53 protein-coding genes, 1 other RNA gene, 1 pseudogene and 1 riboswitch (1 of these 56 running past the window's edge) are annotated in these 57671 nt (G+C 53.5%); of the genes and pseudogenes, 28 read left to right on the forward strand and 27 right to left on the reverse strand.

All coding sequences use genetic code 11. The annotated features are described in order from the left end of the window. On the reverse strand, positions 1-619 hold a 619-nt coding region (locus HOO88_08775; protein ID NOU36847.1), incomplete at its 3' end, for a TPM domain-containing protein. A gap of 154 nt (positions 620-773) precedes the next feature. Continuing rightward, positions 774-882, forward strand: a riboswitch (SAM riboswitch). Between the two features lie 52 nt (positions 883-934). Here HOO88_08775 and HOO88_08780 point away from each other — a divergent pair. The 3 genes from HOO88_08780 to cls all read left to right on the forward strand — a co-directional run bounded on the left by HOO88_08780 (position 935) and on the right by cls (position 4891). Further along, positions 935-2209 (forward strand): O-acetylhomoserine aminocarboxypropyltransferase/cysteine synthase, encoded by a 1275-nt coding sequence (locus HOO88_08780; GenBank protein NOU36848.1) that lies wholly within the window; start codon positions 935-937, stop codon positions 2207-2209. Positions 2210-2277: 68 nt separating this feature from the next. Further along, positions 2278-3408, forward strand: a complete 1131-nt coding sequence (locus HOO88_08785) for a homoserine O-acetyltransferase (GenBank protein ID NOU36849.1) — start codon at positions 2278-2280, stop codon at positions 3406-3408. A gap of 7 nt (positions 3409-3415) precedes the next feature. After that, positions 3416-4891, forward strand: coding sequence for a cardiolipin synthase (gene cls / locus HOO88_08790; GenBank protein NOU36850.1), 1476 nt, complete (start codon positions 3416-3418; stop codon positions 4889-4891). Between the two features lie 374 nt (positions 4892-5265). On the opposite strand, the gene HOO88_08795 is transcribed toward cls, so the two are convergent. The 4 genes from HOO88_08795 to HOO88_08810 all read right to left on the reverse strand — a co-directional run bounded on the left by HOO88_08795 (position 5266) and on the right by HOO88_08810 (position 8407). Continuing rightward, positions 5266-5511, reverse strand: coding sequence for a hypothetical protein (locus tag HOO88_08795; GenBank protein NOU36851.1), 246 nt, complete (start codon positions 5509-5511; stop codon positions 5266-5268). 220 nt (positions 5512-5731) lie between these two features. Further along, on the reverse strand, positions 5732-6391 hold the full coding sequence (locus tag HOO88_08800) for a cell filamentation protein Fic (protein NOU36852.1): 660 nt from the start codon (positions 6389-6391) through the stop codon (positions 5732-5734). Positions 6392-6673: 282 nt separating this feature from the next. After that, positions 6674-7031, reverse strand: a transfer-messenger RNA (tmRNA) gene (gene ssrA / locus HOO88_08805). A gap of 65 nt (positions 7032-7096) precedes the next feature. Further along, entirely contained in the window at positions 7097-8407 is a 1311-nt protein-coding gene (locus HOO88_08810; protein ID NOU36853.1) for a DEAD/DEAH box helicase, read from the reverse strand. A 379-nt stretch (positions 8408-8786) separates the two neighbouring features. Between HOO88_08810 and HOO88_08815 the strand changes: the two genes are divergently transcribed. The 12 genes from HOO88_08815 (at position 8787) to HOO88_08870 (ending at position 22542) form a co-directional block, all read left to right on the forward strand. Beyond that, positions 8787-9998 carry a zinc ribbon domain-containing protein gene (locus HOO88_08815; protein NOU36854.1) on the forward strand — a complete coding sequence of 404 codons (1212 nt, stop codon included), beginning with the start codon at positions 8787-8789 and terminating at the stop codon, positions 9996-9998. Positions 9999-10107: 109 nt separating this feature from the next. Continuing rightward, positions 10108-10569, forward strand: coding sequence for an NfeD family protein (locus HOO88_08820; GenBank protein NOU36855.1), 462 nt, complete (start codon positions 10108-10110; stop codon positions 10567-10569). Then, a complete protein-coding gene (locus HOO88_08825; GenBank protein NOU36856.1) occupies positions 10566-11702 on the forward strand; it encodes a hypothetical protein in 1137 nt (378 codons plus the stop codon). The genes HOO88_08820 and HOO88_08825 overlap by 4 nt, the downstream gene beginning before the upstream one ends. Before the next feature lie 21 nt (positions 11703-11723). Further along, positions 11724-12731, forward strand: a complete 1008-nt coding sequence (gene floA / locus HOO88_08830; protein ID NOU36857.1) for a flotillin-like protein FloA — start codon at positions 11724-11726, stop codon at positions 12729-12731. A gap of 2 nt (positions 12732-12733) precedes the next feature. Beyond that, positions 12734-13309 (forward strand): hypothetical protein, encoded by a 576-nt coding sequence (locus HOO88_08835; protein NOU36858.1) that lies wholly within the window; start codon positions 12734-12736, stop codon positions 13307-13309. Positions 13310-13417: 108 nt separating this feature from the next. Beyond that, complete coding sequence (locus tag HOO88_08840; protein NOU36859.1) at positions 13418-14818, forward strand: nitronate monooxygenase; 1401 nt, start codon at positions 13418-13420, stop codon at positions 14816-14818. 51 nt (positions 14819-14869) lie between these two features. Continuing rightward, on the forward strand, positions 14870-15649 hold the full coding sequence (locus tag HOO88_08845) for an inositol monophosphatase (protein ID NOU36860.1): 780 nt from the start codon (positions 14870-14872) through the stop codon (positions 15647-15649). A 2-nt stretch (positions 15650-15651) separates the two neighbouring features. Beyond that, a complete protein-coding gene (locus tag HOO88_08850; protein NOU36861.1) occupies positions 15652-16476 on the forward strand; it encodes a class I SAM-dependent methyltransferase in 825 nt (274 codons plus the stop codon). 74 nt (positions 16477-16550) lie between these two features. After that, entirely contained in the window at positions 16551-16949 is a 399-nt protein-coding gene (locus HOO88_08855; GenBank protein NOU36862.1) for a universal stress protein, read from the forward strand. A 228-nt stretch (positions 16950-17177) separates the two neighbouring features. Continuing rightward, on the forward strand, positions 17178-19622 hold the full coding sequence (gene gyrB, locus HOO88_08860; GenBank protein NOU36863.1) for a DNA topoisomerase (ATP-hydrolyzing) subunit B: 2445 nt from the start codon (positions 17178-17180) through the stop codon (positions 19620-19622). A gap of 21 nt (positions 19623-19643) precedes the next feature. Then, positions 19644-22148: a DNA gyrase subunit A gene (gene gyrA, locus HOO88_08865; protein NOU36864.1), complete on the forward strand. Its 2505-nt coding sequence runs from the start codon at positions 19644-19646 to the stop codon at positions 22146-22148. A 7-nt stretch (positions 22149-22155) separates the two neighbouring features. Further along, positions 22156-22542 carry a stress response translation initiation inhibitor YciH gene (locus tag HOO88_08870; GenBank protein ID NOU36865.1) on the forward strand — a complete coding sequence of 129 codons (387 nt, stop codon included), beginning with the start codon at positions 22156-22158 and terminating at the stop codon, positions 22540-22542. A gap of 112 nt (positions 22543-22654) precedes the next feature. Here the strand turns inward: HOO88_08870 and HOO88_08875 are convergent, their stop codons facing one another. Beyond that, positions 22655-22936 carry a peptidylprolyl isomerase gene (locus HOO88_08875; protein NOU36866.1) on the reverse strand — a complete coding sequence of 94 codons (282 nt, stop codon included), beginning with the start codon at positions 22934-22936 and terminating at the stop codon, positions 22655-22657. Positions 22937-23043: 107 nt separating this feature from the next. Here HOO88_08875 and HOO88_08880 point away from each other — a divergent pair, with 107 nt between their 5' ends. The 3 genes from HOO88_08880 to hisB are packed head-to-tail and all read left to right on the forward strand — an operon-like array spanning position 23044 to position 24195. Continuing rightward, complete coding sequence (locus HOO88_08880) at positions 23044-23313, forward strand: DUF4160 domain-containing protein (GenBank protein NOU36867.1); 270 nt, start codon at positions 23044-23046, stop codon at positions 23311-23313. Between the two features lie 4 nt (positions 23314-23317). Further along, positions 23318-23599: a DUF2442 domain-containing protein gene (locus HOO88_08885; protein NOU36868.1), complete on the forward strand. Its 282-nt coding sequence runs from the start codon at positions 23318-23320 to the stop codon at positions 23597-23599. After that, positions 23596-24195 carry an imidazoleglycerol-phosphate dehydratase HisB gene (gene hisB / locus HOO88_08890; protein NOU36869.1) on the forward strand — a complete coding sequence of 200 codons (600 nt, stop codon included), beginning with the start codon at positions 23596-23598 and terminating at the stop codon, positions 24193-24195. The genes HOO88_08885 and hisB overlap by 4 nt, the downstream gene beginning before the upstream one ends. A 55-nt stretch (positions 24196-24250) precedes the next feature. Here the strand turns inward: hisB and HOO88_08895 are convergent, their stop codons facing one another. The 9 genes from HOO88_08895 to HOO88_08935 all read right to left on the reverse strand — a co-directional run bounded on the left by HOO88_08895 (position 24251) and on the right by HOO88_08935 (position 35874). After that, positions 24251-25909 (reverse strand): DUF4041 domain-containing protein, encoded by a 1659-nt coding sequence (locus HOO88_08895; protein ID NOU36870.1) that lies wholly within the window; start codon positions 25907-25909, stop codon positions 24251-24253. 27 nt (positions 25910-25936) lie between these two features. After that, on the reverse strand, positions 25937-26731 hold the full coding sequence (locus tag HOO88_08900) for an ion transporter (protein NOU36871.1): 795 nt from the start codon (positions 26729-26731) through the stop codon (positions 25937-25939). 185 nt (positions 26732-26916) lie between these two features. Continuing rightward, the gene (locus HOO88_08905; protein ID NOU36872.1) at positions 26917-27780 is read right to left on the reverse strand and encodes a nucleotidyl transferase AbiEii/AbiGii toxin family protein; all 864 of its coding nucleotides are present in this window, start codon (positions 27778-27780) and stop codon (positions 26917-26919) included. Then, positions 27767-28315, reverse strand: coding sequence for a type IV toxin-antitoxin system AbiEi family antitoxin domain-containing protein (locus HOO88_08910; protein ID NOU36873.1), 549 nt, complete (start codon positions 28313-28315; stop codon positions 27767-27769). Before HOO88_08910 ends, HOO88_08905 begins: the two co-directional genes overlap by 14 nt. 86 nt (positions 28316-28401) lie before the next feature. After that, the gene (locus HOO88_08915) at positions 28402-29391 is read right to left on the reverse strand and encodes a 23S rRNA (adenine(2503)-C(2))-methyltransferase RlmN (protein NOU36874.1); all 990 of its coding nucleotides are present in this window, start codon (positions 29389-29391) and stop codon (positions 28402-28404) included. Between the two features lie 157 nt (positions 29392-29548). Next, the gene (locus HOO88_08920) at positions 29549-31666 is read right to left on the reverse strand and encodes a DNA topoisomerase IV subunit A (GenBank protein NOU36875.1); all 2118 of its coding nucleotides are present in this window, start codon (positions 31664-31666) and stop codon (positions 29549-29551) included. Continuing rightward, positions 31663-33489 carry a type IIA DNA topoisomerase subunit B gene (locus tag HOO88_08925; GenBank protein ID NOU36876.1) on the reverse strand — a complete coding sequence of 609 codons (1827 nt, stop codon included), beginning with the start codon at positions 33487-33489 and terminating at the stop codon, positions 31663-31665. The genes HOO88_08920 and HOO88_08925 overlap by 4 nt, the downstream gene beginning before the upstream one ends. A gap of 106 nt (positions 33490-33595) precedes the next feature. Then, entirely contained in the window at positions 33596-34603 is a 1008-nt protein-coding gene (locus tag HOO88_08930) for a DUF21 domain-containing protein (protein ID NOU36877.1), read from the reverse strand. After that, complete coding sequence (locus HOO88_08935; GenBank protein ID NOU36878.1) at positions 34600-35874, reverse strand: HlyC/CorC family transporter; 1275 nt, start codon at positions 35872-35874, stop codon at positions 34600-34602. The genes HOO88_08930 and HOO88_08935 overlap by 4 nt, the downstream gene beginning before the upstream one ends. A gap of 51 nt (positions 35875-35925) precedes the next feature. Here HOO88_08935 and HOO88_08940 point away from each other — a divergent pair, with 51 nt between their 5' ends. Further along, entirely contained in the window at positions 35926-36354 is a 429-nt protein-coding gene (locus HOO88_08940) for a DUF721 domain-containing protein (GenBank protein NOU36879.1), read from the forward strand. Positions 36355-36394: 40 nt separating this feature from the next. Here HOO88_08940 and HOO88_08945 read toward each other — a convergent pair whose 3' ends face one another. The 5 genes from HOO88_08945 to HOO88_08965 all read right to left on the reverse strand — a co-directional run bounded on the left by HOO88_08945 (position 36395) and on the right by HOO88_08965 (position 41581). Continuing rightward, on the reverse strand, positions 36395-36970 hold the full coding sequence (locus HOO88_08945) for a hypothetical protein (GenBank protein NOU36880.1): 576 nt from the start codon (positions 36968-36970) through the stop codon (positions 36395-36397). Between the two features lie 11 nt (positions 36971-36981). Beyond that, the gene (locus HOO88_08950; GenBank protein NOU36881.1) at positions 36982-39105 is read right to left on the reverse strand and encodes a polysaccharide biosynthesis tyrosine autokinase; all 2124 of its coding nucleotides are present in this window, start codon (positions 39103-39105) and stop codon (positions 36982-36984) included. Positions 39106-39181: 76 nt separating this feature from the next. Continuing rightward, positions 39182-40432, reverse strand: a complete 1251-nt coding sequence (locus HOO88_08955; GenBank protein NOU36882.1) for an outer membrane beta-barrel protein — start codon at positions 40430-40432, stop codon at positions 39182-39184. An 84-nt stretch (positions 40433-40516) separates the two neighbouring features. Beyond that, on the reverse strand, positions 40517-41116 hold the full coding sequence (locus tag HOO88_08960) for a hypothetical protein (protein NOU36883.1): 600 nt from the start codon (positions 41114-41116) through the stop codon (positions 40517-40519). Positions 41117-41143: 27 nt separating this feature from the next. Continuing rightward, complete coding sequence (locus HOO88_08965) at positions 41144-41581, reverse strand: hypothetical protein (GenBank protein ID NOU36884.1); 438 nt, start codon at positions 41579-41581, stop codon at positions 41144-41146. 110 nt (positions 41582-41691) lie between these two features. Between HOO88_08965 and HOO88_08970 the strand changes: the two genes are divergently transcribed. The 7 genes and pseudogenes from HOO88_08970 to HOO88_09000 all read left to right on the forward strand — a co-directional run bounded on the left by HOO88_08970 (position 41692) and on the right by HOO88_09000 (position 48054). Further along, a complete protein-coding gene (locus HOO88_08970) occupies positions 41692-42642 on the forward strand; it encodes a ribonuclease HIII (GenBank protein NOU36885.1) in 951 nt (316 codons plus the stop codon). A gap of 193 nt (positions 42643-42835) precedes the next feature. Then, positions 42836-44764 (forward strand): molecular chaperone DnaK, encoded by a 1929-nt coding sequence (gene dnaK, locus HOO88_08975; protein NOU36886.1) that lies wholly within the window; start codon positions 42836-42838, stop codon positions 44762-44764. A gap of 79 nt (positions 44765-44843) precedes the next feature. Continuing rightward, positions 44844-45131 (forward strand): co-chaperone GroES, encoded by a 288-nt coding sequence (gene groES, locus HOO88_08980; GenBank protein ID NOU36887.1) that lies wholly within the window; start codon positions 44844-44846, stop codon positions 45129-45131. A gap of 22 nt (positions 45132-45153) precedes the next feature. Then, positions 45154-46791 (forward strand): chaperonin GroEL, encoded by a 1638-nt coding sequence (groL, locus tag HOO88_08985; protein NOU36888.1) that lies wholly within the window; start codon positions 45154-45156, stop codon positions 46789-46791. A gap of 97 nt (positions 46792-46888) precedes the next feature. Next, positions 46889-47068, forward strand: a pseudogene (locus HOO88_08990) (DNA-directed RNA polymerase subunit omega). Between the two features lie 83 nt (positions 47069-47151). Continuing rightward, on the forward strand, positions 47152-47628 hold the full coding sequence (gene smpB, locus HOO88_08995) for an SsrA-binding protein SmpB (GenBank protein NOU36889.1): 477 nt from the start codon (positions 47152-47154) through the stop codon (positions 47626-47628). Positions 47629-47643: 15 nt separating this feature from the next. Further along, entirely contained in the window at positions 47644-48054 is a 411-nt protein-coding gene (locus HOO88_09000; protein NOU36890.1) for a hypothetical protein, read from the forward strand. On the opposite strand, the gene HOO88_09005 is transcribed toward HOO88_09000, so the two are convergent. The 6 genes from HOO88_09005 to HOO88_09030 are packed head-to-tail and all read right to left on the reverse strand — an operon-like array spanning position 48012 to position 53084. Then, positions 48012-48410, reverse strand: a complete 399-nt coding sequence (locus HOO88_09005; protein ID NOU36891.1) for a hypothetical protein — start codon at positions 48408-48410, stop codon at positions 48012-48014. The two genes, HOO88_09000 and HOO88_09005, sit on opposite strands and share 43 nt — an antisense overlap. After that, the gene (rseP, locus tag HOO88_09010; protein NOU36892.1) at positions 48410-49801 is read right to left on the reverse strand and encodes an RIP metalloprotease RseP; all 1392 of its coding nucleotides are present in this window, start codon (positions 49799-49801) and stop codon (positions 48410-48412) included. Before rseP ends, HOO88_09005 begins: the two co-directional genes overlap by 1 nt. An 18-nt stretch (positions 49802-49819) precedes the next feature. Then, positions 49820-50662 (reverse strand): phosphatidate cytidylyltransferase, encoded by an 843-nt coding sequence (locus tag HOO88_09015; GenBank protein NOU36893.1) that lies wholly within the window; start codon positions 50660-50662, stop codon positions 49820-49822. Positions 50663-50670: 8 nt separating this feature from the next. Next, positions 50671-51414, reverse strand: a complete 744-nt coding sequence (locus tag HOO88_09020) for an isoprenyl transferase (protein ID NOU36894.1) — start codon at positions 51412-51414, stop codon at positions 50671-50673. Positions 51415-51421: 7 nt separating this feature from the next. Beyond that, positions 51422-51775, reverse strand: coding sequence for a four helix bundle protein (locus tag HOO88_09025; protein ID NOU36895.1), 354 nt, complete (start codon positions 51773-51775; stop codon positions 51422-51424). 28 nt (positions 51776-51803) lie between these two features. Continuing rightward, entirely contained in the window at positions 51804-53084 is a 1281-nt protein-coding gene (locus HOO88_09030) for an adenylosuccinate synthase (GenBank protein NOU36896.1), read from the reverse strand. A 131-nt stretch (positions 53085-53215) separates the two neighbouring features. On the opposite strand from HOO88_09030, the gene HOO88_09035 reads away from it, so the two are divergent. Next, positions 53216-54079 carry an SDR family NAD(P)-dependent oxidoreductase gene (locus HOO88_09035; protein NOU36897.1) on the forward strand — a complete coding sequence of 288 codons (864 nt, stop codon included), beginning with the start codon at positions 53216-53218 and terminating at the stop codon, positions 54077-54079. Positions 54080-54085: 6 nt separating this feature from the next. On the opposite strand, the gene HOO88_09040 is transcribed toward HOO88_09035, so the two are convergent. Continuing rightward, the gene (locus HOO88_09040; protein NOU36898.1) at positions 54086-54790 is read right to left on the reverse strand and encodes a hypothetical protein; all 705 of its coding nucleotides are present in this window, start codon (positions 54788-54790) and stop codon (positions 54086-54088) included. 488 nt (positions 54791-55278) lie between these two features. Between HOO88_09040 and nifJ the strand changes: the two genes are divergently transcribed. Beyond that, a protein-coding gene (nifJ, locus tag HOO88_09045; protein NOU36899.1) for a pyruvate:ferredoxin (flavodoxin) oxidoreductase crosses the window boundary here: on the forward strand, positions 55279-57671 show its 5' portion. The gene runs 1126 nt beyond the window's last position; the window shows 2393 of its 3519 coding nt (coding positions 1-2393); the start codon lies at positions 55279-55281; its stop codon lies off the right edge, out of view.

The following is a 57671-nucleotide window of genomic DNA, read 5'->3' on the forward strand; positions in this document are numbered from 1 at the left end:
GATGACGAATCACGACGATGATCATGATCACAGCAAAGATCAGTTGAATAATTCCGCCGCCCTTGCGTGTCTGCTGCTGGGAACTGCTGTAGCGTTCCTGATTCTGGACACCGGTCAATTCAACTCCGGAAACGGTCGCCGCCACCGAAGCCAGAGCCATCGCGCCGCTGCGCAGTCCGCCGCTATAATCGCCGTTGCGGAACGCGGGCCGGACGTACTGGTCAATCAACCGCCCTGCCGCCGCATCCGGCAAGACACCTTCAAAACCGTAACCGGTTTCGATGCGGACTTTGCGGTCTTCAATCGCGGCGATCAGTAGCAGTCCGTTGTCTTTGCCTTTCTGTCCAATTCCCCAGCGTGCAAAAAGCCGGTTGGCGAAATCGTCAATCTGCCCGCCTTCCAGCGATTTCAGCGTCACCACCGAAACCTGCGCGCCGGTTTTCTGTTCCAGTTCGGCCAGAATTTTTTCCGTCGCGGCGCGATCGGCAGGATTCATCACGTTGGCAAAATCGCTGACGTAACCGGCCGGTTTCAGTGAATTCAGCAGGCGGTCGGAGTCGGCCCGAACCGGCAGAACTCCGGCCAGCAGAACGAGAATTGAAATATAAAATCTACGCATAAGCCGACACCTTACCGGCTTTCCAACCATTTTGAAACGCATCATTCATTTTTTCCGAGCCTTGTAAATACAGGCCGAAATGGTAATCCCGTGATTGCTTATCCTTTTCATCAGATTTTTATTTGACAGCCAAAACGAAAAGCGTATCTTGCGCTCCATGCATTCAGAGAGGCGTGAGGTAAACGCCCGGCAACCTGACAACCCAAGGTGCCACGGCCTGGCAAAAGGCGATGCGCCCCGTGAGGGGAAAGTTGATGGTCAACCGCATCTCACCTCGCCCTCTCTGGCGGAATATTAAGAAAGAGAGGAATAACCATGAGCAAGAATACCGAAACGCTGGCGCTTCATGCCGGCTACACCCCGGACTCCACAGGCAGCTGTGCGGTTCCCGTTTACAGAACCAGTGCCTATGTCTTCCGCGACACCGAGCACGCCGCCAATCTGTTCGGCTTGAAAGAGCTGGGCAATATTTATTCGCGGCTGATGAACCCGACGAACGATGTGCTCGAACAGCGCGTCGCCGCGCTCGAAGGCGGAGCCGCCGCTCTTGCAGTAGCGTCCGGCACGGCAGCCATCTTCTACAGCATCATCAACCTCGCTCAGGCCGGTGATGAAATCGTGGCGTCTAGCAACCTCTACGGCGGAACCTACACGCAGTTCAACAACATCCTGCCGCAGCTGGGCATTAAGGTGAAATTTGTCGATCCGACCGATCCGCAGAACTTCGCCAAGGCGATCACGGCTAAAACGAAAGCCCTCTATACCGAAACCATCGGCAATCCGTCGCTAGACGTTTCTGACATCGAGGCCATCTCGAAGATTGCACACGCCCACGGCCTGCCGCTGATCGTGGACAGCACCTTCACCACGCCGCACCTGCTCCGTCCGATCGAACACGGCGCCGACATCGTTGTGCATTCGCTCACCAAATGGCTGGGCGGACACGGCAACGGCATCGGCGGCATCGTAGTGGATTCCGGCAAGTTCAACTGGGTAACCGGCAAACATCCCCTACTCTCCGAGCCGGACGACAGCTATCACGGCATCCGCTACGCCATCGACCTTCCGGACGGACTTCGGCCGCTGGCCTACATTCTGCGGATGAGACTGGTACCGCTACGGAACCTCGGCGCGTGTCTTTCGCCCGACAATGCGTGGCAGTTCCTGCAAGGCATTGAAACACTCGCCCTACGCATGGAGCGTCACAGCGAAAATGCGCTGGCCGTTGCGAAGTTCCTTGAGAAACAGGCCGAGATCGACTGGGTCCGCTTCCCCGGACTCGAAAGCCATCCATCATACAAGATCGCGAAGAAACTTTTCAAAAACGGTTTCGGCGCGACGGTGGTTTTCGAAGTCAAAGGCGGCGAACAGGCCGGTAAGAAGTTCATCGAAAAGCTTCAGCTCTTCTCGCACCTCGCCAACGTTGGCGACGCGAAGAGCCTGGCAATTCATCCGGCGACCACGACGCACTCTCAGCTTACGGCTGAGCAGCAGGCAGAAGGCGGAATTACACCCGGCCTGATCCGTCTCTCCGTCGGCTTGGAGCACATCGACGATATTCTCGCCGATCTGAAACAAGCGCTGAAATAGCAAATGGAAGAAATGAATGGTGGAATACCGGAAGAAATTCCGGTATTTCATTATTTGTTTTAAAAATTATGAAAACCGTTGAAACCCAATTTTTCACCTATGACACGCTGACGCTGAAAAGCGGGGTCCGCTTCGGCCCCGTCACGCTGGCGTACGAAACCTACGGCACGCTGAACGAAAAGCGCGACAATGCCATCCTGCTGTTTCACGCGCTTTCCGGTTCGCAGCACGCCGCAGGCTTTAATCCCGCCGTGCCCGGCACCGGTGAAAAATGGAACGCCGATTGCCAGACCGGCTGGTGGAGCGACTACATCGGGCCGGGAAAAATTATTGATACCAACCGGTTCTTCGTGATCTGCATCAACTATTTCGGCGGATGCTACGGCAGCACCGGCCCGTCCTCCATCAATCCCGCCACCGGCAAACCTTACGGCGGAGGTTTCCCCCGCATTCACTTCAGCGACATTGTGGACTCACAGCTTCCGCTGCTTGCACATTTCGGCATCAAAAAACTGCACGCAACCATCGGTGCATCGCTCGGTGGAATGCTCGTCGCCAATCTGGCGGCCCGCTATCCGCAGATCACAGACCGTATCATCGCCATTGCCTGCGGCATCGAGCCGACCACGCTGATCCGCGCCCATAACATCGAGCAGATTCTGGCCATTGAAAACGACCCGAACTTCCGCAACGGCGATTATTACGACGGCGAACCGCCACTGCGCGGACTGGCGCTGGCGCGGATGATTTCGCATAAGACATTCGTTTCGCTGGATTTTATCGAAGCGCGCGCTCAAAACCGCTGGGAGCAGGAATACGACGAATTTTCGTGGTACAAAGTCTGTTCCCCGCTGGAATCCTACATCCTGCATCAGGGACGCAAACTGGTTCGCCGCTTCGACGCCAACACCTACCTGCAGTTAGTCGCCGCCTGGTCGGAATATCACCTGCTGCGAGACACCGGAGCGCCGGATTACGCCACTCTGTTCAAAGCCTGCGCAAACCAGCGCTACCTGATTTTCACAATTGACGACGACTACTGCTTCTATCCCGAAGAGCAGGAATACTACCGGAAGAAACTCGAAGAGGGCCGCGTTCCGGTCAAACATGTCATTGTGCATTCGGACAAAGGTCACGATTCTTTTCTGCTGGAGCCTCACCTTTACGAGAACGATCTCCGCCAAGCACTGAACAGTTGAACCCGTTATGCATTTGAGTCTGCACATCTTATGGGCGCTCGTATGGATATGCCATCTGACCGCTTTTGTGCTCGTCACGTTTCACTGCCTTCAGCGCCGCCGCAACGCCACCTCCACTCTCCTCTGGATATTCATCGCCTGGTCGTTCCCGGCGATCGGCCCGCTCTTCTATCTCAGCTTCGGCATTGATCGCGTCGGCGACCGCGGCTTTTTGAAGTTCCTCGCCGACGAACATATATTGGAAACCCGCAAAGGAACTCAAATTGCCGCACCGCGCGCCTACTGGCACCATCTCACCGGTGCACCGGCCGAAAACGAATTCCAGCGCGAACTCAACCGGACGCTTGACGCTCTGATTCCGGACCATCCCGCGCTCGCCGGCAACCGTCTCGTGCCGCTGGTGGATGGCGACGAAGCCTACCCGCGCATGCTCGAAGCCATCCGGAGTGCCAAACGCCACATCCATCTCCAGAGCTATATCATCGGTAACGATGAGATCAGCCGAAAATTCATGGACGCCCTCGCCGCCAAAGCCGCAGAAGGTGTTCAGGTGCGCCTGCTTTACGACCGCTTCGGCTCCAGCAGCGCTCTCTTTGGCGGACTATTCCGCCGGGCGCGCAAAGTTCCGAACTTCCGCGTCGCCGGCTGGACACAGGCCAATCCGCTCAAACGCCAGTTTCAAATTAACCTGCGCAACCACCGCAAAACCCTGGTCGTGGATGGAGAGATCGGGTTTTTCGGCGGCATCAATCTGCTCGACGACCACATCACCCGCCCCGGCAAACCGCCCATCCGCGACTACCACTTCGAGGTTGAAGGCCCGATCGTTCAGGAACTGCAATATTCCTTCCTGCGCGACTGGTACTTCATCACGGAAGAATCTCCGGAAAAACTGCTGACGGAGGAATACTTCCCGCATGCAAACCCCGCCGGAGAAATCACCGCCCGCCTTATCAGCACCGGCCCTTCCACCGTCGAAGATGTCGCCACCGAAAGTTTTTTTAACAGCATCGTGCTGGCCAAAAAACAGATTCTCGCCGTCACGCCCTACTTTGTTCCGCCGGAAGATATTCTCCGCGCTTTGCGTTCCGCCGCCCTGCGCGGCGTGGATGTTCATCTCGTGGTGCCGAAAGAAAACAACCACCGCTACGCCGGTTACGCCAGCCGCGCCCTCTACGAAGAACTCCTGCTGGCCGGCGTACACATTCATGAACGCCGTCCGCCGTTCATGCATGCCAAGGCGCTTATCATTGACGGAGAATTTTCACTCGTTGGAACCGCCAACCTCGACGTGCGCAGTCTGCATCTGAACTACGAAACCTGTCTCGCGGTTTACAGCACGGAATTCACCGACGCCATGAAAGAGATTATCCACGAAGATATCGCCTCCAGCGACGAAGTCCTTCTTGCCGACTGGCAAGCCCGTCCGGCGGCCTACCGCCTGCGCGAAAACCTCGCCGCACTCTTAACGCCGATACTCTGAAAATGTTCTATAACTTTTCGCGATTGAGGTGTCGGTATAGCCGGAACTCAGGCGAAGCCGTGGATCCGGCTATTAACACTCATACCAGATGCGTATGAGGTTCGGTCTTTATGGCAAGGCCGCCGGGACGGCGGCGGTACGTATCGCAACCGTCCCGGTTGCCTTGTTTATAAACCGAATATCATGCGGTTTTTGTATCAGAAGCCGGATCTACGGGCGAATACGCTCTAAGTTCCGGCTTTACCTTTTGCGGCGCTTAAATCGTTAATGATCCAGCAGCCGTTTCCCTTTTTCAGTCAGACGGTATTTTTGCGTCGGGCTGTTCGGAGAATCCGGCGCGGTCATTTCAATATATCCGGCGGCCAGGGCTGGATTTAGATAGTCTTGGACAAATCAAAGCCGTCTGCTTCAACTCCATCAGCGGAACAGGCGGGTAGATCGTTTTCATCAATCACGAGTTCTTCCACGGCATAAGGCGGGCCATTTAGCCAGCGCGGGTCATCCTTCGGAATATCAGCGAGACAGATTGCCGCGACGGTGCGGGTGCCAATGTCTGTGCAAAGCCAGCGTTTGCCGGACATCTCGAATTCCATCCCGATTTTGAAGTCTGAGGATTTCATGTTTTATAGTTCATTACTTGCTGGGTTACTTGCTGGGTCGAAAGCTTTTTCATACAGGCAAAACAACCAATTCGCTTTTAATCCATCGGGATTTCGGGCATATTATGAGCGTGAAAACACTGGTACAGCAAAACCCCTATTTGAGAAATCCAGCCAAGCGACTTGCCATGCTGACCCATAGCGTCCGCGAGTCTTCGATTTTCGAGGGCGCACGGTGTTTTCATGCCTCCGGTTCCCGCATACGGTCTTCCACGCATGTCCTGAAGAAATCCGCCAAAGGCTGAGTTTCCTGCGAATAGCCTTTGATTACAGCGTTGAGATACTCAATTTTTCTCTTCATAGAACCGCGTCCGGAAAAGTTGTAGAGCGGGAGCGGATACCCGGCTTGCAGGAACATTAAATCAGCCAGCCAGCGAGCCAGCCTTCCATTGCCTTCCCGAAACGGGTGAACCAGTAAAAGCTCGGCGTGAATGACCGCGACTGCGACGGAAACTTTTTCCAGCGTTCCCGCCCGGCAAGGGGTGCGTTTTTTCAGAAAGTCCTTTTCCAGCACCGCCATGTTTTGGGAAACACGGATCGCAGGCGGCCAGCGGAAACTGCCTTTCTGCATTTCAACGGTTCTATAGCGTCCAGCCCACTCATAAATTCCGCCCAGCCAGTCTTTGTGCATTTGGCAGATCAAACCGGCGGTGAAGGACGTTTCGGCAGTGATAATGCCTAGATAGCGTTCCTGCACGGCAAGCAAGGCATCGGCTTCCGCCCGATCCATTTCTGTTTTACGGGTGATTCCTTTGAGGTTGCGCAGAACCCGCTTGCCGGAGCTGGGCTGCCACTCGCCTTCAATTCCGGTACTCCAATATCTGGAAGGATTCTTTTTCATTTTCTAGCAATCATCACCTGATTCATTTTCTTGACTGGCTCGATTGTTAACACCGCCCGTTTCTGCATCAATTATCAAAGCAGCTCCCGGATCAACAGCCGAAAATAAATGGTGAATATTTCTTCTCGATAGCCGGGGGAAAGATAATGCCGCCGGTTCTCTTCAAAATCTTTGGCGAGCTCTTGGACGGCGGCGAAGGCGGTTTCAAAGGTGGATTGCATGGCAGGAACGTAGCAGACGGACAAAAACAGGGCAACCCCCCGCCAACGAAGAGTTTTAAAATGGTGGAGGTGGGGGGAATCGAACCCCCGTCCGCCCAAGCGTCACAACAGCTTCTACGTGTGTAGTCTGCCTTTAAGGTCTCGCCTTCGTGACTGTCAGCAGACAGGGCCATCACGAACGCCAGCAGCCTGTTGGAGTTTCGCCCCGCGGTCCGGCTGCCCGGCTTTGGAACTATCCTGCTGTCGTCGTCTTCATCCTCTCAGCAGGTGTCAGAGGGAAGACGTCGGGCCTTTATTTAGGCCGCGAGTGCGTACTGTTCGTTGGCACTTATTGTTTTTGCCGGCTTTTTTACGAGGCCAACCGACACCCTCGACACGCCACTGAAGCTTCAACTTAAACGTCGAAACCAGTCACCCCCGTTTTTTGAGGCGGGGATATCGTCTCACAAACAGCGTGAAACGCAACCCCGCAGATTTTTTCCGATTAACGCGGACGGCGGCTGGGCGAAAACGATCCGCCTTTATGCGTCGGACGCGGCGAACGGCTTTGTTCTCTTCCGCCACCTTGCGCCGGACGTCCGCCGCCGGAACGGCGATGTCCCTGCCGACCCTTCGGTTCGGGACGCGCATCGGAACCGGTAGCCAGTCGCGCGGTTTCAGAATGGTATTTGTGCGTCTTGTCCACAGGAACGGTTTTGCGGATCAGCTTTTCGATGTCGCGCAAAAAGTCACGTTCGCGGGCAGAGCAGAACGCAACGGCATCGCCGTCGGTTCCGGCGCGGGCTGTGCGGCCAATCCGGTGAACGTAGGTTTCCGGCTCTTCCGGCAGATCGTAATTCACGACATGCGTAATGCCGTCCACGTCGAGACCGCGGGCGGCGATGTCGGTGGCGACCATGGCGCGCAGTTTGCCGGTCTTGAAATTATGCAGCGCCGTCGTGCGGGCGTTCTGCGATTTATTGCCATGAATGGCGGCGGCGCTAATACCCGCTTGAATAAGCTGCCGAACCACTTTGTCCGCGCCGTGTTTGGTGCGGGTGAACACGATGACCTTGTCCATATTGTGGTCAGTAATCAGATCAATCAGCAGTTCATCTTTGTTCTCTTTATCGACGAACATCAGTTTCTGCGCGATCCGCTCAACCGTCGGCTGGCCCGGATCAATGGTGATCTGAACGGGATCGTGCAGCAGTTCTTTGGCGAGGCTCGCAACCACCGGCGGCATCGTCGCCGAGAAAAAAAGCGAGTGGCGTTTTTTCGGAAGCTTGGCGATCACTTTGCGGACGGAGGGAATAAAACCCATGTCGAGCATGCGGTCGGCTTCGTCGAGAATGAACAGCTCAATCAGGTCGAGCTTGATGTGGCCCTGCGCCATTAAATCGAGCAGCCGACCCGGCGTGGCAACCACCACATCGAGTCCGCGGCGCATCGCCTGAACCTGCGGGTTCTGGCCGACGCCGCCGAAAATTACCGTGTGGCTGACGTTCAGGTGGCGACCGTACGTTTTGATACTGTCGCCGATCTGGGCGGCCAGTTCGCGCGTCGGAGTCAAAATCAGTGCGCGCGGCTTTCCGCCGGGCGCCGTTTTTTTATTCTCTGTCATCTCCTGCAGAAGCGGCAGAGTGAACGCGGCGGTCTTGCCGGTACCGGTCTGGGCGCAACCGAGCAGGTCGCGGCCTTCCAGCAGATGCGGAATCGCCTGCTGCTGAATGGGAGTCGGGATGGTGTAGCCTTCTTCGGCTACAGCGCGTTGCAGCGGCTCAATTAGAGCCGCGAATACATTTTGTGATTTCATGAACCTTCTTTTCCGTCCGGAATATATTAAAACTCTCTGCCTGCCGGACGTGTAGGGAAAGAAGATGCCGCGCTGTTCGCGGCGTGTGATTCGTAAAGCCGAACCAATTGAGCGGAGGGTTGTAGGCTTCTGCCGTCTCCGTGTCAACTGAAGAGTTCTCCCGCAGAACACGCAGAAAAACACAGAAGGCTTCCAACCCTTAAAGAATTCTGCGCCCTTCTGTGTTTTTTGCGGGGAAGATTTTCCAAGGTTCGGAAGAAACGTTTTCCAATCATTGAAAACTCTTTGCCGACCACAAGACAACCTGCTATAGATTCGGTGCGCCGCAGGCGTTCGTATAAAATATAAATGACTAACTAAACGACTGGAGCTAACGCTGATGAACAAATTCAAACAACGCATAATAGAATTCAAAGCCCGCTTGACCTCAGTCAGTAAAGAAGAACCGCTGAACAAACTGTCGTTGGCCACAATTATTATTCTCGATCTCTTTATCCTAACGCTAGTTTTTACCGGACTGAATGAGCACACGCAACAACTCACCACGGCTGCAGAATATATGCCGCCTGAAGCCCAGAGTATTTTTATTGATCAGGAATGGAGTTCCGCCAACCGCATTTCAGAGCTTCAGCCGCTTATTCTGTCAGACAGGAACAACTACAAGTATCGCTATGAAGGCCGTTTTGAAGAGCGAACAATCAAACTCATGCACCCGGCAAGCCGTACGTTCTACCAACAGGTAAAAACACTCTCGCAAGACAAAGAATTGCACACCCTCTTCCTAAGCCGCCAAAAATACGTTGAAGAACGGAAGAAAACCGAGATTGCCTTCGACGAGGCCAAAAGATCCTACGATACACAGCTGCTGGAAAACATCGCCAACGCTACCGCAGGCACGGCGAACGCTATCTCTACAACAGCCCGGCAATATGCACAAAAAATTGACCAGCTCAGCGGAGAAATCCGAACGACGGAACAGAAAATAAACTCTCAACCCGACATTCAAAAACTGTGGGTTCTCATTACCCCGGATGACATTGCTCGAGAAAAAATCGTCTCCGATTACAAACATTTCCAATTCTGGTTTCCGCTTAAGGAACTCGGATGGCAACTCGTCTTTCTGCTACCTATCTTCGGCATTTTTTATGCATGGAGCGCCCGTAGCGTTAAAAATGACAATCCTATTCAGACCCTTATCGCCTCGCATCTTCTTGTGATCGCCTCTCTGCCTATCATTTTGAAAATCATTGAGCTCGTGGTTGATATTATTCCTAAGCACTTTTTTAAACACCTGTTCAATATCCTGCAAACCCTTCATCTGATGGCGCTCTGGCATTACTTCGTCATCTTCTTCGCCATAATCGTCGGTCTTTCTCTGGTTTACTTCATTCAAAGGAAGGTATTCGATAAACAGAAAATGATGCAGAAACGCCTCATGAAGAACGCCTGCATATCCTGTAATAAGCGGTTGCCACCCTGCGCAAAATTCTGCCCGTTCTGCGGGACCCGACAACTGGAAGAATGCACTGCCTGCAAACAAGAAACTCCGTCCGGCGGCCCCTGTTGCATCCATTGCGGAACATCGCGATAACAAAGGATGCTCCTAATGGATGAAAACTTCTTGGCGTCTTGGCGGTCATTTCCCCTGATGTTTGAACTTTTGTATTCCATCGCGACGGAAGGCAGGTAGAATCCGGCGCATGAGTTGGTACCTTACTCTTCTGGTTTGCGGATTGTTTCTGGTCGGCGTGGAGATTTTTATCCCCGGCGGCGTGGTCGGTATTGCCGGTGCGGCGGCGCTGGTCGGTGCGGCGGCAATGGGCTTTATGATTTTCCCGCTCTGGCTCGGCTGGCTGAGCCTGTTCTTCATTCTGGTGCTAACCGCCGTGGCGGCGTTTGTCTGGATGAAGTATTTCCCGAAGAGCCGGATGGGTAAGGCGCTTTCGCTGACTCAGCATATTTCCAAAAGAGATCAGGACGATTCCGCATGGAAGCCCGGCATGAGGGGCTCCGCGCTGAGCACATTGCGCCCCGCCGGCAAGGCGACGATTGAAGGCAAACTCGCCGATGTCATTGCCGACAACGGAACATGGATCGAACAGAATTCCGCCATCGAAGTCACTAAGGTAGCTGGCAACCGAATTTATGTGAGGAAAATTTGAAACTAAAGATACTTTCTATTCTCGCCCTGCTCACCGTTCTATCGACCGGTGCAGGCGCGATTGAGTTTGTACAGCGCGATCAGTTTATCAGCGGCGAAGCGGAAACTCTACGGGACGAAACCTGGGTTTCGGCGCAGAACATTACCATCAGCGGCGAAGCGCTCGACGATCTGTTCGCGGCAGGCAGCATCCTCGATCTGCGCGGAAATTTTAAAAGCGATGTCTGGGGTTGCGGAAATCAGGTCATCGCGGCGGGACGGTTCAGTGATCATGTGCGGCTGGCGGCCAAAATGCTGCAAATCTCCGGAACGCTCAACGGTTCGCTGACCGCGATGGGCAATACCGTCAAAATTGATCCGACCGCTGTGATTGCAAAAAATATGCTTTGCTTCGGCGAAACGATTATCAGCGAAGGTGCCGTCGACGGCAACGTGGAGGTTGTGGCAAAACAGGCGACGCTCGGCGGAAAAATTTCCGGTAACGTTTCCATTGCGGCGCAGGAAATTGTGATTCTGCCCGGCACGGTGATTGGCGGAAACCTGAACTACACGGCTCCAAAAGAACTGGTGCTTTCCCCTTCCGTCACGCTCGGCGGAAAACTAAATCGTACGTTTGAGGCTCAGCCGCCGAAACAATACTTGAAGCCCGGCCTGATCGGCCACGTTGCTTTTGCTGTTGCCGCATTGCTGACCGGGCTGGCTTTCAGTTCGATCTTCTCCGGCTACAGCGCCAACGCCGTTCAATTGTTGAGCACCTCACGCACGGCCTGCTTACTAATCGGCTTCGCAGCCCTGTTTCTTATCCCGATCGGTTCGTTTTTTCTGCTGTTCACATTCGTCGGACTGCCGCTGAGCATTCTGCTGATTCTCTTTTATCTCATCCTGCTCTACCTCAGTAAAATTGTGGTCGGATTCTGGATCGGCGCGCTGATTCTGCGCCGCAAAGAAATTACAAAACAAAACCGGACCGGCGCACTGGCCGTCGGACTGCTGGTGATTTATGCGCTGACGGCTTTCACCGCGATTTCTCTTATCATCAATATTCTGGTCGCCGTCGCCGGACTCGGCGCACTGGTTCTGGCTCTTTTTAAAAAACCGGTGCTGATTATTCAGACACCAAGCGATATGAAATAAACAACAACGGAGGAAATCATCATGGGAAACATACTGGGCATCTTTTTACTGGTCGTCGTCTTTGTCTTCTCGGCGGTCATTCTATCCGTACTCGCCGTCTGGGTTCAGGCCTGGGGTTCCGGCGCGCCAATCAAACTCTATAACCTGATCGGAATGAAAATTCTACGCAAGGTGCCGGTCACGCTGATCGCCCGCGCCCGCATTCAGGCCATCAAAGCCGGGATTGATATCAGCAGTGACCTGCTCGAAGCGCATTATCTGGCGCGCGGCAATGTCGTCAACGTCGTGCAGGCGCTGATCGCCGCCGATAAAGCCAACATCAAACTGAACTTCCAGCAGGCCGCCGCGATTGACCTCGCCGGTCGCGATATTCTCGACGCCGTTACCACCAGCGTTAATCCAAAAGTGATCGACTGTCCGAACCCGAAACAGGGCACCACATTCCTCGATGCCGTTGCCAAAGACGGTATTCGTCTTCTCATTAAAGCGCGCGTAACGGTTCGCACCAACCTTGAACAGCTCGTCGGCGGCGCCACCGAAGAAACCATTATCGCCCGCGTCGGACAAGGCATCGTCAGCGCCGTCGGTTCGATGGATTCCTACAAAAAGGTTCTCGAAAATCCCGATAACATCAGCCGCAAGGTGCTCGACAGCGGTCTCGACGCGCAGACCGCGTTTGAAATCGTTTCGATTGATATCGCCGACGTCAGTGTCGCCGGAACCGCCAATACCGCCAACGTCGGTGCCATGCTCGAAACCGAGCGCGCCGAAGCCGACAAAAAGTTGCGTCAGGCGGAAGCCGAAGGCCGCCGCGCCATGGCCATCGCTCAGGAACAGGAAATGCGCGCGCGCGTTCAGGAAATGCAGGCCAAGGTGATCGAAGCGCAGGCGCAGGTTCCGCTGGCCATTGCTCAGGCGTTCAAAGAAGGCAACCTCGGCGTAATGGATTTCTACCGGATGCAGAACGTCATGGCCGACACCTCCATGCGCGAATCGCTCGCTGGCGGTGACGAACATAAGAAAGACTAGGCATGACTGAACCTGTCAGAGCGGAAGGACTCATTTGGCTGGTCGTCGGCGTTTTCTGGGTTATTGCCCAGATCGCCGGCGCGGCGGCCAAAAAAAATCAGCCGCGCCCGCCGATAGCGAATTCGGAATCCGATGAAGTTCCTGGCAATCCGCCCGCCCTGAGCAATGTCGATGGGTTTGCTGAAATGCTTCGTAAAATGGCTGGTGTACAGCCGATTGAGAAACCAGAGCCGGAACGAGAACTGGCACCGGTATTTGTTCCGCAGACTCCGCGCCGCCGGGTCGCGATTGAAAAACTGCCGGACATCAAGCCGCTTCGCCGTGAGCCTGTTTCGCCGGAACCGGTTGCCAAAATGGTTAAAATTCCGGAAGCCGACCTCCGACCGAAAATGTCGGCTTTCCGCAACAGTGTTCCGTCGATCAAGATGCCGGCAATGAATTTGAGTTTCCGTGGCACCGAAACCTCCGTCCATGGAATTCCGAACCTTGGAAAAATCCTGAATCCGGCGGACAAAAGTTCCACCCGCCGTGCCATGCTTGGGCACATCATTTTTTCTCCGCCCAAGGCGATGGAGTAAGGCGAAATTGGCCGCGCCTCTTCCGGCGATTATCGTCGCTATTCAGGTGCAAGTGGTCATACTTATACCGTCGTGAATATTGTACCTCCAAAAATAATCCAAGGCGGAATGGGTGCCAGCATTTCAAACTGGCGTCTAGCACAGGCCGTATCTCGTATCGGCCAACTCGGTGTCATTTCCGGCACGGCACTTGACGGAGTTTTGACGCGACGGCTTCAGGACGGCGATCCGGAAGGTCTCGTCCGCCGCGCGCTGGATCATTTCCCCTTCCCCGGCATGGCCCAGCGTGTTTTGGATGCTTTCTTTATTCCCGGTGGAAAACCGGAAGAGACGCCGTACAGGAAATACCCGATGCATGACCTCGAAGGTCGGCGCGAACCACTGGAACTCTGCATCGTCGGCAATTTCGTCGAGGTTTTTCTGGCCAAAGAAGGCCACTCCAACCCGGTCGGAATCAACTACCTTGAAAAAATCCAGCTCCCTCATCTGGCTTCCATCTACGGCGCTTTGCTGGCAGGCGTCGCCGTCATCATTATGGGCGCGGGCATTCCCCTGTCGATTCCCGGGGTTTTGACCGCGCTGACCCGGCATGAACAGGCGGAATATCCTATCTACATTGCCGGCGCCGACGGCAAAGGCGAAACCATCAACCTGTCTTTTGATCCGGCACAATTCATTGAAGACATTCCTTTACCGGCGGTGCTTCAGCGACCCGACTTCCTGCCGATTGTTTCATCCGAAGCACTGGCTTCCATCCTCCTGCGCAAAGCCAACGGCCCGATTGACGGATTCATCGTTGAAGGCAATCTGGCGGGCGGACATAACGCTCCGCCGCGCGGGCAAACAACACTAAGCGCGGGCGGCGAACCGGTTTACGGCCCGCGCGATATCGCCAATCTGGCGGCTTTCCGCGAGATCGGTCTGCCGTTCTGGCTGGCCGGGTCGTTCGGCTCGGCAGAAGGACTGAAGAGAGCCTTGGCGGAAGGAGCCTGCGGCGTGCAGGCCGGAACCGCTTTCGCGCTTTGCGAAGAATCCGGTCTGATGCCCGAAGTGCGCCATGAATTAATCCGCCTCGCGCTGGCTGGAAAATCGCACGTTTTCACCGATCCGCTCGCTTCACCGACCGGCTTCCCGTTCAAGGTCGCGGAACTGGCCGGAAGCCTCTCTGACGACGCGGTTTATCAATTGCGTCAGCGCGTGTGCGATCTCGGCATTCTCCGTCAGCCGTACCGGCGGGCCGACGGAACCATCGGCTATCGCTGCCCGGCTGAACCCGATTCCGCTTATACAGCTAAAGGTGGACTGGAAGAAGACACCGTCGGGCGCAAATGCCTCTGTAATGCGCTCATCGCTAATGTCGGAATGCCGCAGCGGCTGTCTGACGGAACCGACGAACACTGTCTGATTACGATGGGTGATGACCTCGCCGGCGTCGGCCAGTTCTGTTCACCCGGCAGCCTGGACTTTTCCGCCGCCGATGTCGTACGCACTCTGCTTGGAAATTCCTGAGGTTGCAGATGGGGACTTGCGGAGCCCGCCGTTCACCGTTACCTTCTCCGGATGAAAACACCGTCAAACAAACAGCTTTTGGATGTCTGTATTGAGGCCGCATGCACGGCTGGAAAACACGCTTTAAAAAATATCCACCGCCGCGAAGAAATTGCACAGAGTTTTGACCACGATGTAAAACTGGTGATGGACAGCGAATGCCAGCGGATTGCCGAAGGCATTATTCACCGGCACTTTCCCGACCACGCGATTCTCGGCGAGGAAGGATCCATCATCAAGGAGCACGCGTTCGAATGGGTCATTGATCCGATCGACGGCACCGCCAACTACACCCGCGGATTTCCCTACTGGTGCTGTTCCATCGCCGTACGGCGCGACAGTGAAATTCTAGCCGGGTGCGTTTTTGTTCCGGTGCTGAACGAATGCTACACCGCCACCGTCGACGGCCCGGCTCTTTGCAACGGTGAGCCGGTTCACGTTTCGGCTGTTCCGAGTCTTCAAAAAGCGGCGTTCTTCGCCGGGCTCACCAAGGATATTGATCCGCGTTCGCTCAGCTTTTTCAGCGATATGGCTCCGCGCGTCAGCAAAATCCGAATGCTCGGTTCGGCGGCAATCGACATCTGCCACATCGCCTGCGGCCGATCCGACGGCTACTTCGAGGCCGGACTTTATTTCTGGGATGTCGCCGCCGCCGGGCTGATTGCCGAACGCGCCGGAGCCGTCTGCACCGCTTATCCGCGCGCCGAAGAACACGGCCTGCGTTTTCTCTGTACCGTTCCGCACATTCACGCTGCCGCACGGAAACTGGTTGAAAAACATTTTAAGGACTGACCATGGCAAAGAAAAAAAAGTTTCCCGACTTACACCATCTCTACGAAGCCTCTGTGCAGGGCGTTGAAACCGACGTCGATTTCGCAGCACGGATTTTCAAAAAGAAAAACGGGCGCGGCCCGAACGATCTGCGCGAGGATTTCTGCGGCACCGCCGCCCTCGCCTGTGAATGGGTTAAACGCTCACCGCAGCACCGCGCATGGGGCGTAGATTTTGACCGTCCGACACTCGATTGGGGCATTGCACACAATGTATCGCAACTCGGCCCGAACGCCGGAAAACTGAAACTGTTCTGCTCCGACGTGCTAAAGGTCAAAACCCCGCCGGTTGACCTGGTAATTGCACTTAATTTTTCCTACTGCGTTTTCAAAACCCGCCAACTGCTGCTCACTTATTTTAAACGGGTACATGGCTCGCTGAAAAACGACGGTCTGTTCATCATGGACATCTACGGCGGGACCGAAGCGATCTCCGCCAAACTCGAACCGCGCAAGGTGGACGCCTTCACGGCCGCCGACGGAACGAAGGTTCCTTCATTCAAATACATTTGGGATCAGGCCAAATATAACGTGATTGATCACCACGTCGTGAACTACATCCATTTTGACATTCCAAAGGTTGGTAAAATCAAAAAAGCCTTCACCTACGACTGGCGACTCTGGACTCTGCCGGAGCTGCAGGAACTGCTGATCGAAGCCGGTTTTAAATCAGCCGAAGTCTATCTGCACGACTGGACTAAAGACGGAGAATCGGACGACATCTACCGCCGGCGCACAACGTATGAAAACGCGCTCGGCTGGGTCGCCTACGTCGTCGGGATCAAATAACCTTACACTGTTTTCCGGTTTACTTTCCCGAGGCTCCTGCCAATAATAAAGACGAAGACAAAGGAGGGCTATCAATGAAAATCTTATCGACTGTGGACTTCTCGACTACGTCGGAAACTATCCTGAAAATTACGAAAACCTATGCGAGCAAGCTGAATGCCGAGGTATTCCTGATTCATGCAGAGCCATTAGAAGCCGATGTTGACGATCCGGAACATGACACCAAACCGGAATCCATGCGCTTAAGAAAAGATGCGTTAGCGCTGGAAAAAGCCGGTGTAAAAGTGACGCCTTTGTTTATACAGGGACCGGCTTGTGAAATTATTCTTGCGGAAGCCATACGGCTAAAAGTCGATCTGGTTATCATCGGTGCGCATGGACATGGCGGAACGAACTGCAAGGTGTCTGTCGGCAGCATCAGCGAATGCATTCTGCTTCGATCAAAGATACCGGTACTGGTTGTTCCTCTTTGATTTCAAACTGACCGGCGGCACTTTTCGGCGCTGATAAAAATCTGAAAATTTTCCGATATTCGGCGCTTTTTTTCTTGCCTTTTCCAAACTCCAGAAACCTGACCGACTTCACATAAAACCCCCGTAAAATAAGGGGTTTTTTTGTTTTTTTTACCCAGTTTTCGGTAGTCATTTTCCGGCCGTTTCTATAGAATGCGTCCCTTAGAATTTGAGGAGAAAAAGAGACTTATGTCAGACGAAATTATTGAGCAAAAACCGAAGAAATCCGCCGGGTACGGCGCAGACCAGATCACCGTTCTCGAAGGAATGGCCGCCGTCCGGAAACGCCCTGCGATGTACATCGGTGACACCGGCATCCGCGGCTACCACCACTGTGTATATGAAGTCGTTGATAACTCTATTGACGAAGCGCTGGCGGGTTATTGCACCCATGTGGACGTCACCATCAACTCCGACGGTTCACTTACCGTCACCGACGACGGTCGCGGCATTCCGGTGGACATGCATCCGACCGAACACAAACCGGCGGTTGAAGTGGTTCTGACGGTATTGCACGCGGGCGGCAAGTTCGACAATGACTCCTACAAGGTTTCCGGCGGTCTGCACGGCGTCGGCGTTTCCTGCGTAAATGCTCTTTCAGAATGGCTCGAAGTCGAAGTCTGTCGCAATGGACAGGTTTATCATCAGCGTTTTAAACGCGGCGCCACAGCGTCACAGCTCGAAGTAATCGGGAAAACCCAGAAGACCGGAACCAAAGTCACCTTCAAACTCGACCACGAGATTTTCACTCACGAAGGCTTTCAGTGGGATATTCTGGCCTCGCGTCTGCGCGAACTGGCCTTCCTGAACCGCGGCGTACGTATCCGTCTGGCACAAGAGGAACCGGCACGCGAAGAAATTTTTGAATACGAAGGCGGTATCTGCGAATTCGTGCGTCACCTGAACAAAGGCAAAGTGGCGATTCACCCGGACGTGATCTACTTCCAGTGCGAAAAGGACGGTGTGACCGCTGAAATCGCGATGCAGTACAGCGATTCGTACAACGAGAGTATCTACAGCTTCGCCAACAACATCAACACCATCGAAGGCGGCACACACCTTTCCGGTTTCCGCAGCGCCCTCACCCGCACCGTCAATCAGTACGCCCGCAACAGCAAGCTGATCAAAGATGAAAAGCAGGCGATGAGCGGCGACGATATCCGCGAAGGGCTCACGGCCGTCATCAGCGTAAAGATTCCCAATCCTCAGTTTGAAGGCCAGACCAAGACCAAACTCGGCAACGGCGAAGTGCAGGGAATTGTCGAAGCCATCGTCAACGAGGAACTCGGCACCTATTTCGAAGAAAACCCGTCCGTCGCCCGCGGCTTGATCGAAAAAGCCGTACTGGCGGCCCGCGCCCGTGATGCGGCGCGCAAAGCCCGCGACCTGACCCGCCGCAAAGGCGCGCTCGAAAGCGGCGGTCTGCCCGGCAAACTGGCCGACTGCTCCAGCCGTGATCCGGCACTGTGCGAGCTTTATATCGTAGAAGGTGACTCCGCAGGCGGTTCCGCCAAACAGGGCCGCGACCGCGAGTTCCAGGCAATCCTTCCGGTGAAGGGTAAAGTCATCAACGTCGAAAAGGCGCGACTGGACAAAGTACTGGCCAACGAGGAAATCCGCACAATGATCACCGCGATCGGAACCGGAATCGGTTCCGATGAGTTTGATCTGAGCAAAACGCGCTACAACACCATCGTCATCATGACCGATGCGGACGTGGACGGGGCGCACATCCGTACGCTGTTACTGACATTCTTCTACCGCCAGATGCCGCAGCTGATTGAAGCAGGCTACATCTACATTGCCCAGCCGCCGCTCTACAAAATCAAACGCAAGAAGCGCGAGGAGTACATCGAAAGCGAAGCCCACCTGACCCGCATCCTGCTCGACCTCGGCTCCGAAGACCAGACGCTCGTCTGCCCGCTCGGTAATACACTGCTCGAATCGGTGCAACTTCCGGATGTCCTGCTGTTACTGAGCGATGTGGAACGTATCGCCGCCCAAATGGTTCGTCGCGGCATGGATTTCGACGATTACGTCAGCCGGATAACCAGTGACTGCCGCCTGCCCTCGTTCCGCGTAGAGATTGACCACGGCGAAGGCGAACCGCAGATTCACTATGTCTTCAACGACGCCGAACTGCGCGACTTACGCGAAAGAACAGAGGCTTCGCTCGGCAAAGAACTCGAAATCGCCGACTCGCTGACCGGCGGACCGGGCTTCCGCTGGATGGAAATCCATACGGCTGAACGGCTCGAAAAGCTAATCGCTCAGTTGGATGCAAAAGGGTTCCACGCCCGCTGTGTCTCGCACCTCGAAACGCCGGAGTTTTATCTGGTGGACGAAAAGGGCGAAAAGAAAGCGCTGCACTCGCTGCTGGAACTGCTCACCACAATTCGCGAACTGGGACGCCGCGGTCTTTCGATCCAGCGCTACAAAGGTCTCGGGGAAATGAATCCCGAGCAGCTCTGGGAAACCACGATGGATCCGGCGAAACGCAAAATGACCCGCGTGGTGCTCGAAGACGTCGTCAAGGCCGACCAGATGTTCACCATCCTGATGGGCGATGAAGTTGAACCGCGCCGCGAGTTCATCGAAAAGAACGCCCTCAACGTACAGAACCTCGACATTTAACGCACAGGAAACTTTACCGCAATGAATACACAACAGCATCAGCGTATTGATCTGGTCAATATCGAAGACGAAATGCAGCGCGCCTACATCGACTACTCGATGAGCGTGATCATCGGCCGCGCCCTGCCCGATGCGCGCGACGGTCTCAAGCCCGGCAACCGCCGCATCCTTTTCGCCATGAAAGAACGCGGCTGGGTCAGCAGCAAGCCTTTCGTCAAGTGCGCAAAAATCGTCGGGGAAGTGATCGGTAACTATCATCCGCACGGCGACACGGCGGTCTATGACACGATGGTGCGTATGGCGCAGGATTTCTCCATGCGCTGCATGCTCATCAACGGTCAGGGAAACTTCGGCTCCATCGACGGCGACCGCGCGGCGGCCTACCGGTACACCGAATGTAAACTGCTCCCGCTGGCCGAAGAAATGCTGGCCGACATCGACAAAAACACCGTCGATATGCGCCCTAACTTCGACGAAACGCTCATGGAGCCGACCGTTCTGCCGGCTCGCGTCCCCAACCTGCTCATTAACGGCAGTACCGGGATCGCCGTCGGGATGGCTACGAACATTCCGCCGCACAATCTGAGCGAGGTGATCGACGGAACCATCCATCTGATTGAAAATCCGAATGCCACCGCAGAGGATCTCTGTCAGTTCATCAAAGGCCCCGACTTCCCGACTGCCGGTATCGTTCACGGCCTTGGCGGAATCCGATCCATGTACCTCACCGGCCGCGGCCGCATCCGGATGCGCGGCAAAGCCGATATCGAGGAATTCGGCAACGGCCGCGAACGCATCATCATCACCGAAATTCCGTACGCCGTAAACAAAGCCGCCATGATCACCCGTATGGCCGAACTGGTGCGCGAAAAAAATCTCGAAGGCATTTCGGATATCCGCGACGAATCCGGCAAGCTCGGCATCCGCGTGGTCATCGAGCTTAAAAAAGGCGCGATCGGCAAAGTCGTACTCAACAACATTTACAAACACACCCAACTGGCGAGCACCTTCGGCGCGATCATGCTGGCTATCGACGGCAACCGCCCGCGCATCATGAACCTCAAGGAACTGCTGCAGTGCTTCATCAAACACCGCTTTCAGGTGATCACCCGCCGCACACAGTTCGATCTCGATAAAAACCGCGCCCGCGCCCATATCCTTGAAGGGCTGCTCATCGCGTTAGACAACCTTGACGAAGTGGTCCGGATCATCCGCGCTTCCAAGTCGCGCGAAGAAGCTCAGACCAAACTGATCGAACGCTTTCAGTTCAGCGAACTGCAGGTTAAAGCAATCCTCGATATGCGCCTCTATCAGCTGACGGGTCTGGAGCGCGACAAAATCCAGGCCGAGTTCGACGAACTCCAGAAGCAGATTGCCTACCTGATCGATCTGCTCGAACATGAAGAGAAGCTTTACGGCGTCATCAAAGACGACCTCGCCGAAATCAAAGCCAAATACGGCGAACCGCGCCGCACGCAGTTGGAAATCGACGAAGGCGAAATTGATATCGAAGATCTGATCGCCGACGAACCCTGCGCCATCACGCTGTCCAACACCGGCTACATCAAGCGCGTGCCGGTCGATACCTACCGGCAGCAGCGCCGTGGCGGCAAAGGCGTCATGGGCATGGATACCAAGGACGAGGATTTTGTCGAACACGTTTTCACCGCTTCGACTCACGACTACCTGCTCTGCTTCACGCAGGCGGGCCGTATGTATTGGCTCAAAGCCTACCACGTGCCGGAAGGCAGCCGCACAGCGCGCGGACGCGCGCTGGCCAACGTCATTGAAATGGGTCCGGAAGAAAAGCTGGCCGCCATTCTCTGCGTACGCGAACTCGATGACGATGCACACAATCTGCTGATGGCCACCAAAAACGGCATCATCAAAAAGACCGTTCTGTCGGCTTACAAAAACATCCGCGCCGGCGGCATTAATGCCATCAACGTGGATGAAGGCGATCAGCTCATCGGCGTACAGCTCACCGGCGGAACGAATGAAATCATTCTCAGCATGCGCAACGGTAAAGCGATCCGCTTCAATGAAGAGGACGCCCGCCCGATCGGTCGTACTGCTCGCGGCGTCAAAGGCGTTACCCTTGAAGGCGACGATCAGGTCGTCTCCATCGAAATCGTCAACACCGCCGCCACCATGATGGCGATCACCGAAAACGGTTACGGCAAACGCACCAACTTCGACGAATACCGTCTGCAAAGCCGCGGCGGTAAAGGGATCATCAGCATCCAGACCACGGAACGAAACGGTAACGTCGTCAGCGCTCACGCAGTAACAAATGAAAACCGCATCATGCTGATTTCCCAGAACGGACAGATGATCTGCATCGGGGCAAGCGACCTGCGCGTCATCGGCCGCAACACGCAAGGTGTGCGACTGGTCAATCTCAACGAAGGCGACAAGATTGTTTCCGCCGCCGTTCTTGACCCGGAAGCGGAAGTTACTGAAACAGTCGCCCCGGTTTCGACCGAGGTTGTTGAAGCGGACGTTCCGGAAACTGACGCTGAGTAGGCCGGTCATGCCGATTGATCTGGGCAGTCTTGATCTGACCCCGGAGTGGAGCAAAACCACTCCGGGCAGTCAGCTTCCGCCGAAAAAAGACAAACCCCATCAAAAGCCGTCCACCCCGCTTGTCCGCCGAAGCTTTAGCGAAGGAGGAAAAGGCGACGGTATTGTGCGTGTCGGAAGAGAAACCAAAGGCCGCAAAGGTTCCGGCGTTACAGTGATCACCGGGATTCCGTCCCATCCGGAAGGACTGGAAAAGCTGGCGAAGCAGTTTAAGCAGCAATGCGGAACCGGCGGAACCGTCAAGAACGGCGTCATTGAAATCCAAGGCGATCACCGCGACCTGCTCGTCAAAGAATTATCCGCCCTCGGATATACCGTTAAAAAGGCGGGTGGATAATTGGTTTTGGACTGCGCAGGCTTGCCTGCGCTTTATGAAGTGGAGCTTGCTCCACAAGTTCACCGAAGCAAGCTTCGGAAAACAAGGCGGCGGCAAGCCGCCGCATTCCATATTAATTCGTCCGCATGGTCACTTCGACCAGATGGTAGCCGAATTGCGTTTTGACCGGCCCCTGCACCTTGCCGATTTCGGCACTGAAAACCACCTGATCGAACTCGCGAACCATCTGGCCGGGTGAAAAAGTTCCCAGCGCCCCGCCCTTTTGTCCAGACGGACACTGCGAATGCTGTTTCGCCAGCGCGGCGAAATCCGCACCATCGGCGATCTGCTGTTTGAGTTTATTGCACTCTGCTTCGGTACTGACGAGAATGTGTCTTGCTGCGGCCTTTGCCATATGAATCCCCTTTTGTTTTTAATCTGAAAGGAGGTAATAGCCTTTTGAAATATGGTTTACAAACCAATCTTCCAGCGACTATCCTTCGGCAGTTTTTGGAGAATGCGATGCCTGTTATATCCATGTTTTACGGACTTATTATTCATCTATACTTTCTGGACAACCAGCGGCACAAAAAGCCCCATATTCACGTGAGTTATCAAGGTCAGGAAGCTGTTGTTTCGATTCCCGATGGAGATTTGCTCGATGGAACCCTGCCGCCAAATAAAATGAAGCTTGTGCAGGCATGGATTGAAATTCACCGGGACGAATTGATAGCGGACTGGTCACTGGCAGCAAAAGGACAGTTGCCCTATAAAATTGAACCGCTAAAATGATCGCATGAACCCCGATTTAAAAACAGTTAAAGCCCGTAATGACTACAAGCTCGATCTGGTTTTCGAGAATGGAGAAACCGGCGTGTTTGACTGCGCCCCCCTACTCGACTTCGGCGTATTCAGGGAACTAAACGACCGGAATTATTTCGAACAGGTTTTCGTTACATTCGGAACGGTTGCCTGGCCTAATGGGCAGGATATCTGTCCTGATACCCTTTACCTCACAGCAACCGGTAAAGAAAAGCAGCTAATGGTTGCAGAAGAACCGGAAGGATATGGAAAATGAAACAGCGGAAAGCAACGATACAGCGCAAAACGAACGAAACGGATATCTGCCTGTCGATCAACCTCGACGGCACCGGAACCTATTCGATTGAAACCGGCGTGCCGTTTTTCAACCATATGCTGGAACTGCTTTCCAAACACTCGCTAATCGACATGGATATCAAAGCCTCCGGCGATATTCAGGTGGACTACCACCACCTCATCGAAGATGTCGGTCTGGCGCTCGGACAGGCTTTCAACGAAGCGCTCGGCGAACGGCGCGGCATTAACCGCTACGGCTTCTGGCTGCTTCCGATGGACGATGCGCTCGCCAGCGCCGAAGTATCGCTCGATCTCGGCGGACGCCCCTACCTCGTCTACGAAATTTCCAATAAGAAAAATCTGATCCGCGACTTCGATACCGATATTCTCGGTCACTTCTGGCGCTCGTTCTGCGACACCGCCAAACTGAACCTTCACATCGATCAGAAATATGGCGACGATCTGCACCACGCCCACGAAGCCGTCTTCAAAGCCGTCGCCCGCGCTCTGCGCATGGCCTGCACCGCCGACGAACGCGCCCTCGATGCCCTGCCATCGAGTAAAGGGAAAATCTGATAGAATGATAAGTTATGAACGATAAATACTGAATAACACATTCAGCACTTGTCGTTTAGGACTTATCCCTCGTCGCCGACCCGCTAGCCGTGATTGTCAGATCGGCGACGGGCAATTCCAAACCATTACAGGGAGTAAGCCCTTCCTTGTCAGCGATATCGCTACCTGCAAAGGAGTCTGCCGGCTCTAGCAATAACTGCCGATTGATCCATGCATCTTTCTTCGCAGGATCTTCCGCTATTGCTTTTTCGATCAACATACTTTGTCGATACTCTTCCGCCAAGGCAGCCATCGTCCATTTAGCAACTAACCCAAACTTCTCGACCTCTTCACGGATATGGCCAATATCAACTTTGAAAAATTCCTTTCGATAGTTAACTTTATTCATCTGCATCATAACGAAATGCTTATGTAGTTGATTTTCCAAGGCGGGGGCATCCTCGCTGAAAATCAATGCGTGGACATCGAATTCAAAGGGCACGCTAGAGTCACCAAGCTCTTTAATCCGATCCAATGGATCCAATCTTCTGGTCAAACCGATCTTGTAAACATGCTCTCCGAACGAGCCGATATTTGAAATAATATAGACATGACCGCGTTTTGTTTGTTGCGCCATGGATAGAGCTCTTTGACTCTTTTCTTCAGCGGCTCTTAGTCTCTCCGATAACTCAGTAAGCTGCGCCTCGTATTTCACCTTTTGCTCTTCGCTTGCTTGAGCAATTTGCGCCTGAGCTTTTTCCATCGCCTTTCTGAGTATATCCTCTTCTTTGGCCGCATCCTTCATTGCACGCTCAAAATCCCGCCGCGCTTTTTCTTCTTCCTTGATCTGCTCCTTAATCCGTCGTTGCTCTTCTTTCTCTTCCAGTTTGAGCTGCTGAGCCACCGCCGCCCATTTCAATTCATCAATACGCGAAGCTAAATACTCGGGAGATATGGCCGCCTCCCTAAAAGCCTTTCCGTTGTGATTAACGAGGGTAAATGCATCCTTGATTTCTTGCTCCAACTTCCCTGCATTATCATTTTTGATGCGGGACAATATGGAGTCAACCTTACCGTTGAATGCATCGACAACAAAATCCATCGCCGTATCTTTTCGCTTCGCCTCAACGTACTCACAGGTTGCCGCCGTACTATTACATACCATAGATTTTGTGCGTTCACGGGCGGCCTTGAGGTTGATCCCAGCCTCTGTGAATCCGAAATCTTCTGCTAAATCATCAAGCAAACTGCGCCGTGGTATGAGATATTCATCACCGTAACCTTCGATGATATTCTTCATCGCTTTTGCTGTTTTCCCCAGTTGCTCCACGTTCTTCATGGCTTCGTACGCAGAGCCCGCTATCTCTTCCGCCTTCTTTTCAGCTTCAGCGACAATTCCCTTCGCCTGAACTATCGCAGAATCAAGACCCCTCAATGCTTCAACTTCTAGGTTTTTTGCTCTTTGGGCGCTTTCAGATATCATAGAGGCGGCCTGAGTCTTAGCATTCTCAAGTTCAGCCTGTGCTGTGATCAGTATTTCTTTCGCCCTTCCATCGGCATCGTCAACAACCTGCCACTTTGAAAGCCGTGTATTTTCTATTTTTAATCTGGAGAGCGTGGTCCCCAGTTCAGAAGCTTTTTTTTCTGCCGCGGTTTTTTTAATCGAGATTCGAAACAGAACCGCAATAAGTATAACGATTATTACAGCGAAACTAAGCGCAAGTATTTGATTCATCTATCGTTCTTCTTTCTTCCAGGCACACTAGGGCAGTTTCTTTCCGCAGTGCGGACAACATGCTGCCCTAGATTCCTTAGACTTCTGGATTGCCTCAACAAAGCCAGCCCCGAGAATCCCGGTGGGGAGCGCAAACATACCGATACCAAGAACTGCCACTATGCTTGCACATACTTTCCCGAGGACGGTGATTGGACACATGTCGCCGTAACCTACAGTTGTTATCGTGGTGACAGCCCACCACATAGTTGCCGGAATGCTTGAAAAGGTTTTTGGCTGTGCTGCGTTTTCGCAGCAATAAAGCAAACTGGAAGCTACAACGAGGAGAATCCCCATTAAAACCGACGTGAGAACAAGCTCCTCCTTCTTAGAGCGAAGAACGTGTCTTATCAGATTAAGGGATGAATAATAATGTCCAATCTTGGCAACACGAAGGATCCGAAAGAGACGCAGAACTCGAAGCGTCCGGAGGTCTATGCCAAGGAACGGAAGATAAAAAGGAAGAATGGATAAAAGATCGACAATAGACATCGCTCTCAAAGCGAAACGAATACGTCCAAAAATATGTCCGCTAAAACGATGATCGGCTGTGCACGACCAAAGCCTCGCAATATATTCCATAGTGAAAATACTGACCGAAAAAACCTCAAAAATATTTAAAAAAATACCCCATCGATCCTGTATGGATTGAACAGATCCTGCAATTACAGCAAGAACGTTGAGAAAAATGAGCGATAAAATGGCTATCATAAATATTCGGCTCACAGGGTCTTCTGGTTTTGCTGCCGAAATGATTTCCCATGTGCGTTTACGGATACTCATGATTGTCCTTTATTCACGTGTACGTTGTGGAATGCCACACAATACGAGGTTGAAACTGACAAGGAAACTAAATTAGATTCATTTCCCCGCCAACTGCCCGCAGGCGGCGGCGATGTCGTCGCCGAGGGAATAACGCAGCGTCACCTTGAACCCGGCGCGTTTCAGCTCATCGCCGACGCGGGGCTTTAAATTGCCTGTCTGATCAAGGCTGCCTGATCCTGTAAATTAAGCAGCAAAAGTTTCCAGAATTCCGGCTGTCCAAGCATTTCGCGAACGTCTGTAGCAGGAAGAAATCTCTCCATCTCTTTGCGGAAGTCCTGCCGGTGTTCCGGATTATTCCCCAAGTCATCCAACCGGCTGAGCAGAACGGATAAAAACTCCTGCCGGAGACGCTGGCGGTCGTCGAGCTTGCATAACAACAGCGGGATATCCAGACGGATCCCCTGTCGATCCAGCCAGAGCATGTCCCACAGATCACGATACTTGACCCGGTTGGGACGAAACGCCAGAGCAACCCATTTGTCGGCGAGAATTTCCTCGCGGGTCTGCGCCTGTAAGATCAGCCCTTCGGTTCCCATGTTCACGCCGTAAAAGTTGCGTAGCATTGCAGGTCGCGGCTGGTGACTTGGCACGGCGCAAATATCAATGTGAATGCGCTGTGCAGGAAGGTGCTTCGTGCCCGGACGGGTCTGAATGCGTACCTTCCAGGTGCACACATTTCCCTCCTCCCGTTCCGGATCGCTGACATCAACAGGCAGGCCGTACTTGTTGAGAAGAGTTTTTTCCAGCAGCGGTTTCAGTCCCGCCAGCCGGGCAGGATCGAATCTGCTCCCTCCGGCAAAGTCCAGATCTTCGCTCAGCCGGGGCGAACCGTAACAGGCGCGCAGACAGGTTCCTCCGATAAACGTCAGGCCCGTCAACAGTCCGTTGCGGCTCATTTCGCGCAGAATGTCGTGATGCAGCAGTTCTTTCTCAAGAGCCGGACGTACCGTTCCGAGGGCCTGCTCCGATTGCATTGCCTGTTCCACCAGCCGATCAAACAGATTCATTCGCCACCTCCTGATTCACCAGTCCGGTATCTCTACGGGTTGCCCGCATATCTCGCAACGCCAACGGTACCGATGCACGCCACAGATGGAACCGTGGATCGTAGGTCAGCAACGGTGTCAGCTCTTCGGCCTTTCTGCGGGTGTGCACAAACTCAATACTTCCATATGCCCCGCAGGCCGTAACACCGGATCGGCCCGAGGACATCAGAGTAAGACGGTTCACGGGAATTTGTGAGATCACTCCCGCTTCGCTCAACACCGTTTCCAAACTCAGATAATTGAAAAAACCAGCGCGCAGGGAAGCGGCCGTATGCCCTAAAAGATCACTACCGCGAAGGGTTGAATCAGGCAGAATATAAATTCCCCGGCAGACCCGGATTAGATCACCTCTGCGTTCCAGCCGCGTCACCACTGACTTGAAAGCGCCTTCCCCGTGTCCCGGGAGCAAAGCCCGCAGGTCTGACAAAGCAAACACCCGTGCCTTTGCATCAGCAAAGTCCCGCAAGCTCCTGATTAACTCAAACATGGGTTGCATCGGTGTTTAGTGTACATTAAGTTCCGTTTAGTGCAACCTTTTGTATAGAAATAACAGCCTTGAATTGCCTCTTACCCTTTCGTTTTTCATTTCCCCGCCAGCTGGCCGCAGGCGGCGGCGATGTCGTCGCCGAGGGAGTAGCGCAGTGTTACTTTAAATCCGGCGCGCTTCAGTTCATCGGCGAAGGCTTTACGGGTCTCTTCGGAAACCGGTTCGAACTGTGCGCCGGGGTGCGGATTAAACTGAATCAGGTTGATGTGCGCTTTCGTGCCGTGCAGAAAGTCGATCAAAGCGGCGGCATCTTCCGGCCCGTCGTTGATGCCCTTCAACAAAAGAAGCTCAACCATAAACTCCCCGACCTCCGGCAAAACAGATTTCAGCTTTTCCAGCGTATAAACTTTGGCAACCGGCATAATCCGCTCGCGGACTTCCTGCCGCGCGCTGTGCAGGCTGAGCGCCAGCCGGATGGTTGGAAACCGTTCTGAAAAACGCACCATCGCATCCGGAATGCCGACGGTAGAAACCATCAGGTGGTTGTCGGAGAGATTGAAAAACCGCGGATCGCGCAGGATTTCCAGACATTGGAAAAGGTTCGCTTCGTTGCGGAGCGGCTCGCCCATGCCCATCACTACGACGTTGCGAAGCGTCCGCCCTTCTTCGCGCAAAAGCCGCTTGGCGAGCAAAACCTGATCGAGCATTTCGTCGGCGGTCAGGTTGCGGATGAAACCGAGCTTACCGGTGGCGCAAAACTGACAGTCGGCGGCGCAGCCGATCTGCGATGAAATACAGAGGCTTGTCCGGCCCGAGGCGATCCGTAGAATCACGGCCTCGATCTTGTGTCCGTCAGCTGTCCGCAGGACCATTTTGGTTGCGCCGTCGCGCTGCGAGTCGTGCCGCTCTATTGTTTCCGATGCGTGGAAAACAAGTTGCCCAGTCAGCTCCGGTGCTTTCTCCAGACATTCTTCGAGCGGCAGTGCCTTCTTGAAAAAAGCGTTGCGGAAAAGCTTCAGACGGTGCGGTTCCCGGCAAAGGGTTTCCAATGTCTGAATGTCGTACACAGAATTCATTTTAACCATGGAATACACCGAAGACACTGAACAGGAACGTTTACCAGCGAATGAATAAATCTACGAATGAATCGTTATTCAAAATCCCCGTATTCGTAAATTTTATTCATTCGCTGGTCAAAATTCTTTTGGCTCCCTCAGCCTTTCGAAGCGCCCGCACACCTCTTTAGAGCAGAACGCCTTGCGGAGCTTCTTCGTCATCGCGCCACCAGCGTCCGGGCTTGGTATCGATATACTGCACCGATTTAGTGGTGAGACGGTTGCCTTTTGCTTTGGAGCCTTTGACGGCGAGGTCTTTGATTTTAAAGAACTGCTGATGAATCCGCTGGCCCTTCGCGGGGCGGTAGCGGAGGTAAAGTTCGTCGGGGCAGCCTTCCTGAAAGAAAAGTATTTTTGAACCTTCCGGCGCGAGCTGGTAGTCGCGATTCATTATAGTGCCGCCGAAGGTGAAACGCTTGATATAGGTTTCACGGTCGTTGGTATAGACACAGGTCATTTCTCGATCCCGGTCGAAGATGGCGTTGTAGAGCAGGTTGCCGTCCACAAACAGTTTTTCCGGCGGCGGAACCATTTGGTAGCGACCGTCATCCCAGACAAAAATCAGCTTATCGAGCGAGGAACATTTCAGGAGCGACTCGCCTTTGACTCCGGAGCCGACAAAGTGACTTTCCAGATCGTGCTGGATATGAAGTTCGGTGGCGGTCAGCTCGCGAACCTCGATCTCCTTGAACGTTTTGATCTGAGTGAGGCGGGGATAGCGGTCTTTGTATTTTTTAATGAGCTCTTTGAGGTAGCGGGTGGCGTACACCGTCAGGCTCTTGAGGTTTTTCTCCACTTCATCAAGCTCGGCAAGGATTTTCTCGATCTCCTCTTTATTCTTACTCATGTCGAAGAGCGAGATGCGCTTGATCTGGATGGCGAGCAGCATTTCGATGTCTTCGGTCACAACAGGCCGGCGAAGCAGTTTCTTGAAGGGCTCAAGACCTTCCATGACAGCTTTATGAACCGCTTCATAGGTTTTACACTGTTCAATTTTTTTATAGATCCGATTCTCGACGAATATCTGTACCAGCGTCTTCGTGTGAAAGGCGTCGAGCAGTTTGTCTTTTCTCAGGTTGAGTTCCGCTTCAAGAATCGTGAGCAGTTGGTTCGTATTCAGATGCAGAATTTCATCCACCGTCATTTCGACGGGACGATTATTGCGAATCACCACGATGCGGCTGGTGATGGCCGTTTCACAGGCGGTAAAAACATAGAGGGCCTGTCTGACCTGTTCCGGATCGGCACCCTGCGAAAGAACCAGCTCAATCTCGACGTTTTCAGCGGTAAAATCATTAATGGCGCGCACGGCCACTTTTTTCTTCCGCACCGCTTCTTCGATGGACGTGGTCAGCGATTCGGTGGTCTGGCCGTACGGCAGATCGGTGATGATCAGCCGGTTGCCGCCGCGCTCTTCGATTTTCGCGCGGACTTTGACTTTGCCGCTTCCGTTGTCGTATTCGGAAACATCCATGAGTCCGCCAGTCTGAAAGTCGGGCAACGCGGTGCATTTATGCGGCGTGCGCACTTTCTCGTGGAGAATTTCAATCTGCTCCTGAAGCAGTTCGATAAAGTTGTAGGGCAGAATTTTGGTCGAAAGCCCGACGGCGATTCCATCGGCACCGAGCATGAGCAGCAACGGCAGTTTACACGGCAGAACAACTGGCTCCTTGTTGCGCCCGTCGTAGCTGGGAATGTAGCGCGTGAGCTCCTTGTTAAACAGTTCTTCACGGGCCAGCGGAGTGAGTCGGCATTCAATATAGCGCGGAGCGGCGGCGCGGTCGCCGGTGTAAATGTTGCCGAAGTTTCCCTGTCCTTCGATCAGATAGCCACCGAGATTAGTCAGGTTCACCAACGCATCGTTGATGGATGCGTCGCCGTGCGGATGATACTGCATGGTGTGGCCGACCACGTTGGCGACTTTAATAAAGCGTCCGTCATCCTTTTCGGACAGCGCATGCATAATGCGGCGCTGCACTGGTTTCAAACCGTCTTCAACATTCGGAATGGCACGGTCGCAAATGACATAGGACGCGTATTGCAGAAAATTGAAGTCCACCAACTGGCGAAGCGGGCCGTGTTCCGAATCCAGCGCAAGCCGCGAGCGCTCCCCCTTTTTGAGAACGGGAACTTCGACAAGTTCGTCCTCCGGCGCAACAGCCTTCTTTTTTGCCGCCATTTTTTTGGCGGGCTTTCCCGGTTCCGGCAGCACGTCGCCAAAAAGCATTTCCTGTTCTTCGCTCATAGGATTTCTTCGTCCACTACCAGATTTTCCATGATATAGGTGCGGCGTTCCTGCGTGTTTTTGCCCATGTAAAAGGTGAGCACCTCCGGAATGGAATGATCTTCATCCACGACCACCGGAGTGAGCCGCATTTCTTTGCCGATGAAAGCCTTAAACTCGCCAGGAGAAATTTCGCCAAGCCCTTTAAAGCGGGTCATTTCGCAACTGCGCCCAAGCTTTTCAGCGGCCTCATCGCGTTCTTTCTCGGAATAGCAGTAGAGCGTTTCTTTTTTATTCCGGACACGGAACAGCGGCGTTTCCAAAATCTTAAGATGACCGTCGCGCACCAGTGGCTCGAAAAAGCGCAGAAAAAAAGTGATCATTAGATTACGAATATGCAGTCCGTCCACATCGGCGTCGGTGGCGAGAATGACGTGGCCGTAGCGCAGATCTCCGGCAGAGTCTTCAATATTCAGACTGCGCATGAGGTTGTAGAGTTCGACATTTTTATAAAGCGCGTCACGTTTGAGATCCCAGACGTTGAGCGGCTTGCCTTTCAGCGTGTAGATCGCCTGCCGGGTAACATCGCGACAACTGACCAGTGAGCCAGCGGCGGACTGTCCTTCGGTGATGAAAATCATCGTATCGTCGTGAGTCCCCTTCTCTTTGCTGAAATGCTGCTTACAGTCTTTGAGTTGCGGGACGCGAATGGAAACCGCTTTGGAACGCTCACGGGCCAGTTTTTTTACATCCTGAAGTTCTTTGCGCAGGCGCTGGCTGTCTTTGATTTTTTCGATCAGTTTGTCGGCTTCCGGCCGATTACGGTGAAGCATTTCGACAATGGCTTTTTTGATATCGGCGACCAGATCGGCACGTATTTCGGTGTTGCCGAGTTTATTTTTCGTTTGCGATTCAAAAACCGGTTCTTTGAGGCGAATCGCGATGGCACCGAGAATTCCTTCGCGTACGTCGTCGCCGTCGAACTTGCTGTCAGAGTATTCATTAACCGCCTTAAGAACGCCTTCTTTGAAGGCGCTAAGGTGAGTGCCGCCGTCAACGGTGAACTGTCCATTGACGAAGGAATAGTAATCTTCGCTAAACCGGTTGGTGTGCGTGAAAGCGATTTCGAGCATTTTGTCGCGGTAGTGGAATGGCTCATAAACTTTTTCAAACTCGCTTTCGTCGGCGATCAGATCCAGCAGTCCGCCCTCAGAAACAATTTTCTTCCCGTTGAAAACCAGCGTGAGTCCGGCGTTGAGGTAGGAATAAAAACGCAGACGGCGCTCAATGTGATCCTCGCGGAACTTGTAGATTTTAAAAATTTCCGGATCCGGCGAAAAGCTGATGAAGGTTCCGTTTTCTTCCGTCTTCGACTTTCCTTTTTCTTCAGTCTCCAGAACACCCTGAGTGAAACGCGCCTCGACAAACTCGCCGTCACGGTGAGATCGAACAGCGAAGTAACTGGAAAGCGCGTTGACGGCTTTCGTGCCGACGCCGTTAAGTCCGACACTGAACTGAAAAACGTCATCGTTGTATTTGGCACCCGTGTTGATACGCGAAACGCATTCGACCACCTTGCCGAGCGGAATGCCGCGTCCATAGTCGCGCACATTCACCGTATCTTCTTCGATGGTAATTTCGACCTTCTTGCCGTGCCCCATGATGAACTCGTCGATGGCATTATCGACAACTTCCTTGAGCAGAACATAGATCCCGTCGTCGTAGTGATTACCGTTGCCGGTTCGTCCGATATACATCCCGGCGCGGGCCCGGATATGCTCCAGAGACGAGAGAGTTTTGATCTTACTTTCGTCGTAAACGTGTTTTTTGTCTTCGTTGGCCATTTGCTTAAAAACCACCAGATATTGGGCTTTCTCACCCTTGAGGCCGCTAGATATAGCACGGCTCGATACGTTCCGCAACTCCGTCCCATCGGGTTTTCGTAAATAATCAGACATCCCGAACAATGTAGCGGGCAATGTCGCGGATATGTAAGAGCCCGACCACCCGAACGGAACGATCCACGACCACCGCCGTCTGTTCGCCGCGTTTCCGGAGCAGCCGGAAAGCGCGGGTCAGCGGCATGTCGGATGTCACGCGAACGGTTTTGTGCAACAGCGGTTTGACCGGATCGTCGGGACTCAGCGCCGGATCCATCAGGTCGAACAGATTGATAAACCCGGTGACAATGCGGGCCGGACCATGATGAACCGCCACCTGATCCACATCGCGGGTACGCATTAGATCGAGCACCTGCCGAACAGATGCTTTTTCTGAAACCTGCGCCATACTCGCCGCCGGTTTCATGACCTGCTGAGCCAATGTCCGGTGCATGGCAACAAGGTTGTCGATCATGCCATGCTGGTGGTCACTTAATGCGGCACGACGCGTGTCTTCAGAAAAATATTCGCGAAGACCCTGAAGAGAAAGTGAGAAACCATCGAGTTCTTCGCGGCGGCCCCGTCCGCCGGTAAGCAGATTGAACAGCGCTTTCAAAAAACCGGTCAGCGGAAACAAGGCCCATTGCACCAGACGAAGGAAAGCAGAGCAACGGTACATGAGCGTTTCAGCGTGGTGTCTGAAAATATTTTTTGGAATCAGTTCACCGAAAAGAAACAGCGGCAACATGAGCGTAAGCGTTGCGGCGGCTTCCGCATTCCACGGAATGATTCCTAAAAGCAATTCGCCGCGAACCTGCACGCCGCCTGCAATGTAGAGCCGAGTCACTTCACGGGAGATCACATAGTTCGCAATGCTATTGCCAATCAATACGGTAAAAATAAACCGGTGTGCATCGCGCAAGCTGTGCTGCAGGCTACGGGCAGAACGGTCACCCTGCCTCGCACGGGAACGCAACCGGATCCGGTTGAGAAGATAGCCGCCGGTTTCCAGCCCGGAAAAAAGCATCGAGCCAACCAAGGCCGCAGTGATCAAGCAGATGGACAGCCAACCGCTCATGCCTGCACCTCAGGTTCATTCAGACTCAGCAGTACGGTGCCGATCCGGCGGTGATGCATCGTCTCCACAGTCAATTGCAGGTTCCGCACGGAAACAGAGTCTCCCGGACAAGGCATACGACCCAGCAGTGAAATGATGAAGCCGCCGAGCGTATCGAACGCCAGAGTGTCCTTTTCCTGACCGGGAATAAATCCGGTAAAGAGTTCGCGCCAGGCCCGGATGGGCAACTGTCCGTCCAGACGGTATGTTACTTCATCCAATCTTTGGATTTCTGTCACCGATTCAGGTTCGAAATCGCCGACCACTTCAGCCAGAAGGTCCTCAATCGTAACCACGCCTGCCAGTCCTCCATATTCGTCAACCACCGCCGCCATCTGCCAGTCATGGGTCATGAAGTCGCTTAGCAGCGCGTCGGCCCGCTTGGTTTCGGGAACAAAAACAAGCGGATGAATAAATGATTCCAGTGAGTCCGTCTGTCCCCTATCCATATACAGATCCCGAATACTGACATATCCCAGCGGGTCATCATCCTTGTCGCGATAGATCAGCACATGGCTGTATTCGTTCCGGCGAGCCTCCTCAAGCAGTTCGCGGCGGTCCGCATCAAGCGGTTTGCGCAATACTTTCACGCGGGGAACCATAACTTCCCGCACGCGGACATCCGGCAGATTGACGATGTCTTCGAGAATTTCTTTTTCGTGTGAACCGAATCCCGGCTCATGCTGAACGGCATCCAGCAGCTCCTTAAGCTCGCCCGGTGTAAGATAATTTTTCACACCTGCGGCTATGCCGTCGTGCAGACCAAAACGTTCAAGCAACCAGCGGATAAAAAGACGGAACGGGCGGGTAAAATAAAACCAGCCCCGCAAAGGCGCAGCGGTCAGATGAAGAACACCGGACGGATGAGTGATGCCGACGGTTTTCGGAATGATCTCTCCAAACAAAATAACCGCCAGCAAAACCAGTGCGCCGCCAAACGCTTCAAACCACCCGCCCCGGTTTTCTGCCAGCCGTCCGACGGCTTCCGCTCCGGTACAGAAGAACAAAACATTAACAACCAGATTTCCGAATAGAATGGCTGTCAGCAACCCTGAAGGATCTTTGTGAAGCACTGTCAGCAGCTCGTCGATCCTCCGGTGTTCCCGGAGGCGGCGGGCTGCCTCAGGAGACAGTGAAAAAAGTGCGGTTTCAGAACATGAGAAAAAGGCTGACAGCGCCAGAAGCACCGGCATCAACATCAGGGAAAACATATATTCGTGAATTGAATTCAAGGTGCGCCGTATCCTTTTTGTGTGCTACAGTTTGCCGGTTTCAAAACCTTTATGCAAACAACGATCACCATGAAGCAGCCAAACGACAACCAACTGAAGTGGGAACTGACCCGGGAACGTTTTCATATTGAAGACCGGTTCCCTCCGCCGCAACGGCATCCGGAAAAGTGTATCGGCGATATCCTGTCGGGAATTCTTCGAATAGAAAAAGATGAAGCAGAGGTTGCGTTGCTGCCGGAAATTATTACCGAACGCTGGCCTGTGATTGTCGGCGATCAGCTCGCAAAACACGTCAGTCCATCTCATATAAAAGGCGGGTTTTTATACCTGAACGCAGACCACCCGGGCTGGCTGGCCGAGTTGCGCCGCTTGCCGAAGGCACAACTGCTTAAGAAAATTGCGGCCATTCCGGAACTACAGGAAATTAAAGATATTCGCTTTCAACTCGATCCGGCCATCCGAAGCCCCAAGCGGAAGTAAAATTCCCGCGAAATGACCAGCGGACTTTCGAAAAGTTTTCTTAAAACATGGAGCGATGGACGTTAATCCGGTCGCCGGCTTCTATGGGAATATCCTTCTCAGGATGTTTCTCTATATCCATCGCATTGGCTTTGATTATTTTCCCATTGCGGGTGATCGTGATGTTCTTTTCATTGGCATATTCTGTATATCCGCTGGCTGCTGCAATGGCCTGCAACAAAGTAATCCGGCGGTTCAGAGGATATTCACGAGGGCTGCGAACCTCTCCGTCCATATAATAGGATTTCGCCGAAGTCATCACGTTTACCGTAATTGAACGGTAAATCTGTCCATCGGTGTAAATGCGCTGAATTTTACGTTCCAGCTCCGAAGTTGTCAGCCCTCCGGCTTTCACAGGCTCATCGACAAAGGGAATTGAAATGCTCCCTTTCTCATCGATAACTGTATCAATCAGCTTCTCCTCGGGGATGCCAAGCAACCTGATTTGAAGCGGGTCAAGCGAGCGCAGCTGATATCCAGCCACCTCTCCATCGGCTCCCGGTATCACTGGACGACTGGTGCATCCGGTAAAAACAAATATCATCAACAAGGCAAAAAATAGTCCTAACTGTCTCATCCTTACTCCTTTTACGCCTGACCTTGTGCTCCCTGAGAAACGACCGGATTCGCTTCCTGCGAGCGGTAATAATCATAGTTCGAATAATACGAGTGGTAATAATAGTAGTAATCGTCGCGCATGATATTGATGTTATTCAACACCACACCGACCTGCGGAACGCCAAGCGTATCCAGCATTTGTTTGGCGCGGATGATCAAGTCGCGAGGATATTTGCGATATTGCACGACCAGTAATACACCGTCCATTTCCTTGGCAATAACCGCCGAGTCGCTGATACCAACCAGCGGCGGCGTGTCGAAGACGATTACGTCATATTTCAGTTTCAAACTGTGCACCAGTTCGCTGATACGTTTTGGATCCAGCACGCCGAGTGAAGTGCGCGGCAGACGCCCGCTAGGCAGAAAATGAAGATTCGGAACGCTGGTTGTTTTGATGGTTTCTTCAACCGGAACGTCGCGCAACAGCACATTGGTTAAACCGAAGCGGTTAGAGACACCGAGAATGGTATGCTGCACAGGCCGACGCAAGTCAGCGTCCACCAAAAGAACTTTTTCACCTTGCTGCGCACAGACATAGGCCAGATTGAAAGCCGTGGTCGACTTTCCTTCGCCAGCGCCCCCGCTCAGCACCGCAAAGGCACCGCGGCTCGGCCCGGAGTCGGTAAAGGCCATGTTGGTACGCAACACCCGGTATCCTTCTGCATGTTCGCTGTCCGGCCCTTCTTCGATCAATGGACGCACCTTTTGCGGAATCAGCCCCAGCACGGGAAGCTCAATCCAACGCTCAACATCGTCCGCCGTTTTAATTGATGTATCGAGATATTCAATAAAGTAAGCCAGACCGATACCGGAACCCAGACCGATAAAAATACTTAACAGCACATTCATAATAAGATTCGGACTGACCGGGCGGGTTGATTCTTCAGCCGAATCAACAATTTCAACCGGTGTGCGGGGAACCTTCAGCGTGATTCCCTCCTGAGCAATGCGTGATTTGAGCGCAGTCATAATGGACCGCTGAATGTCGAACTCCTGCTGGGCTTTGTTGAAAGGCACAAACTTATCCCGCTGAGAGTCCTGATCACTCGACTTAACGCCGCGCAACTCTTCTTCCAATGCTTCAAATTTCGATTTGGCGACAATGTACTGCGCCTGAGTTCCTTTTTTAATTCCCCCCAGCGCACGCTGTAGTTTTACTATCAGTTCGTCACGGGCTGCCTGCGTCTTTTTCACCTCGGGATAATTGGCCCCGTAGGTTTCAAGCATCGAGGTCAGTGCTACATCATAGTCCTTGATCTGGGAGCGCATGGCTTCAACAAAAGGATCCTGTGTAAGATAGGCAGACGCTGTCCGCAGATCTTCATCGCTCATGGCATCCAGCTGCTCAAAGCGGGCCTTTGCCACCAGCATTTCAACGCGGGCGGCAATACGATCACCTTCCAGTTGCTGTAAACGAAGTTTTTCGACGCTGTTTTCACTTTGCCCGGCGTAGGATCCGGGCAGAACAGTAATATCAAGTTCCTGACGGAGCTGTTCAACGCGCTGCTGAGCCAAATCAACTTTTTCCTGCTGCTTCTCGAGCTCGCGCGAAAGAGCGTCCATTGCGCGCGTCATTTCTTTGTATTTGAGATCCAGACGAATGTCCCGATAGACATCAGCCAGCTCATTGGCAATCCGTGCGGCCTCTTTCGGATCCTGACGTTTAGCCGTTAGAGAAATCAGGTTCGTATCGCGATACTGGCTCACATCCAGACTCGAAAGGAGGATTTTATAAGCCAGCTCCTTCTGAATTTTTTCGCCGTTCTTCCCCCAGATTTCCTGCAGGTTAAGCCGGTTGATTACTTCATAAAGAATCGGTTTTGACTGAATAATTTCAAACTGCGTGCGGAGAAAATAGGGATCATATCCTCTCGCGCCACTCATCGCCGGATTGAAAGGATCGATGTCAACGCTGTCATTATTAACCTGAATGCGGGACTGCGCGGCATAAATTTTCGGCAGAGTGAATGTGTAGGCTGTCCCGGTAATCACCACCAGGAAAAGGACAGCCAGAACAATCTCCTTACGGGAACGGATGACCCGCCAGTAATCCAGAAAATGCAATGCGGTTTCTTTCTTCTGATTTTCACTCATTAGTAAGCCCTCTTTTAAATAATGATGGTGAGGCGGCTAACCTCACCATAGTTTGGAATCTCCATCAGGCAGATTTCTAATTCAGTTCAACGCGCCAACCGACATCCATTCTGTTTTCAGTCCAGTCGCCGTCGGCATCGCTGCTTTTCTCACTGTGCTTCACACCTGCTTCAAGGAAATGCATCCGGTTCAACTTATAGGTCAGGCGGAGTTCCGCATCCATGCGATCCTCGGTTTTTTCTGCCTTACTGCCAGTCGTATTATCCTGTGCATCATACTTTGTATTTGCAAAACGAACCGTGGCTTTCGCCATCAACTTGGCAGTGAGATCGTGTTGTGCTCCGAAAGCTAATTCCGTCGTATCCTGCCCGCCATACCCAGTATCATCAGATGCTTTATGACTGAGAGCCAAATCACCCGTCAGCCGCGTTCTAGGTGATGGACTGTAAACCAATCCCATTCTCAGTATCGGGTTCAGCTGAGAATTGTTGTCGACTTTGTTCGTTACAAAAGTCGACGAGTTTGTCGGATTCCCGAACCCCGATATTGAATCAGAGAAGTTTGGTGTAACATTGGCCACACCAACCTCCACACTCCCCTGCCACTGCTGGTTAAAGGTGTGATTCAGTCCGACAGATATATCTGTTTGATCATAAGACGCGCTGTCACCCAGATATGTAACGGAATTGGTATAAATGCCATTGGTAACACTCGTAGAATTTTTCGGGCGATTGTCATAGGTGACGTTGCTCTGACGCAGATTAAGGGTCGCATAGGTGCGTTGCGGACTAAGCTCCCGGCTCCACGATGCCCCGGCTCCGACGGTTGTCGTATCGTTCTCATTAATTGCCTCGTCGTGCCGCAGAATGTCATGACTCAACGATCCGCTTAGCCGGTCTTTTCCGGTCAGCACATAGTCAGCAGAGCCTTCGATTCTGTTATTAAAATAATTGTAGCGTGCGTTCTTGTCGGATTGATGCACATCACTCCCGGATTTTTCACCGCTGCGATAGTATTCGGAAAGACGTAATAGCAAACGCGGGGAAACAGAGTGATTCAGCATCATATACAGATTGGGATAAAAATCGCTTCCGCTGCTATCATCCAGAAGTGTGAGCTGTGATTTAACCATCACATCCGTGCGATCTGACAGCGCCGCACGAAACGAAAGATCGATGATATCCGTTACAAACGATCCAGCCTCTTTAGTAGAAGTGGAACGATATAGATTATCGCTATAACCAACCCGCACGGTATTAACCACTTTGAACGGACGTTCACCCGCCGCGAATATCTGCCCCGCAATAAGCCCGATCAGAACCGGCATCCAAACTTTTCCTCTGCTCATATGGCCCTTTCCGACAAATGGTTCACTAAAATAAGCACAAATTAACTCTATCAGACCGGTTTACTAAATTGGCGTGGCCGGAGAGCTGATGACTTCACCACCTGTTAAACTTCCCCAGGTAAACGGATTGTCGGGATCAATTACGATTTGCGTCGTTGGTGTGTCAATCGGGTAGCTCCCGCCGCCGAGCTCTTTATTTCCACCGCCCAAAGAATCACCGCCACTACCACCCATATCCGCACCTCCGCTGGCAGCCCCGTCTCCACCGCCGGTCATCAGCATTTCGACCGCGGCGACAGTAACTGCTGTCAGCGACTCATAGCTGGCGAACGCATTACTGTTATTGATAGCGGCCTTGCTCGCCGCGAGATTTTCGGTCCCGCCAGCCATCATCACAGCCACGATCGCATAGCGAATGGCCGACTCATTTCCGGTGGCTGCGGCTTCATTTAAAATGGCAATCAACTGCTGCTGAATAACGGCCGGATCGGTGTTGTTGGCGTAAACTGCCCGTGCCGCCGTCAGAACCGCCTGACCGACCGCCGGAGCACCCTGCGATCCCGCCGCAAGTGCTTGCAATCCAAGATCAGCAAACGCCGACGATGTCAAAAGTCCAATGACTGCGATAAGAGCAAAAAACAAACTGGTTGCATTTCTTTTCATTTCCGAATCTCCTTTTGATCCGCCGGACTATCTCTTGAAAAACTTCCTGACCTCCGGAAGATTTCCTTCCGCTGTACATCGGACAAACCCGTTCCAAATAGGGTTTAAATCTATATCATTCAACAGACAGTAGTCAACCCACGTTTCTGCTTCTAACGGTTTTTTAATACGGCCATTTACAACTTCTGCCTCGCCTGAAAACAGTAGCATGGACTGTCCAACGGCTCTTGCCAAATCTTCTCTCGTAACCGCTTTGTTCGGATCCACCAGATCAAACAATGAAAAGGATACCCCCTTGCCGTTTAAAAACATTGCACATCGTTCCAGTGGAGCATCCCGTTTCACGTAATTCCCGAAATAACCTTTTGCCAGAAGAACCGCCATATCCGCGAAATTCGGCGCAACGGCTCCCGCAATGCCAGCGGTAAAAAGAAGTAAGACCAGAATGTATCTCGCGGTTCTCATATTAAACTGTACCAAAGTTATCGTATTTTCATTTTTTTATCAATCTGAAAACGCAACTCCGCCATTTTGCGCTCCCATTAAATCAAAATTCTGTTAATAACCTCCGGCAGATGAAACAAAACTCCTTCACTATTAAACTCACCGATGAACAGCAGGAAAAACTGGCCGCCCTGCTCCGCGCACCGCACTATACCCCCGTTGAGGTTCCTCACACGCAAATTGCCGTAAACACAGGAACCTGCTGCGTAAATCTCTACAACTCCGGAAAATGTCTCGTTCAGGGCAAAGGTGCCGAAGAGTGGATCACCTTCACCCTTGAACCTGAAGTGCTCGGCGAAGCCCGCCTTGGTTATGACGCAATCCACGACCCTGAAAGTGTTCAGCCTCACATGGGCGTTGACGAGAGCGGCAAAGGCGATTTTTTCGGCCCTATGGTGATCGCCTCGGTTTACACCGATGCCAAAAGCGTTGAAATCCTCAAGGAGCTTGGCGCACGCGACAGTAAAAAAATCACCAGCGACCGCGTTGCCCTGCAACTCGCTTCCGATATCCGGAAAAAGCTCGACGGCAAATACGCCGTCGTCGCCATCGGCCCCGAAGCCTACAACCGCATGTACGCCAAAATCGGCAATGTGAATAAGCTCCTCGCCTGGGGCCACGCCCGCGCCATCGAAAACCTGCTCGAAAAAGTGCCCGACTGCCCGCGCGCCCTTTCCGATAAATTTGCATCGACCGTCCTGATTGAGCGCGCGCTGATGGAAAAAGGTAAAAAAATTAAAATGGATCAGCGCACCAAAGCGGAGTCCGATCCCGCCGTTGCCGCCGCCTCCATTCTGGCCCGCGCCGGATTTTTGATGGCACTGCGCAAAATGGAAAAAGATTTCGGCATTGAAACCGTACCGAAAGGCTGCTCCGCTAAAGTTAAGCAGATTGCGGCTGAACTGATCGCCAACAAAGGCCCCGGCATTCTGCTGAAAACCTGTAAATGCCATTTCAGGACGACGGAAGAAGTGCTTGGCATGAACGGGTATAAACTCAGCGATCTGCCTGCCGCCAGTTAGCGCAACTGCGACAGTTTGGCGCTAACAATCCGGCAGATGGGACAAAGCGGTCGAATAAATTCCTGACTGACCCTTTGCGATGTTATTCTCAAAACGCTAATAGCCAACAACTAATAACCAAAAACTTCTCCTCGGCACACTGTCTGCTTTAACCTGAGACGGATTTCGAATGTAAACTGAAAGGATCAAAACTATGACAACTGCATCAAAAGTTTTAGGAATCGACCTCGGAACGACTAATTCCTGTATGGCGATTATGGAAGGTGGCGAACCCACCGTTATTCCAAACGCTGAAGGCGGGCGGACAACCCCGTCGGTCGTGGCATTCACCAAGGACGGCGATCGGCTCGTCGGTCAGGCGGCAAAACGCCAGGCCGTTACCAACCCGAAGAACACCATCTTTTCGGTGAAGCGTTTCATGGGCCGAAATTACGCGGAAGTCGCCCACGAAATCGAACTGGTGCCCTATCAAGTCGTCAAAGCTTCCAACGGCGACGCGCACATTAAGATTGGCGACAAGACCTACGCGCCGCCGGAAATCTCCGCGATGATTCTTCAGAAAATGAAGACCGACGCGGAAGCTTACCTCGGCGAAAAAATTACGCAGGCGGTTATCACCGTTCCGGCTTACTTCAACGACCGTCAGCGGCAGGCCACCAAAGACGCCGGCAAGATTGCCGGGCTCGAAGTGCTGCGTATCGTCAATGAACCGACCGCCGCCTCGCTGGCGTACGGCCTCGACAAAAAGCATGACGAAAAAATCGCCATCTACGACCTCGGCGGCGGAACGTTCGATATTTCCGTGCTTGATATCGGCGACGGCGTGTTCGAAGTGGCCGCCACCAATGGCGACGGACACCTTGGCGGCGACGACTTCGACCAGAAAGTCATGGATTGGCTGGTTCAGGAATTTAAAAAAGAACAAGGAGTCGATCTTTCCAAAGATCCGATGGCTCAGCAGCGCCTCAAAGAAGCGGCGGAAAAGGCCAAGTGCGAACTTTCCAGTTCGAACTCCACCGACATTAATCTGCCGTTTATCACGGCGGACGCCAGCGGCCCGAAGCATCTGAACGTCACTCTTTCCCGGGCCAAACTGGAGCAGCTGGTGGACGATCTGATCGCCCGCGCCGAAGGCCCGGTCAAAACCTGTATGCAGGACGCCAAACTGACCAACAGCCAGATCGACGAAGTGATTCTGGTCGGCGGTTCGACCCGTATGCCGAAGGTACAGAGTTCGGTGAAAGCGCTCTTCGGCGGCAAAGAACCGCATAAAGGCGTGAACCCGGACGAAGTCGTCGCGGTCGGCGCGGCGATTCAGGGCGGCATTATGAAGGGCGAAGTGAAAGATGTGCTTCTGCTCGACGTCACTCCGCTAACGCTCGGTATTGAAACGCTCGGCGGCGTACGCACTCCGCTGATCGAACGCAATACCACCATCCCGACCAAGAAGAGCGAAATTTTCTCAACGGCCGCTGACAGCCAGCCTGCCGTGGATATTCATGTTCTTCAGGGCGAACGCAAGATGGCGAAGGACAACAAGACTCTCGGCCATTTCCAGCTCGACGGTATTCCGTCGGCACCGCGCGGCGTGCCGCAGATTGAAGTAACGTTCGATATCGACGCCAACGGCATTCTGAATGTGAAGGCCAAAGACCTCGGCACCGGCAAGGAACAGCACATCACCATCACCTCTTCGAGCGGCTTGTCCAAAGACGAGGTCGAAAAGATGATGAAGGATGCGGAAATGCACGCGGCTGAAGACGAAAAGGCCAAGGAACGTGTTGATCTGCGCAATCAGGCCGACGGCACGGTTTTCCAGACGGAAAAATTCCTGAAGGAAAACGGCGATAAGATTTCCGCCGACAACAAAGCTGCTGTTGAAGCGGCGATTGAGCCGGTCAAGGAAGCGCTCAAGAGCGACAACGACGAGCAGATCAAGTCGACCATGGAAAAACTGAACGAAGCCATGCAGGCAGCGGCCACGGAAATGTATTCCAAGGCGCAGTCCGAAGCGCAGACCCAGCAACAACAGCCGGGCGGCGAACAGCCCAAAGGCGAAAAACAGGCGGATGGCGATGTGATCGACGCCGACTACAAGATGGACGACGACAAGAAGAAGTAATCTCAGATGTTAATTGTATGCGGCGACGCGTCCTGCGCCGCCGCAAAAAAACTGAAACCAAACAAGGAGGAGTGCATCCATGAACATTAAACCGTTAGGTGACCGCGTATTGGTCGAGCCGATTAAAGAATCCGAAATGAAAAAAGGCGGTATCATTATTCCTGACACCGCTAAAGAGCGTCCACAGGAAGGCAAAGTGATTGCGCTGGGAACCGGCAAGCTGGACGACAACGGCAAAGTCATTCCCTTCAACGTGAAAAAAGGCGACACCGTGCTCATGCCGAAATACGGCGGAACGGAAGTCAAGATGGGCGGCAAGGAATACCAGATCATGCGCGAAGAAGATATTCTCGCTGTGATCGGCTAACTAAAAACTTATAAGGAGAAGCATAATGGCTAAACAGATGAAATTCGATGTAGAAGCCCGCGACGCAATGCTCAAAGGCGTAGAAAAGCTGAGCCGCGCGGTTAAAGTCACCCTCGGACCGAAAGGCCGCAACGTAATTCTCGACAAGAAATACGGCTCACCGACCGTCACCAAAGACGGCGTGTCCGTCGCTAAAGAAATCGAACTGGATGATCCCTTTGAAAACATGGGCGCACAGATGGTTCGTGAAGTTGCCAGCAAGACCAGCGACATCGCCGGTGACGGCACCACCACCGCGACCGTTCTGGCCGAAGCGATCTATCGCGAAGGTCTGAAGAACGTCACCGCCGGTGCCAATCCGATGAGCCTGAAACGCGGTATCGACAAAGCCGCCGAAGCTCTGGTCGAAGCTCTCGCCAAGATGAGCAAGAAGACAAAATCCACCGAAGAACTCGCTCAGGTCGGAACGATTTCCGCCAACGGCGACACCGCAATCGGCAAGATCATTGCCGACGCAATGGCTAAAGTCGGCGAAGACGGCCCGATCACCCTCGAAGAATCCAAGTCGATGGAAACCAGCCTCGAAGTCAAAGAAGGTATGCTCTTCGATAAGGGTTACCTCTCGCCTTACTTCGTGACCAACGCGGAAGCGATGGAAGCGGAACTGGAAGATCCTTACATTCTGTTGTTCGAGAAAAAGATTTCGAACCTGCAGGACATGCTCCCGCTTCTCCAGAGCGTAGCCAAGAGCAGCAAGCCGTTGATGATTATCGCGGAAGATATCGAAGGCGAAGCGCTGGCGACTTTGGTCGTCAACAAACTGCGCGGAACCCTGAACGTCTGCGCCGTCAAGGCTCCAGGCTTCGGCGACCGCCGCAAAGCGATGATGGAAGATATCGCCATCCTGACCGCCGGTAAGTTCATTACCGAAGACCTCGGCATCAAGCTCGAAAGCGTCACGCTGGCTGACCTCGGCCGCGCCAAACGCGTAACCGTCAGCAAAGATGAAACGGTTATCGTGGACGGCGCCGGCAAGAAAGTGGACATCAACGCCCGCGTTGACCAGATCAAGCGTCAGATCGAAGAAACCACGTCGGACTACGATCGCGAAAAACTGCAGGAACGTCAGGCGAAGCTGGCTGGCGGCGTAGCCGTCATCAACATCGGCGCGGCGACCGAATCTGAAATGAAGGAAAAGAAAGCCCGCGTTGAAGATGCTCTGCATGCAACCCGCGCAGCTGCCAAAGAAGGTATTGTGCCGGGCGGCGGTGTGGCGCTCATTCGCGCTCAGAAGGCTCTCGACAGCCTGAAACTCGAAGGCGACGAAGCCATTGGTGCCCAGATTGTCCGTAAAGCCTGCGAAGCCCCGCTCCGCCAGCTGGTGGACAACGCCGGCATCGAAGGTGCCATCGTCGTGCAGGAAGTCAAAAAAGCCAAAGGCAACAACGGCTACAACGTCGCCACCGGCGAATATGTAGACATGATCGCCGCCGGCATCATTGACCCGACCAAGGTGACCCGCTCTGCCCTGCAGAACGCGGCCAGCATCGCGGGCCTGCTGTTGACGACCGAATGTATGATCACCGACCTGCCGGAAAAGAACAAACCGGCTATGCCTGATATGGGCGGTATGGGCGGCGGCATGGGCGGCATGATGTAAGTCGCTGATAAATGCCAAATTGCCGTTTGACGGCGGAAAGCGGGGCGTGTACATTACGCCCCGCTTTTTAGTTTCCAATGAGAGGATTGAACGCACTATGAACTTCGAATATCTGAGCAAAGCAGAAGAAAAAATCGGCAGCATCCCGACACTGGTGAATCTGGTTTCCTACCGTACCCGCCAGCTCATCCGCGGTGAACGTCCGATGGTCAAGCGCGACTTCCCGGAGCAGGACTATCACGATGTCGTTCTCAAAGAAATTGTCGAAGGCAAGCTGACTGTTGAAATGGGCGTTCAGCCCGTTGATATGAGCTCCTCCTTTGACACGTTCGAAGAAGGTTCCGATATCGTTCTGTAAACATGTCCCAAAAGGCAAAAGAATCCCGGGATGCTTCCGGCGTGCTGGCCACCAACCGCAAAGCGTTCCGGGATTTTCACGTTCTGGAAAAGCTCGAAGCCGGAATTGAACTGCGCGGCACCGAAGTTAAATCGATCCGCGACGGCCACATCCGCATCGACGAAGCCTACGCTCACATCGAAAACGGTCAGGCTGAAGTCCTGCAAATGACCATTCAGCCGTACAGCCACGGCAACGTCCACAACCACACTCCGACCCGTCCGCGCCGCCTGCTCCTGCATAAAAAAGAAATCTCTCGACTGCAGAGTAAGATCGGCGAAAAAGGGCTGACGCTCGTACCGCTCAAAGCGTATCTCAAAGACGGCAAGGTAAAAATCGAACTGGCGCTCTGCAAAGGCAAAGACACGGTCGACAAGCGCGATACCTTGAAGAAGAAAGATGCCGATCTCGACATCCGCCGCGCCATGCGCAACCGCTAAATCAAAACCATATCCATGAGAAGCCGCGAAGCCATGCAGTGGGAGGAAACGCTCAAAGGCGTTTTTGACGCCATTGATGCCGAACTCGAAACCGAATACGGCGGGAACTATTCACTCCACCCTTCCCGTCCGGCGCGCGGCATCACCGCCAATCCGGAAGATGATGGACTCTTCAATGTCGGCGCGGCTTTTTCAGCGGGATTCGGCTCGAAATACGGCCCCGGCTACGTCGTCGAAATCCGCCTCTCCACGCTCATCAATGTGCCGATCGAAGTGCGGGAGGAGATTAAAGTCAAAGTTTTCCAACGTTTGGAAAAGCGGCTTCCGATCACCTTCCCCGGCAAGGAACTGCACGTCTCCGAAGAGAACGGCGTCATCCGCATTCACGGCGATTTGAGTTTGGATAATTGGGTCTCAAAATCATAGCCCCAGACCGGCTTGCCGTTGATGTCGAAGTAGAGCCGTTTTGAATCATCACTCCAGCGCAGCTGTTCATTCAGCGCTCCGGCCGGCGCGTTGGTGTATTCGGCTAGATAGAACAGCGTGTGCCAAAGATGCCGTTCGCGCACAGCGATTTTAAAGCCAGGCTTTGAATAATAGTAAACGTGCTGTAACCGCGCATCGCGGCTCCCGTCAGGCGCGGACAGAATCTGCACGGTTTTTACCGGCGGTGTGAAAATCCGGAACGAAACAAATAGCGCAAAGCCCATCAGCACCAGCAGGCCGATGGCGCGCAGCGGCGGCAAGCCGCTGAGAAACGTCCGCTTATGGAACCGATCCATTACTTCTCTTTTACTTGTTCCGTCTGACCCGACAGTCTGCCGAAAAACTTTTTTACCTGAAACTTCCGGTCGATGTCATTGAAAGAGATCATCAGGATCGCGCCGATCAGCAGAACAGCGCACAGATTAATCAGTGCCATCTGCACCTTAACATTTACCTTGCGACGGGTAATGCCGTGCCAAAGTGAGAAAACAATGTGACCTCCGTCGAGTACCGGAATCGGCAACAGGTTCAGTACCGCAAGGTTAACGTTGAGAAAGCGGATCAGCCCAAACGTGTTCAGGATTCCCATCTTGATCGACATTGTGAGCAGAGAAAAAATTGCAATCGGCCCGCCAAGTCCGCCCGCCGCCTGCTTGGCTTCTGACGGTGTGATCAGCGCTTTGAGCACACGAACAATGGCGAGCGCATCATATTTGAGCTGCTCGACCGGATTGCGGTAGAGCATCCACGGAAGGCCGCTGCCGCCGAGCTGCACGCCGATCATGATGCGTTTATATTCCGCGTTGTATTCCGGCACGATAGAAAGCGCGAGCGTTTCACCTTTGCGCCCGATGGTGAGCGCCGCCGGAACCCCCGGCTTAGCCGCTTGAACCAGTTCGGTGAAATTCTCCCAGCCCAAAATGGCAACGCCGTTGAACGAAAGCACCGTATCGCCGCTTTTTATGCCGGCGCGATCAGCCGGACTGCCTTTGGTTACCGAACCAAACAAACAGGGAATGGCAGGTTCAATTCCCTCAATCGTTCGTACGCCCTCATCGCCTTTGACCACCGGAATATCCAAATGCCGTTCAACACCGGCATTGCGAACATCCAGCGCGACGGTATCGCTGTTTTTGAGCAACGCTTCCACGGTGAAGTCATACCAGTTTTTAATGGCGGCACCGTTAACGGTGATGATTTCGTCGCCTTGGCGCAGACCGGCGGTATAAGCGGCGCTGTTGGTTTCAATGGTTCCAATGATCGGACGGATTTGTGTACCTGCTTCGTTGCCGGGAATCAGCCAAATGGCGACGGCCAGCAGAGCCGCCAGCACGATATTGCCGAGCGGACCAGAAACGCAGACGGCGATTTTTTTCCACGGTGAAATTTCAGGGAATGTTTCTTTTGATTCGCCGCCCTGAATTTTTTCCATCCCTTCCGGATCGAGCTGCGGAAGCGAAACGTAGCCGCCGAACGGAATCCAGCCGATTTTGTAAACGATGCCGTCCTTTTTCCACTGAACAACGGCGCGACCAAAGCCGATGGAAAAGGTTTTAACAATCAGTCCGCAACGGCGCGCCACGATAAAATGGCCGAACTCGTGAACAAAGACGGTGACGCCAAAAAGAAACAGCGCGGCGAAAACGGTGTAAAAAACAGTCCAACCGGTGAGGAGCATTTCAAGCATGGGGAAACGTCCGCCTTTCTAGCACAGGAAAAATTTGATGTAGATGTACATGAACGGCGCAGTAAACAGCAGACTGTCGATCATGTCGAGCATACCGCCCATACCATGAGCAATCGCGCCGGAATCTTTGATATCCACAGCCCGCTTGAAAATCGATTCCACGAGGTCGCCCATGGTTCCGATAATTGGAAGCAGAACACCGAGAAGCAGTGCCTGATAAAGAGGGAATGAATGCTGCCCAAGCATATTACCGGTACAGAAACACCAAAGTACACCCACCGTGCAGGAAAAAAGAATTCCGCCGAAAAGGCCTTCCCAGCTTTTCTTCGGCGAGATGCGCGGAGATAGTTTATGTTTTCCGAAGCGCGAGCCGATGAAATACGCCCCGGCATCGCCCCATTTGACGGCGAGCAGCAAGTAGAACGCCGCCTTAGTCGGCTCCGCCAGATTTCCCGCCATGTAAAGGCGCACAAAAAAGCTCCAGAAAAATGCCACATAGAGAAAACCGAAAATGGTGCCGAGCGCATTGCGCAGCGCCTGCCGTGCATCGGTGTAGCCGAACAGCCGGAAAAAAATAATCATCAGGATAATCAGAAGCAGCGACCACAACACGTCATCGGAAAAACCGTATTTGGAAACCAGCCAGGTCATGGCGACAAAAAGCAGGCCGCAGGTTATCCCCATCTTCTTGGATGCCGTCAGACCGCCCAGTTCCATCAGCGCATATACTTCGCGCATCGCCAAACCGCAAACAATCATCAGGCCCAGCAGCACGGCAATGTTTCCGGCCGGAACCAGCAGAACCGCGCTCGAAAGAACCAACGCGATGGTCAGCCCCAGTAAAATCCGTTTCTTATCCATACGTTCTCCTATTTCGTTGTCACTCCGCCATAGCGGCGACCGCGCTGATTAAATGCTTCCAGCGCCTTGAAAAATTCCGGCTCACGGAAATCGGGCCAGTAAATATCCGTCACATACAGCTCGGCGTAAGAAAGCTGCCAGAGCAAAAAGTTACTCAACCGAAGTTCGCCGCTGGTGCGGATCATCAGTTCCGGATCAGGAACGTCCGGCAGATAAAGATGCTTCGCCACCGTTTCCTCATTCACCGTTTCCGGATCAAGTTCGCCACTGGCGGCTTTACGCGCAATCGCCTTGGCCGCTTCAGCAATTTCCAAACGGCTGCCGTAACTCAACGCGATGATGAGCGTATATTCATAATCCTTCGCCGACTTCTCCATCAGCTTCGCGAGCTTCTTCTGAACTTTTTCCGGCAGACGTTCAATCTGCCCCATCACCCGCAACCGGATTTTATTTTTCAGCAGCTCGCCTTCGTAGCGATCCATAAAAACCGCCAGCAGATTCATCAGCCCTTCGACTTCGTCTTTCGGGCGGATCCAGTTTTCGGTGCTGAACGCGTAAAGCGTCAAAAATTTAACGCCGGCCTGCCGCGCCGCACGGAGCACCGCGCGCACCGACTCGGCACCCTGCTCATGGCCTTTCAGTCGCGGCAGCCCGCGCTGTTTCGCCCAGCGTCCGTTGCCGTCCATAATGATCGCAACGTGCTGGGGAACATTGGCGATTGGCGATTTATGATTTTCGATTGAAGATGCCATTTTAAACTTATCGGTTATTGCAGGCCGTCTTATGCGATGCGGTCATAATGGCAGTGATTTCATCGGCTTCCCGATAAAGATCAGCTACATGTTCCGCTGGAATCAATCCACCCTCCATAATCAGTTCAAGCCAGTAGCAACACTCATCGGACTCTTCCAGAACAATGCTGAGCTTTGAAATGAACTCAGCCTGAGAGCGCCCTCGACAGGCGGCCCGGTAATTTGCACCGACAGACGTTGCCGCCTTCATCAATTGATTCGCAACCACCCGCCCTTTGGTCGTGTTCGGTAATGAATCAATCAACGTCATTACCCGCAATGCGAACTGCTTCGTTCTAGCTTTCAGTTCATCGGCATTCATGGCTGTCTCCAATCGGCAATCGCCAATCTTAAATCGCCAATTCTATTGTGCTCTTACGGTTCGGCCCGACGGATAGGATACTCACCGGAACGCCGGTCAGTTTTTCAAGCCAACGGACATATTTCTGTGCCTGCTTCGGCAGTTCTTCAAAGGTCGTGGCGTCGCGGGTCGAGCAATTCCAGCCCTTAAACTCTTCATAGACCGGCTTGCAGCGTGACAGCTTGCTGATGCTGGCCGGAACGGTTTCAACCCGTTCGCCGTCGCATTCGTAAGCGACGCAAACTTTGATCGTTTCAAATCCGTCGAGCACATCCATTTTCATCAAGGCCCAGCGGTCAATACCGCAAAGCATGGCGGAATAACGTGCGACCACGGCATCGAACCAGCCGCAACGGCGCGGACGGCCGGTCGTCGCACCGAATTCGCGGCCGACTTTGCGCAGTTCTTCGCCATCGGCGTCGAGCAGCTCCGTCGGGAACGGGCCTTCGCCGACGCGAGTCGTGTAAGCTTTGACAATACCGATCACATCATCAATCTGGTGAGGAGGAACGCCCGCGCCGGTGGCGACACCGCCCGCGCCGGTTGACGACGAGGTGACAAAGGGATAGGTGCCGAAATCGATGTCGAGCATAACGCCCTGCGCGCCTTCGAAAATCACGTTGGTCTTCGGGTCGCGCACGGCGGCGTTAAGCATCGGAACCGGATCGCAAATGAACGGCTTGAGATAATCAAACGCCACGCGGTACTTGGCCACGAGCCCGTCGGCATCCAGCGGAGCCGCGCCAAGTACGGCCAGCATCGCGTTCTTGGCCGCGATACGCTCACGCAGCATCACTTCAAAATCGGACTCCAGAACATCGCCCATCCGCAGGCCGGAGCGGTCGGCCTTGTCGGAATAGGCCGGGCCGATACCGCGCTTGGTCGTGCCGATCTTTTTACCGGTCGCCAGCTTGGCTTCCTTCGCGCCGTCGAGTTCCTTGTGGTATTGAATCACCAGATGGGCGCGGTCACTGATGAACAGCCGTCCGCGAATATCGATGCCGCGCTTTTCCAAATCCTGAAGTTCTTCGGTCAGACCGATCGGATCGACCACCAGACCGTTGCCGATGACACACTTTACGCCGGGGCGAAGAATGCCGGACGGAGCCAGATGCAAGACGTACTTCTGGTCGCCGATTTCCACCGTGTGACCGGCGTTATTGCCGCCCTGATAACGGACAACCCAGTCCGCATTTGCAGTCAACACATCAATGACCTTGCCCTTGCCTTCATCGCCCCACTGCGCGCCGATTAAAACTGTATTCGCCATGCTTAAAATCCCCTGCTAATGCCTTGCGTCTCAAAGGCGCAGAGAGTAAACGACCGCTCCGGCCCGGTCAATTTCCAAAGCAACTGCGTTGCGGCTTCCAAAGGTTTTAGATTTCGGGCATTGTTTTTCTGATGATTGAAAAAGTTAAAATAAAAACGGTTTTGGTAACGGGATGTTCATCCGGCATTGGACTGGCGACGGCGCGGCTTCTGCGCGACCGCGGCTGGCAGGTCGCTCCGACGGCCAGAAAACCCGCCGACCTCGAAATGCTCCGCGCCGAAGGGTTTGACCCGATCGTACTCGATGTGACCGACAGCGCGTCGATCGCCGATGCCGCCAACGAAGTATTGCGCCGCTTCGGCGGACAGCTCGGTGCCGTCGTCAATAACGCCGGGTTCGGGCTGACCTCGGCGGTCGAAGACGCGCCGCGCGTCATGCTCCGCGATATTTTTGAAGTCAACGTCTTCGGCTTGCAGGAACTGACCAACCGCTTCATCCCGCTTTTCCGCAAACAAGGTTACGGCCGCATCGTCAACGTCAGCTCGGTGGTCGGAGAACTGAGCCTGCCGTTCGCCGGAATCTATTCGGCATCAAAATTCGCGGTCGAAGCGCTTTCCGACGCACTGCGCCGCGAACTGTTCGATTCCGGCGTCGCTGTCTCGATTGTTCAGCCGGGGCCGATTGAGACCAAGTTTTCTGAAAATCTGGCGCACCGCACCGAGCGTTACGGGCTGAATCCAGACTCGCCGTTCACGGAGTTTTATAAGGAAGCGATTGAAACCCGAAAAACCGGACGGGCCGCCCGCACGGCAGAAAAGTTTATGAAACCGCCGGAAGCCGTCGCTGAGAAAATTTTCCAATGTCTGGAAAGTGCCCGCCCGCCGATCCGATCCCGCGTCACCGCCGTCGCCTATTTCGGAGCCTTCGTCCGCCGCGCCCTGCCCGCCGCGCTGATTGACGCAGTGATGATCTCCCAGCTGAAAAAGCGGATGTGAGATTACTTACTTTGTATTTCTCTCGCTCAACTCTTTCAGGTGATCCATGTCCTTCAGAAAGCTGGGAGAAGGCGTGTATCCGAGACGTACTGCTTCATCAAGTTTCGCCTTCGCTGAAAGGTAGTTTCCCCTATAAAGCTCAAGAGCCGAACAGTTGTAGTAAAGGTTGGAGTTCGCAGATTCCGTCTTCATTGCTTCATCAAAAAGATCCTGCGCTTTTGAGAATTCATCCTCTGCACCTTTCTTCTTCTTAAAATTAAGGAACGCTCCAAGCGTCATATGAGAAACTGCAAGATCGATCGTGATGCGACCATTCTCTGGAGCCTTCTCTTTGGCTATTTTTAACAGTGTTACAGATTGTCGAATATCAGCTTCCGTTTCTGCACGCCGCCCGACAATAGCTCCAAGCCCCTGATAGGCGTCTGCGTTGTTTGTATTAAGAAGCCAAGCCTGATTGAAGCGCTTCATCGCCGTACTAAGGTCATTCCGATCATAATATTTCCAGCCAAGTTCGACGTATCCATCGCTTGCTTTTTCCCTGTTTCCACATTCCTTTACAGCCCAATCGACGAACTCCAGATTCGCCTTCTGAACTTCAGGCGATTTCAATCCTTCGCCGTACATGGGAAGTTCATTCGCAGGAGGACTTCCGTAACAACAAAGTAACGGGATAACCACAAACTGGACGATCAGTGCTCTTACTTTCATCATTTTCAGCTCCTTAACGTAATTTGAGGTGTCTTCACACCGCGACGTTATAGGCCAAGGAGATGAATTTAAGAAGCTGAATTTGCGCAAGAACCGGCAAGTTGATCTGTTCATCATTCCTCGAAGGTGGAGCGTGATCGCCGAGCACGCTTCCTCCTTCGGCGGACAAGCAAAACGCGCCCGGCGGTCGCGTTCCACCTTGTAGCCGAGGTCCTTGACCTCGGTTCCGCGATCGCGGATCGCGGCTACAATGCTTTACGGCGGATAGCCGACACTGACATTTATCTGATTTTCCCGTCAAAAAAGGCTTCTGTTCGGGAGCAATTTTTGAAATTCTCTCAGCTCCGCATGACAAACAGCGGAAACCGGATTTGCACGAACCTAACTTTTACGGAAAACCGGTAGGAAAGCGGCAAAGGCAACAAACCGGAGATGAGAGTTTTCACGGATTTTAAATAGAAACGCACAATCCTCAGGAGAAAGAATCAGGTATGAGTAAGAAAATGGTGACGATTGACGGAAATACAGCGGCGGCGCATGTGGCGTATGCCTTCAGCGAAATCGCGGCGATTTATCCGATTACCCCTTCATCCAACATGGGTGAATATGCAGACGCCTGGGCCGCCCAGGGTCGCAAAAATATGTTCGGCTCCGTAGTGAGCGTGACGGAAATGCAGTCCGAAGCCGGTGCCGCCGGTGCCGTACACGGCGCGCTGAGCACCGGTTCGCTGACGACGACGTTCACGGCGTCGCAAGGTCTGCTGCTGATGATCCCCAATATGTATAAGATTGCGGGCGAAATGCTGCCGGCGGTTTTCCACGTTTCGGCCCGCTCGCTGGCCGCGCAGTCGCTCTCGATTTTCGGCGACCATTCCGACGTGATGAGCGTCCGCAACACCGGCTGGGCGATGCTCGCCGCCAACGGTATTCAGGAAACAATGGACCTTGCCATCGTTAGCCACCTTTCGACGCTGAAGGGTCAGGTTCCGTTTGTAAACTTCTTCGACGGTTTCCGCACCTCGCACGAAGTTCAGAAAGTCGAAGAAATTTCCTACGACGAAATCAAGAGTCTGCTGGAGCCGGAATTTGTCGAACGCTTCCGCAAACGCGGACTGCGCCCCGAGTCGCCGGTACTGAAAGTTGCCGCGCAGAACCCGGACGTTTATTTCCAGGGCCGTGAAACCTGTAACAAGTATTATGACGCTCTGCCGGAAATTGTGCAGGACTACATGAACAAGCTGGCCGCAAAGATCGGCCGCCAGTACCACCTGTTCGACTACGCCGGTGCGCCGGACGCCGAAAAAGTAATCATAGCGATGGGCTCGGCCTGCGACACGATTGAAGCGACCATCAACCAGCTCAACGCCAAGGGCGAAAAACTCGGCTTGATCAAAGTCCGTCTTTTCCGCCCCTTCTCGGTCAAAGCGTTCGTCGGCTGTCTGCCGAAGAGCGTCAAGAAGATCGCCGTACTCGACCGCACAAAAGAGCCGGGCAACATCGGCGAACCGCTGTTCCTCGACATCACCGCCGCACTCGACAACAAGGGCATCAAGATTATCGGCGGCCGCTACGGTCTTTCTTCCAAGGAATTCACACCGGCAATGGTGAAGGCCGTTTACGACCATCTCGACGGCGCGGCCACCCACGGCTTTACGGTCGGTATCAACGACGACGTGACCAACCTGTCGCTCAAAGTCGGCAAGGAACTGAACATCGAAGCCAAGGACGTGGTGAACTGCATGTTCTGGGGTCTCGGCTCGGACGGCACCGTCGGCGCGAACAAGAACTCGATTAAGATCATCGGCGACAACACCGACATGAACGCGCAGGGCTACTTCGTGTACGACTCGAAGAAATCCTACGGCATCACGGTTTCGCATCTGCGCTTCGGCAAGAGCAGCGTGAACTATCCGTACCTGATTCAGCACGCCGACTTCGTGGCCTGTCATAACCCGGCCTACATCGGCCGCTACGACATGCTCAGCTGCATCAAAGAAGGCGGAACGTTCCTGCTGACTTCCGATATTCCGAGCGACGAGGTGTTCAACCACCTGACGCGCGAAATGCAGGAGATCATCATTCAGCGCAAGATTAAGTTCTACAACATCGACGCGCTGAAGATTTCGGTCGAAGCCGGTCTCGGCAGCCGCATCAATACCGTCATGCAGACCGCCTTCTTCAAACTCTCCGGCGTGCTGGAGCAGGACAAGGCGATCGAGCTGATTAAGAGCGCCATCAAGAAGAGCTTCGCCAAAAAGGGCGAAGATATCGTCAAGATGAACTGGGCTTGCGTAGATAAAGCCTGCGCCGCACTCGAACAGGTCAAGATTCCGGCGACGATCACTAAGTCCTATGTGTTCCCAACGCTGATCAACGAAGCGCCCGGCTGTTTCGCCAAGGATGTGATGGAACCGGTACTGCTGCTGAAAGGCGACGACGTTCCGGTTTCCAAAATGTCGTTCGACGGCGTACTGCCAACCGGCACCAGCGCGCTGGAAAAACGCGGTATTGCTCCGCGGGTTCCGCACTGGGTCAAAGAAAACTGTATTCAGTGTAACCAGTGCGTCATGGCCTGCCCGCATGCCGTCGTCCGCGCTAAGCAGATGGATCCGAAAGACCTGATGAACAAGCCGGAAGGTTTCTGCACCATCAAGTCGAACACCAAGAACGACCGGAATCTGGAATACAAGATTCAGGTTTACATCGAAGACTGCACCGGTTGCGGCGTCTGCGTCGAAACCTGCCCGGCCAAAACCAAGGCGCTTGAATTCAAGACGATTGAAGAAGAGCGCGAAGCTGGCGAACGTAAGAACGCTGAGTTTTTCGAAGCGCTACCGGACAATGTTCTCGACGGTGCCGCTGAATCGACGCTCAAAGGCCTGCA

The sequence above is a fragment of the Kiritimatiellaceae bacterium genome, assembly GCA_013141415.1.
Classification (GTDB): domain Bacteria; phylum Verrucomicrobiota; class Kiritimatiellia; order Kiritimatiellales; family Tichowtungiaceae; genus Tichowtungia.

What these genes read in the sequence shown, in the direction of transcription:
- HOO88_08850 (NOU36861.1), top strand. Translation starts at nt 15,652, where the DNA reads ATGGCAAAGAAAAAAAAGTTTCCCGACTTACACCATCTCTACGAAGCC.
- HOO88_08810 (NOU36853.1), bottom strand. Translation starts at nt 8,407, where the DNA reads ATGAAATCACAAAATGTATTCGCGGCTCTAATTGAGCCGCTGCAACGC.
- gyrB (NOU36863.1), top strand. Translation starts at nt 17,178, where the DNA reads ATGTCAGACGAAATTATTGAGCAAAAACCGAAGAAATCCGCCGGGTAC.
- smpB (NOU36889.1), top strand. Translation starts at nt 47,152, where the DNA reads ATGTCCCAAAAGGCAAAAGAATCCCGGGATGCTTCCGGCGTGCTGGCC.
- HOO88_08960 (NOU36883.1), bottom strand. Translation starts at nt 41,116, where the DNA reads ATGAAAAGAAATGCAACCAGTTTGTTTTTTGCTCTTATCGCAGTCATT.
- HOO88_08885 (NOU36868.1), top strand. Translation starts at nt 23,318, where the DNA reads ATGAACCCCGATTTAAAAACAGTTAAAGCCCGTAATGACTACAAGCTC.
- HOO88_09000 (NOU36890.1), top strand. Translation starts at nt 47,644, where the DNA reads ATGAGAAGCCGCGAAGCCATGCAGTGGGAGGAAACGCTCAAAGGCGTT.
- HOO88_08855 (NOU36862.1), top strand. Translation starts at nt 16,551, where the DNA reads ATGAAAATCTTATCGACTGTGGACTTCTCGACTACGTCGGAAACTATC.
- HOO88_08945 (NOU36880.1), bottom strand. Translation starts at nt 36,970, where the DNA reads ATGAGACAGTTAGGACTATTTTTTGCCTTGTTGATGATATTTGTTTTT.
- gyrA (NOU36864.1), top strand. Translation starts at nt 19,644, where the DNA reads ATGAATACACAACAGCATCAGCGTATTGATCTGGTCAATATCGAAGAC.
- HOO88_08795 (NOU36851.1), bottom strand. Translation starts at nt 5,511, where the DNA reads ATGAAATCCTCAGACTTCAAAATCGGGATGGAATTCGAGATGTCCGGC.
- HOO88_08900 (NOU36871.1), bottom strand. Translation starts at nt 26,731, where the DNA reads ATGAGTATCCGTAAACGCACATGGGAAATCATTTCGGCAGCAAAACCA.
- HOO88_08875 (NOU36866.1), bottom strand. Translation starts at nt 22,936, where the DNA reads ATGGCAAAGGCCGCAGCAAGACACATTCTCGTCAGTACCGAAGCAGAG.
- HOO88_08845 (NOU36860.1), top strand. Translation starts at nt 14,870, where the DNA reads ATGAAAACACCGTCAAACAAACAGCTTTTGGATGTCTGTATTGAGGCC.
- HOO88_08870 (NOU36865.1), top strand. Translation starts at nt 22,156, where the DNA reads ATGCCGATTGATCTGGGCAGTCTTGATCTGACCCCGGAGTGGAGCAAA.
- HOO88_08965 (NOU36884.1), bottom strand. Translation starts at nt 41,581, where the DNA reads ATGAGAACCGCGAGATACATTCTGGTCTTACTTCTTTTTACCGCTGGC.
- HOO88_09015 (NOU36893.1), bottom strand. Translation starts at nt 50,662, where the DNA reads ATGGATAAGAAACGGATTTTACTGGGGCTGACCATCGCGTTGGTTCTT.
- HOO88_08925 (NOU36876.1), bottom strand. Translation starts at nt 33,489, where the DNA reads ATGGCCAACGAAGACAAAAAACACGTTTACGACGAAAGTAAGATCAAA.
- HOO88_08785 (NOU36849.1), top strand. Translation starts at nt 2,278, where the DNA reads ATGAAAACCGTTGAAACCCAATTTTTCACCTATGACACGCTGACGCTG.
- floA (NOU36857.1), top strand. Translation starts at nt 11,724, where the DNA reads ATGGGAAACATACTGGGCATCTTTTTACTGGTCGTCGTCTTTGTCTTC.
- hisB (NOU36869.1), top strand. Translation starts at nt 23,596, where the DNA reads ATGAAACAGCGGAAAGCAACGATACAGCGCAAAACGAACGAAACGGAT.
- HOO88_08815 (NOU36854.1), top strand. Translation starts at nt 8,787, where the DNA reads ATGAACAAATTCAAACAACGCATAATAGAATTCAAAGCCCGCTTGACC.
- HOO88_08950 (NOU36881.1), bottom strand. Translation starts at nt 39,105, where the DNA reads ATGAGTGAAAATCAGAAGAAAGAAACCGCATTGCATTTTCTGGATTAC.
- HOO88_08800 (NOU36852.1), bottom strand. Translation starts at nt 6,391, where the DNA reads ATGAAAAAGAATCCTTCCAGATATTGGAGTACCGGAATTGAAGGCGAG.
- HOO88_08780 (NOU36848.1), top strand. Translation starts at nt 935, where the DNA reads ATGAGCAAGAATACCGAAACGCTGGCGCTTCATGCCGGCTACACCCCG.
- HOO88_09020 (NOU36894.1), bottom strand. Translation starts at nt 51,414, where the DNA reads ATGGCATCTTCAATCGAAAATCATAAATCGCCAATCGCCAATGTTCCC.
- HOO88_09030 (NOU36896.1), bottom strand. Translation starts at nt 53,084, where the DNA reads ATGGCGAATACAGTTTTAATCGGCGCGCAGTGGGGCGATGAAGGCAAG.
- HOO88_08930 (NOU36877.1), bottom strand. Translation starts at nt 34,603, where the DNA reads ATGAGCGGTTGGCTGTCCATCTGCTTGATCACTGCGGCCTTGGTTGGC.
- HOO88_08940 (NOU36879.1), top strand. Translation starts at nt 35,926, where the DNA reads ATGCAAACAACGATCACCATGAAGCAGCCAAACGACAACCAACTGAAG.
- dnaK (NOU36886.1), top strand. Translation starts at nt 42,836, where the DNA reads ATGACAACTGCATCAAAAGTTTTAGGAATCGACCTCGGAACGACTAAT.
- HOO88_08895 (NOU36870.1), bottom strand. Translation starts at nt 25,909, where the DNA reads ATGAATCAAATACTTGCGCTTAGTTTCGCTGTAATAATCGTTATACTT.
- HOO88_08915 (NOU36874.1), bottom strand. Translation starts at nt 29,391, where the DNA reads ATGGTTAAAATGAATTCTGTGTACGACATTCAGACATTGGAAACCCTT.
- HOO88_09025 (NOU36895.1), bottom strand. Translation starts at nt 51,775, where the DNA reads ATGAATGCCGATGAACTGAAAGCTAGAACGAAGCAGTTCGCATTGCGG.
- HOO88_08970 (NOU36885.1), top strand. Translation starts at nt 41,692, where the DNA reads ATGAAACAAAACTCCTTCACTATTAAACTCACCGATGAACAGCAGGAA.
- groES (NOU36887.1), top strand. Translation starts at nt 44,844, where the DNA reads ATGAACATTAAACCGTTAGGTGACCGCGTATTGGTCGAGCCGATTAAA.
- HOO88_08840 (NOU36859.1), top strand. Translation starts at nt 13,418, where the DNA reads ATGGGTGCCAGCATTTCAAACTGGCGTCTAGCACAGGCCGTATCTCGT.
- HOO88_08905 (NOU36872.1), bottom strand. Translation starts at nt 27,780, where the DNA reads ATGAATCTGTTTGATCGGCTGGTGGAACAGGCAATGCAATCGGAGCAG.
- HOO88_08910 (NOU36873.1), bottom strand. Translation starts at nt 28,315, where the DNA reads ATGCAACCCATGTTTGAGTTAATCAGGAGCTTGCGGGACTTTGCTGAT.
- HOO88_08955 (NOU36882.1), bottom strand. Translation starts at nt 40,432, where the DNA reads ATGCCGGTTCTGATCGGGCTTATTGCGGGGCAGATATTCGCGGCGGGT.
- rseP (NOU36892.1), bottom strand. Translation starts at nt 49,801, where the DNA reads ATGCTTGAAATGCTCCTCACCGGTTGGACTGTTTTTTACACCGTTTTC.
- HOO88_09040 (NOU36898.1), bottom strand. Translation starts at nt 54,790, where the DNA reads ATGATGAAAGTAAGAGCACTGATCGTCCAGTTTGTGGTTATCCCGTTA.
- HOO88_09035 (NOU36897.1), top strand. Translation starts at nt 53,216, where the DNA reads ATGATTGAAAAAGTTAAAATAAAAACGGTTTTGGTAACGGGATGTTCA.
- HOO88_08820 (NOU36855.1), top strand. Translation starts at nt 10,108, where the DNA reads ATGAGTTGGTACCTTACTCTTCTGGTTTGCGGATTGTTTCTGGTCGGC.
- cls (NOU36850.1), top strand. Translation starts at nt 3,416, where the DNA reads ATGCATTTGAGTCTGCACATCTTATGGGCGCTCGTATGGATATGCCAT.
- HOO88_09005 (NOU36891.1), bottom strand. Translation starts at nt 48,410, where the DNA reads ATGGATCGGTTCCATAAGCGGACGTTTCTCAGCGGCTTGCCGCCGCTG.
- HOO88_08835 (NOU36858.1), top strand. Translation starts at nt 12,734, where the DNA reads ATGACTGAACCTGTCAGAGCGGAAGGACTCATTTGGCTGGTCGTCGGC.
- HOO88_08880 (NOU36867.1), top strand. Translation starts at nt 23,044, where the DNA reads ATGCCTGTTATATCCATGTTTTACGGACTTATTATTCATCTATACTTT.
- HOO88_08920 (NOU36875.1), bottom strand. Translation starts at nt 31,666, where the DNA reads ATGAGCGAAGAACAGGAAATGCTTTTTGGCGACGTGCTGCCGGAACCG.